The 57,671-nt window shown below is 46.1% G+C and carries 51 protein-coding genes (1 of these 51 running past the window's edge); 27 read left to right on the forward strand and 24 right to left on the reverse strand.

Going from position 1 to position 57,671, the window contains the following annotated elements; genetic code table 11:
* The first annotated feature begins 54 nt into the window (after positions 1–54).
* Positions 55–639, forward strand: coding sequence for a hypothetical protein (locus Q1A23_RS00005; protein WP_299817666.1), 585 nt, complete (start codon positions 55–57; stop codon positions 637–639).
* 251 nt (positions 640–890) lie between these two features.
* On the opposite strand, the gene Q1A23_RS00010 is transcribed toward Q1A23_RS00005, so the two are convergent.
* On the reverse strand, positions 891–2,135 hold the full coding sequence (locus Q1A23_RS00010; protein WP_299817669.1) for an NAD(P)-dependent oxidoreductase: 1,245 nt from the start codon (positions 2,133–2,135) through the stop codon (positions 891–893).
* Positions 2,136–2,396: 261 nt separating this feature from the next.
* On the opposite strand from Q1A23_RS00010, the gene gcvP reads away from it, so the two are divergent.
* The 3 genes from gcvP to Q1A23_RS00025 all read left to right on the forward strand — a co-directional run bounded on the left by gcvP (position 2,397) and on the right by Q1A23_RS00025 (position 6,872).
* Complete coding sequence (gene gcvP / locus Q1A23_RS00015; RefSeq protein WP_299817671.1) at positions 2,397–5,315, forward strand: aminomethyl-transferring glycine dehydrogenase; 2,919 nt, start codon at positions 2,397–2,399, stop codon at positions 5,313–5,315.
* 458 nt (positions 5,316–5,773) lie between these two features.
* Complete coding sequence (locus Q1A23_RS00020) at positions 5,774–6,151, forward strand: hypothetical protein (protein WP_299817674.1); 378 nt, start codon at positions 5,774–5,776, stop codon at positions 6,149–6,151.
* Between the two features lie 100 nt (positions 6,152–6,251).
* Entirely contained in the window at positions 6,252–6,872 is a 621-nt protein-coding gene (locus Q1A23_RS00025) for a DUF4136 domain-containing protein (protein ID WP_299817677.1), read from the forward strand.
* Between the two features lie 11 nt (positions 6,873–6,883).
* On the opposite strand, the gene Q1A23_RS00030 is transcribed toward Q1A23_RS00025, so the two are convergent.
* A complete protein-coding gene (locus Q1A23_RS00030) occupies positions 6,884–9,154 on the reverse strand; it encodes a TonB-dependent receptor (protein WP_299817680.1) in 2,271 nt (756 codons plus the stop codon).
* 167 nt (positions 9,155–9,321) lie between these two features.
* On the opposite strand from Q1A23_RS00030, the gene Q1A23_RS00035 reads away from it, so the two are divergent.
* Positions 9,322–10,512, forward strand: a complete 1,191-nt coding sequence (locus Q1A23_RS00035) for a PQQ-dependent sugar dehydrogenase (RefSeq protein WP_299817683.1) — start codon at positions 9,322–9,324, stop codon at positions 10,510–10,512.
* A 135-nt stretch (positions 10,513–10,647) separates the two neighbouring features.
* Here the strand turns inward: Q1A23_RS00035 and Q1A23_RS00040 are convergent, their stop codons facing one another.
* The 5 genes from Q1A23_RS00040 to Q1A23_RS00060 form a co-directional block, all read right to left on the reverse strand.
* Entirely contained in the window at positions 10,648–12,627 is a 1,980-nt protein-coding gene (locus Q1A23_RS00040) for an OmpA family protein (RefSeq protein ID WP_299817686.1), read from the reverse strand.
* Positions 12,628–12,645: 18 nt separating this feature from the next.
* Entirely contained in the window at positions 12,646–13,581 is a 936-nt protein-coding gene (locus tag Q1A23_RS00045; RefSeq protein ID WP_299817689.1) for a type IX secretion system membrane protein PorP/SprF, read from the reverse strand.
* Between the two features lie 33 nt (positions 13,582–13,614).
* On the reverse strand, positions 13,615–16,833 hold the full coding sequence (locus Q1A23_RS00050; RefSeq protein WP_299817692.1) for an ice-binding family protein: 3,219 nt from the start codon (positions 16,831–16,833) through the stop codon (positions 13,615–13,617).
* Between the two features lie 420 nt (positions 16,834–17,253).
* On the reverse strand, positions 17,254–18,165 hold the full coding sequence (gene lipA / locus Q1A23_RS00055; RefSeq protein ID WP_299817695.1) for a lipoyl synthase: 912 nt from the start codon (positions 18,163–18,165) through the stop codon (positions 17,254–17,256).
* Between the two features lie 122 nt (positions 18,166–18,287).
* Positions 18,288–19,022: a hypothetical protein gene (locus Q1A23_RS00060; protein ID WP_299817698.1), complete on the reverse strand. Its 735-nt coding sequence runs from the start codon at positions 19,020–19,022 to the stop codon at positions 18,288–18,290.
* Positions 19,023–19,090: 68 nt separating this feature from the next.
* Here Q1A23_RS00060 and Q1A23_RS00065 point away from each other — a divergent pair, with 68 nt between their 5' ends.
* Complete coding sequence (locus Q1A23_RS00065; protein WP_299817701.1) at positions 19,091–19,495, forward strand: OsmC family protein; 405 nt, start codon at positions 19,091–19,093, stop codon at positions 19,493–19,495.
* A 35-nt stretch (positions 19,496–19,530) separates the two neighbouring features.
* Here Q1A23_RS00065 and ytxJ read toward each other — a convergent pair whose 3' ends face one another.
* The 3 genes from ytxJ to Q1A23_RS00080 all read right to left on the reverse strand — a co-directional run bounded on the left by ytxJ (position 19,531) and on the right by Q1A23_RS00080 (position 22,524).
* Positions 19,531–19,872 (reverse strand): bacillithiol system redox-active protein YtxJ, encoded by a 342-nt coding sequence (ytxJ, locus tag Q1A23_RS00070; RefSeq protein ID WP_299817704.1) that lies wholly within the window; start codon positions 19,870–19,872, stop codon positions 19,531–19,533.
* Positions 19,873–19,902: 30 nt separating this feature from the next.
* On the reverse strand, positions 19,903–20,247 hold the full coding sequence (locus Q1A23_RS00075) for a hypothetical protein (protein ID WP_299817708.1): 345 nt from the start codon (positions 20,245–20,247) through the stop codon (positions 19,903–19,905).
* 297 nt (positions 20,248–20,544) lie between these two features.
* Positions 20,545–22,524 (reverse strand): dehydrogenase E1 component subunit alpha/beta, encoded by a 1,980-nt coding sequence (locus Q1A23_RS00080; protein WP_299817711.1) that lies wholly within the window; start codon positions 22,522–22,524, stop codon positions 20,545–20,547.
* Between the two features lie 209 nt (positions 22,525–22,733).
* Between Q1A23_RS00080 and Q1A23_RS00085 the strand changes: the two genes are divergently transcribed.
* The 5 genes from Q1A23_RS00085 to Q1A23_RS00105 all read left to right on the forward strand — a co-directional run bounded on the left by Q1A23_RS00085 (position 22,734) and on the right by Q1A23_RS00105 (position 27,306).
* Positions 22,734–23,993, forward strand: coding sequence for a pitrilysin family protein (locus tag Q1A23_RS00085; RefSeq protein WP_299817714.1), 1,260 nt, complete (start codon positions 22,734–22,736; stop codon positions 23,991–23,993).
* A gap of 141 nt (positions 23,994–24,134) precedes the next feature.
* Positions 24,135–24,581: a hypothetical protein gene (locus Q1A23_RS00090; RefSeq protein WP_299817717.1), complete on the forward strand. Its 447-nt coding sequence runs from the start codon at positions 24,135–24,137 to the stop codon at positions 24,579–24,581.
* 209 nt (positions 24,582–24,790) lie between these two features.
* Positions 24,791–25,240: a MarR family transcriptional regulator gene (locus tag Q1A23_RS00095; protein ID WP_299817720.1), complete on the forward strand. Its 450-nt coding sequence runs from the start codon at positions 24,791–24,793 to the stop codon at positions 25,238–25,240.
* Between the two features lie 52 nt (positions 25,241–25,292).
* A complete protein-coding gene (locus Q1A23_RS00100; protein WP_299817723.1) occupies positions 25,293–26,111 on the forward strand; it encodes an aldo/keto reductase in 819 nt (272 codons plus the stop codon).
* Positions 26,112–26,205: 94 nt separating this feature from the next.
* Entirely contained in the window at positions 26,206–27,306 is a 1,101-nt protein-coding gene (locus Q1A23_RS00105) for an alkene reductase (protein ID WP_299817726.1), read from the forward strand.
* A gap of 67 nt (positions 27,307–27,373) precedes the next feature.
* Here the strand turns inward: Q1A23_RS00105 and Q1A23_RS00110 are convergent, their stop codons facing one another.
* Positions 27,374–28,822, reverse strand: a complete 1,449-nt coding sequence (locus Q1A23_RS00110; protein WP_299817729.1) for a T9SS type A sorting domain-containing protein — start codon at positions 28,820–28,822, stop codon at positions 27,374–27,376.
* Between the two features lie 338 nt (positions 28,823–29,160).
* A complete protein-coding gene (locus Q1A23_RS00115) occupies positions 29,161–29,919 on the reverse strand; it encodes an OBAP family protein (protein ID WP_299817732.1) in 759 nt (252 codons plus the stop codon).
* A 216-nt stretch (positions 29,920–30,135) separates the two neighbouring features.
* On the opposite strand from Q1A23_RS00115, the gene ispF reads away from it, so the two are divergent.
* From ispF to Q1A23_RS00130, 3 genes are all read left to right on the forward strand, one after another.
* On the forward strand, positions 30,136–30,621 hold the full coding sequence (gene ispF / locus Q1A23_RS00120) for a 2-C-methyl-D-erythritol 2,4-cyclodiphosphate synthase (RefSeq protein ID WP_299817735.1): 486 nt from the start codon (positions 30,136–30,138) through the stop codon (positions 30,619–30,621).
* 84 nt (positions 30,622–30,705) lie between these two features.
* On the forward strand, positions 30,706–32,250 hold the full coding sequence (locus Q1A23_RS00125) for a M28 family peptidase (protein WP_299817738.1): 1,545 nt from the start codon (positions 30,706–30,708) through the stop codon (positions 32,248–32,250).
* A 155-nt stretch (positions 32,251–32,405) separates the two neighbouring features.
* Positions 32,406–33,779 (forward strand): LutB/LldF family L-lactate oxidation iron-sulfur protein, encoded by a 1,374-nt coding sequence (locus Q1A23_RS00130; protein ID WP_299817741.1) that lies wholly within the window; start codon positions 32,406–32,408, stop codon positions 33,777–33,779.
* A gap of 135 nt (positions 33,780–33,914) precedes the next feature.
* Here the strand turns inward: Q1A23_RS00130 and Q1A23_RS00135 are convergent, their stop codons facing one another.
* Positions 33,915–34,865, reverse strand: coding sequence for an asparagine synthetase A (locus Q1A23_RS00135; protein WP_299817744.1), 951 nt, complete (start codon positions 34,863–34,865; stop codon positions 33,915–33,917).
* 165 nt (positions 34,866–35,030) lie between these two features.
* On the opposite strand from Q1A23_RS00135, the gene Q1A23_RS00140 reads away from it, so the two are divergent.
* Entirely contained in the window at positions 35,031–35,489 is a 459-nt protein-coding gene (locus Q1A23_RS00140; protein ID WP_299817746.1) for an Lrp/AsnC ligand binding domain-containing protein, read from the forward strand.
* Positions 35,490–35,626: 137 nt separating this feature from the next.
* Here Q1A23_RS00140 and Q1A23_RS00145 read toward each other — a convergent pair whose 3' ends face one another.
* On the reverse strand, positions 35,627–36,883 hold the full coding sequence (locus tag Q1A23_RS00145) for an aminotransferase class I/II-fold pyridoxal phosphate-dependent enzyme (protein WP_299817749.1): 1,257 nt from the start codon (positions 36,881–36,883) through the stop codon (positions 35,627–35,629).
* 178 nt (positions 36,884–37,061) lie between these two features.
* Here Q1A23_RS00145 and Q1A23_RS00150 point away from each other — a divergent pair, with 178 nt between their 5' ends.
* The gene (locus Q1A23_RS00150) at positions 37,062–38,477 is read left to right on the forward strand and encodes a thioredoxin-like domain-containing protein (protein ID WP_299817752.1); all 1,416 of its coding nucleotides are present in this window, start codon (positions 37,062–37,064) and stop codon (positions 38,475–38,477) included.
* Between the two features lie 35 nt (positions 38,478–38,512).
* On the opposite strand, the gene Q1A23_RS00155 is transcribed toward Q1A23_RS00150, so the two are convergent.
* A complete protein-coding gene (locus Q1A23_RS00155; protein WP_299817755.1) occupies positions 38,513–39,067 on the reverse strand; it encodes a DinB family protein in 555 nt (184 codons plus the stop codon).
* A 158-nt stretch (positions 39,068–39,225) separates the two neighbouring features.
* Between Q1A23_RS00155 and Q1A23_RS00160 the strand changes: the two genes are divergently transcribed.
* Positions 39,226–39,912: a hypothetical protein gene (locus Q1A23_RS00160; RefSeq protein WP_299817758.1), complete on the forward strand. Its 687-nt coding sequence runs from the start codon at positions 39,226–39,228 to the stop codon at positions 39,910–39,912.
* Between the two features lie 73 nt (positions 39,913–39,985).
* On the forward strand, positions 39,986–40,675 hold the full coding sequence (locus tag Q1A23_RS00165; protein WP_299817761.1) for a hypothetical protein: 690 nt from the start codon (positions 39,986–39,988) through the stop codon (positions 40,673–40,675).
* A gap of 28 nt (positions 40,676–40,703) precedes the next feature.
* Here Q1A23_RS00165 and Q1A23_RS00170 read toward each other — a convergent pair whose 3' ends face one another.
* Both Q1A23_RS00170 and Q1A23_RS00175 read right to left on the reverse strand, forming a co-directional pair.
* A complete protein-coding gene (locus tag Q1A23_RS00170; RefSeq protein ID WP_299817764.1) occupies positions 40,704–41,255 on the reverse strand; it encodes a Crp/Fnr family transcriptional regulator in 552 nt (183 codons plus the stop codon).
* Positions 41,256–41,406: 151 nt separating this feature from the next.
* Positions 41,407–41,691 (reverse strand): acylphosphatase, encoded by a 285-nt coding sequence (locus Q1A23_RS00175; protein ID WP_299817767.1) that lies wholly within the window; start codon positions 41,689–41,691, stop codon positions 41,407–41,409.
* Between the two features lie 200 nt (positions 41,692–41,891).
* Between Q1A23_RS00175 and sdaAA the strand changes: the two genes are divergently transcribed.
* The 5 genes from sdaAA to Q1A23_RS00200 all read left to right on the forward strand — a co-directional run bounded on the left by sdaAA (position 41,892) and on the right by Q1A23_RS00200 (position 46,317).
* Positions 41,892–42,797, forward strand: a complete 906-nt coding sequence (gene sdaAA / locus Q1A23_RS00180; RefSeq protein WP_299817769.1) for an L-serine ammonia-lyase, iron-sulfur-dependent, subunit alpha — start codon at positions 41,892–41,894, stop codon at positions 42,795–42,797.
* Between the two features lie 374 nt (positions 42,798–43,171).
* Complete coding sequence (locus Q1A23_RS00185; protein ID WP_299817772.1) at positions 43,172–44,347, forward strand: DUF4407 domain-containing protein; 1,176 nt, start codon at positions 43,172–43,174, stop codon at positions 44,345–44,347.
* Between the two features lie 267 nt (positions 44,348–44,614).
* Complete coding sequence (locus Q1A23_RS00190) at positions 44,615–45,106, forward strand: NADH-quinone oxidoreductase subunit A (RefSeq protein ID WP_299817774.1); 492 nt, start codon at positions 44,615–44,617, stop codon at positions 45,104–45,106.
* Positions 45,107–45,142: 36 nt separating this feature from the next.
* Positions 45,143–45,688, forward strand: coding sequence for an NADH-quinone oxidoreductase subunit NuoB (gene nuoB, locus Q1A23_RS00195; RefSeq protein WP_299817777.1), 546 nt, complete (start codon positions 45,143–45,145; stop codon positions 45,686–45,688).
* A 32-nt stretch (positions 45,689–45,720) separates the two neighbouring features.
* The gene (locus Q1A23_RS00200) at positions 45,721–46,317 is read left to right on the forward strand and encodes an NADH-quinone oxidoreductase subunit C (RefSeq protein ID WP_299817779.1); all 597 of its coding nucleotides are present in this window, start codon (positions 45,721–45,723) and stop codon (positions 46,315–46,317) included.
* Positions 46,318–46,600: 283 nt separating this feature from the next.
* Here the strand turns inward: Q1A23_RS00200 and Q1A23_RS00205 are convergent, their stop codons facing one another.
* The 6 genes from Q1A23_RS00205 to Q1A23_RS00230 all read right to left on the reverse strand — a co-directional run bounded on the left by Q1A23_RS00205 (position 46,601) and on the right by Q1A23_RS00230 (position 50,462).
* Entirely contained in the window at positions 46,601–47,401 is an 801-nt protein-coding gene (locus Q1A23_RS00205; RefSeq protein ID WP_299817781.1) for an SPFH domain-containing protein, read from the reverse strand.
* A 3-nt stretch (positions 47,402–47,404) separates the two neighbouring features.
* Positions 47,405–47,593 (reverse strand): hypothetical protein, encoded by a 189-nt coding sequence (locus Q1A23_RS00210; RefSeq protein ID WP_299817782.1) that lies wholly within the window; start codon positions 47,591–47,593, stop codon positions 47,405–47,407.
* Between the two features lie 125 nt (positions 47,594–47,718).
* A complete protein-coding gene (locus Q1A23_RS00215) occupies positions 47,719–48,363 on the reverse strand; it encodes a class I SAM-dependent methyltransferase (RefSeq protein ID WP_299817783.1) in 645 nt (214 codons plus the stop codon).
* A gap of 90 nt (positions 48,364–48,453) precedes the next feature.
* Positions 48,454–48,870 carry a hypothetical protein gene (locus tag Q1A23_RS00220; RefSeq protein ID WP_299817784.1) on the reverse strand — a complete coding sequence of 139 codons (417 nt, stop codon included), beginning with the start codon at positions 48,868–48,870 and terminating at the stop codon, positions 48,454–48,456.
* Between the two features lie 153 nt (positions 48,871–49,023).
* Positions 49,024–49,971 (reverse strand): AraC family transcriptional regulator, encoded by a 948-nt coding sequence (locus tag Q1A23_RS00225; RefSeq protein ID WP_299817785.1) that lies wholly within the window; start codon positions 49,969–49,971, stop codon positions 49,024–49,026.
* A gap of 176 nt (positions 49,972–50,147) precedes the next feature.
* Positions 50,148–50,462 carry a hypothetical protein gene (locus tag Q1A23_RS00230; RefSeq protein ID WP_299817786.1) on the reverse strand — a complete coding sequence of 105 codons (315 nt, stop codon included), beginning with the start codon at positions 50,460–50,462 and terminating at the stop codon, positions 50,148–50,150.
* A gap of 224 nt (positions 50,463–50,686) precedes the next feature.
* On the opposite strand from Q1A23_RS00230, the gene Q1A23_RS00235 reads away from it, so the two are divergent.
* The 4 genes from Q1A23_RS00235 (at position 50,687) to Q1A23_RS00250 (ending at position 57,116) form a co-directional block, all read left to right on the forward strand.
* Positions 50,687–51,898 carry an NADH-quinone oxidoreductase subunit D gene (locus Q1A23_RS00235; RefSeq protein ID WP_299817787.1) on the forward strand — a complete coding sequence of 404 codons (1,212 nt, stop codon included), beginning with the start codon at positions 50,687–50,689 and terminating at the stop codon, positions 51,896–51,898.
* A 197-nt stretch (positions 51,899–52,095) separates the two neighbouring features.
* On the forward strand, positions 52,096–53,025 hold the full coding sequence (locus Q1A23_RS00240) for a phosphatase PAP2 family protein (protein WP_299817788.1): 930 nt from the start codon (positions 52,096–52,098) through the stop codon (positions 53,023–53,025).
* Between the two features lie 76 nt (positions 53,026–53,101).
* Positions 53,102–55,513, forward strand: coding sequence for a DUF5686 and carboxypeptidase-like regulatory domain-containing protein (locus Q1A23_RS00245; RefSeq protein WP_299817789.1), 2,412 nt, complete (start codon positions 53,102–53,104; stop codon positions 55,511–55,513).
* Positions 55,514–55,598: 85 nt separating this feature from the next.
* Positions 55,599–57,116, forward strand: coding sequence for an NAD(P)H-hydrate dehydratase (locus Q1A23_RS00250; protein WP_299817790.1), 1,518 nt, complete (start codon positions 55,599–55,601; stop codon positions 57,114–57,116).
* Here Q1A23_RS00250 and Q1A23_RS00255 read toward each other — a convergent pair.
* On the reverse strand, positions 57,109–57,671 hold the 3' portion of the coding sequence (locus Q1A23_RS00255; protein ID WP_299817792.1) for a hypothetical protein. 340 nt of this gene lie beyond the right edge of the window; only the last 563 of its 903 coding nucleotides appear in the window; the start codon falls outside the window, past its right edge — the gene reads right to left on this strand; the stop codon is at positions 57,109–57,111. The two genes, Q1A23_RS00250 and Q1A23_RS00255, sit on opposite strands and share 8 nt — an antisense overlap.

The following is a 57,671-nucleotide window of genomic DNA, read 5'->3' on the forward strand; positions in this document are numbered from 1 at the left end:
CCAGGATCAAACTCTCCATTGTAAAAAACTTTACTGCAGCCCGAAGGCTGCAAAATGTGTCTGTCCGATCCCGGCCTTCTTTTGGCTCCCGAAGGAGCCGGCGCGGGTGGCATCGCTGCCCGCCCCGCGCGGATTACCTATCTTGTCTTATTTTCTTTTTGTCTCAACAATCTCTCAAAGAACTTGCCGGAGAGCTACTCTCTCCGCCTGACACGCTGCCGTGTGATACTCTCTTTTCAATTTCCCGTCAGAGCCGTTCGCTCTTTTGCGGGGTGCAAAGGTCGGAAACACTTTCCGAATTCGCAACAATTTATTTCAGTATTTTTTTCTATTTCCCAAAGCTTTCCCCGGGGCTTCTCTTCGAAGCGGGCTGCAAAGGTAAGAAACATTTCCCAATCCGTTGCAAGCTTTTCTCAGGAAATTTTCCGAAGCTTTTCAGCCTCCTTCCAACTTTCGGCCCTCGTTCAGAACCGGGATGCAAAGGTAATAACTCTTACCGAATCCGCAACACCCAAGGGTGAAAAAATTTCAAAGTTTTTCTCGGAAGAAATCTGCCTCTGCAGCAGCCACGGGGCTTTTTCCAGCGCCTTTTCTCTCTTCCAACTCCCCCGTTCCTGCCGAACCGGGATGCAAAAGTAGAAAAGAGTTTTATAAAGTCAATAGCCGCCACGCAAAATAGTTTGCCAAATAGCTTAACCGATTGATTTTGAAGCCTATTATTTTCTCACTCTTTTAATCAGCTCCCCGCTGGAGCTATACTCCTTTTACAAAGCCGTAAGTTGCTAACTTTTGACATAGCATTATAGTTCATTTCAACTCTTCTTTTTCTTATCTCTCCTTTAGATCACTACTATACTATACTATACTATACTATACTATACTATACTATACTATACAGCCTTTTCTTTCGTCTTAACCTCTGCTATGTTATCCGCATAGTCTTGCAGGTAACTGTACAACTCAGTTAGCTTACCGGCTCTGGCAATAGTACCGCGTTCAAGTACTCCGTCTTTATCACCATTAAACAGGTGAGGGAATACATTGTCTATTAGGTGTCGGCCAAAATCACGGGAAGCACTCCTGGGTAATTCGCAAGGCAGGTTATCTACAGCCATTACAGTAATATTGCTTTTGCTGCTATAAGCTTCTTCTAACTCTCCAGTCTCCGGATTATAATCATAGGCCGGTTCGGTAATAGTGGTTGCCCGCTTTGTCGTCGGTATAGACCCATCCACATCGCAGGTAATGTCTGCAATGGTATCTATTTTAAAATCTAGTTTCCGCGTATCTTCTTCTGTGAATAGCTTAGGTGCACTTGGGTTCCAGTAAGCGCAGGCCATTAGCAGGTCGGTTACTTTTGTAAACTTGCGGAAGGTACTCTGATACAGCTCTGGGTGTGCATAAAAATCCGGCGAATCCCATACTTCCACATCTGGCCGGCTGTTGTAGTCGCCAGAATGGAGTTGTGCATACACCGGCTCAGTAAACTGCTTATATAAGTAGTCAAATACACTTACTTTTCGAATTCCCATTTTATCAAGCACTTCCATCGCCCCTCCGGCTACTCTCCCGCCGCCTGTTACGGCAATCTTTATTGGCGGCAGCTTCACCTTGAAGTATTCCTCCTGCATATCCTCCATTTCGTGGCATAAGTAAGCGGGCTTCAGGTTAAATAACTTATGCTTTTTGCCATAGGTTAGCATACCATTGTAGGCGCCTACTATACCAGCATAGCGGCCAAACGCAACAATACGCTGTCCTTCTGATGTCGTTAATGTTTCATAATCAATCAGGGTGATGTTCTTATCAAGTATGGCCTTTAGCAGCTTCGCATTGTGAGGTTGCTTCTTAATAGTATGCGAAAAGAAAAAGTAGGTTTTGTTTGGGATCAGTTGCTCAACAGGAACCTCTTTTATACCCATCAGGATATCACAATCACTCAGATCTTCCTGCAGCGGAATTTGCAGCTCTTTATACTCTGCATCAGTAAAGCATCGGATATCACTTGGCTGCACTACAATTTCCATCTCCGGGAATTCCTGTAAGGCCTCCACACATTTTTTAGGGGTTAACGGAACGCGTTTATCAACAGGCACCTTTCCTTCTTTTATGATTCCGATTTTAAGCTTGCTCATGAATTATATATTCTTGAATTGTTAAGCAATAAGATTTGTTACGATCAAGTAAAAGATAAGCGGCATTAGTAGTAATAGTAAAGCCTGGTTTAAGGCTTACACTATTATATATAGTGTAAGCTTTTTAAGACCTAACTATTTAGTCTTGATGCTTCAATATAATAAACATTTACTATTACTTTGCAGAAAATAAAAGATCAACATGTGTTGTTAATCTTTTTCAATGCTAAACTCATTATTCCCAGTCAATAGATCATCGTTATGATATTCAAAACTAAACCTGCAGACGTGTTCAAGGAGCGCCATAACGGCCCTGACAAAGAGCAGATGCAGGACATGCTAAAGACCATCGGGGTAGACTCGCTGGACCAACTGATTGAGGAGACCGTACCGGCCGCCATTCGCCTTAAAAATCCGTTAAACTTGCCTGCAGCACTTACCGAAACTGAGTTCCTGAACCAGTTCTCGCAGATCGCGAAGCAGAACAAAGTATACAAGTCGTATATCGGCTTGGGTTATAATGATACTATAATGCCACCGGTTATACTTCGTAATATTATGGAGAACCCGGGTTGGTATACTGCTTATACGCCTTACCAGGCTGAGATCGCACAGGGCCGTTTAGAGGCGCTGATCAATTACCAGACAATGGTAATGGACCTGACCGGTATGGAAATTGCCAACGCTTCGTTGCTGGATGAAGGTACTGCAGCTGCTGAGGCCATGGGTATGTTCTATGCTAACCGTAAAGGTGCCCGCAAAGCTGCTAACCGCTTCTTTGTATCGGAGCTGGTGCTCCCACAAACTATAGATATACTTTCTTCGCGCGCTATTCCGATCGGCATTGAGCTGGTTATAGGTGATCACCGTGAGGTTGATTTTGCGGACGAGACATTGTTTGGTGCTTTGGTACAGTACCCTGCTGCCGACGGTGCCATTTTTGATTATACAGACTTTATAGCAAAAGCGCACGAACAGGAAATGTTCGTAGCTGTTGCTGCCGATATCCTTTCGCTTACTTTATTAACACCTCCGGGTGAGATGGGTGCTGATGCTGTAGTTGGTACTACCCAGCGTTTTGGTGTGCCAATGGGCTTTGGTGGTCCGCATGCAGCTTACTTTGCTACAAAAGATACTTTCAAGCGTGTTATTCCAGGCCGTATCATCGGTATTTCGGTGGATGCAGCCGGCAACAAGGCGTACCGCATGGCCCTGCAGACTCGTGAGCAGCACATCCGCCGTGAAAAAGCTACTTCTAATATCTGTACGGCTCAGGTATTACTGGCTGTTATTGCCGGTATGTATACCGTGTACCATGGCCCACGTCGCCTGAAGTATATCGGTTTGAATACACACGCTTTAGCGCAGCAACTGGAGAAAGGCCTGAAAGCATTAGGCTTTGAGCAGCAGAACGAGCAGTATTTCGATACGCTGAAGATAGCTGTTGAAAGCGCCGACATGCAGCAAGCTATCCGTACAGAGGCTGAAGCAGCAGGTATCAACTTCCGTTACTTCGGAGAGAATAACATTGGTATCTCACTTCACCAGAACACCAACCTGGCAGATGTAAAAGCTATACTTGCTGTGTTTGCGAAAGTGGCTGGTAAGTCTGCTGACGTATTAACTGTAGATACCTTACCGGAAGAAACGGATGTAACCTGGGCTGACGGCCTGATCCGTAAGAGTGAGTACCTGACGCACGAAGTGTTTAACAAGCATCACTCTGAGCACGAGATTCTGCGCTATATGAAATACCTAGAGAACAAAGATATTTCTTTGGTTCACTCGATGATCTCCCTGGGTTCTTGTACCATGAAGCTGAACGCAACTGCCGAGATGATCCCGGTTACATGGCCAGAGATAGGTCAGCTGCATCCATTTGCTCCTGCTGATCAGACGAAAGGTTATGCCCAGATTTTTAAAGACTTGGAAGCATGGTTGTGTGAGATCACGCGTTTCGATGCGGTTTCGTTGCAGCCTAACTCAGGTGCACAGGGCGAGTACGCCGGTCTGATGGTTATCCGTGCTTACCACGAATCGCGCGGCGATCATCACCGTAACGTAGCGCTTATTCCATCTTCTGCACATGGCACTAATCCGGCATCTGCGGTAATGGCCGGTATGAAGGTTGTTATAGTTAAGTGCGATGAGAAAGGTAACATTGATGTAGCTGACCTGCGCGCGAAAGCTGAGCAGTATAAGAATGAGCTGTCTTGCTTAATGGTGACCTACCCATCTACACACGGTGTATATGAGGAGTCTATCATCGAGATCTGCCAGGTAATACATGACAACGGTGGCCGTGTTTACATGGACGGTGCCAACATGAACGCTCAGGTAGGCTTAACTTCGCCGGCACACATTGGCGCTGACGTTTGCCACTTGAACCTGCACAAGACGTTCTGTATCCCTCACGGTGGCGGTGGTCCTGGCATGGGCCCTATCGGTGTGGTAAAAGATCTTGCTCCATTCCTGCCTGGCCACGCTGTAGTTGACCTGGGTCGTAACGAGGCTATCAACGCTATATCTGCTGCGCCTTGGGGTTCAGCGTCTATCCTGCCTATTTCTTATGCTTACATTGCTATGATGGGCGGCGATGGCTTGACTGAAGCTACGAAGGTGGCTATCCTGAACGCGAACTATATCAAAGCTCGCTTAGAGAAGCACTACCCTGTACTTTATGTTGGTGCTAACGGCCGTTGCGCGCACGAGATGATTCTGGATTGCCGTGAGTTCAAGAAGTATGGCATAGAGGTAGAAGATATCGCGAAGCGTTTGATGGACTATGGTTTCCATGCGCCAACTGTATCGTTTCCGGTAGCGGGTACTTTGATGGTAGAGCCTACGGAATCTGAAGCACAGGAAGAACTGGACCGATTCTGCGAAGTGATGATCTCGATACGTGAAGAGATTCGTGAGATCGAAGCTGGCAAAGCAGACCAGAAGAACAATGTGCTGAAGAATGCGCCACACACGCAGAAAGTAGTGCTGGTAGAGAACTGGGAAAAACCTTACTCTCGTGAGAAAGCCGTGTTCCCAATGGCGTTCCTGCGCGACAATAAAGTATGGCCAACAGTTAGCCGAATCGACAGCGCGTACGGCGACCGTAACCTGGTTTGCTCTTGCGCTCCGATTGAAGCTTACAATGAGAATGGAAATGAGATGGTAGCTATAGGCTAACCTATCTCATCACTTATACTTTAAGAAAGCCTGGCCACATGGTCAGGCTTTCTTATTTACTTAGATTCAAGCTCATTATACTTGCACCACTACAGAGCAAAACTCTCCTGATATACAGCTTTAATCTGAGCTGATAAGTCTATAAACTATACTTAACGTTTATAAGATTGTACTGCCACACAGCCATCGCCAGACAAACAATTTAATTAATCCTTCAATTAAAAAATAAAATACAGCAAAAATTACAAGCTGCAAAAGTTATACTCTAGCATCAACAAAACCAGCTTTAACAAGCATTAAAACAAGCCACACCTATTATAGTACAATACACGACCTTTAATTTAGCATTTTACACAGTATGCATTAAACTAAATATATAACGCTTGCTATGTAATTACACTTCTATTTTATACCTTTGTGCCGTCAAAACAACAACCTGAACAAAATCAATATTTGTTATGAAAAAATTGCTAACTGCAGCACTTACATTAGTTATTCTACTTTCCATAGCTACGCAGTCGTCAGCACAGGTTGCAACGTTCAATAGTTTATCGCTTCACTTTTCTAACACCATACTTACAACTGCTCAGTACCACCAGGTATTAAAAGGCTCTCAGGCAAAAAACGCTGATCAGGAGGAGTACGCTGTAGAAACAAAACAGCATTTGGGCGCATTACCTGCCACAGGTTATGTATTTGGCGATAATACTGCTGCTAGACCAATGGATATCCTGGCTACGCCTACATCAGTAGAGGAGCCTATGGCAGTTGCGCTAGAAAAATGGGTAACAAAAGAACTAGCTCTACAAGAGCCTAAACGCCGCAACAAGCGCTAACTGCCTTTCCTTGCTATACTAAACAAACTCCAGTCCGTTGTTTAGCCGTAAACTCTCTTGATAGCGTATAGCTACCCAATGAGAAATCTACAGCAAAACCATGGCTCTACTTTCACACTTACCATCTAGCAGCTTTAAGCAATCGGTTATACTTCTGGCTATACTTCTTTGCACAGGCTGCACCCCAACCGTAAACGTACAATCTCTCTTCGACCCTACTGCAAACTTCAAAGTATACCAAACTTTTACCTGGCATCCTGCCGAAGTACCCGCACCTAAACAAGGAAGCGGAGGTGATTTGTACAGTACCTTGCTAGACCAGCGTATAAAAGAGGCTATTGCCAGCGAAATGGTAAAAAAAGGCATTAAACCAAGTGCAGAGAGTCCAGGTTTATTGGTTGCATATGATATCGCCATTGACACACCAAAAGATGCACCCACCGCCAACACGATAGAGCCAGGCTTTGGTTATGGGTATAGTTACTGGTATGGCTATAGGTTTAGGTACAGCGGCGATGGTTTAGATGATTTCAGGAGCATCGGAACATACACACCTGGCTCGCTTGTGATTGACCTGATAGACCCTAACACAAACCAGGTAGTATGGCGTGGCGCTTTTGATGCGGAAATTGACCCCGTTACAATAGACGTAAGCAAACTTAACAGGGCGGTTGCAAGCATCATGGCACAGTTTCCGCCAGTTCCTAGCACAGTTCGTTAAGTTTTACCTGCCTATAAAGTATAGCTTAAATTAACTCCACCATAGTAGTTGCGTTTCGGGGCCGGCTGGTAAAAGCGACTTCCAAATGCATTCAGGTCGTTACCAAGGCTATACTTTACATCTGTCAGGTTATCCACTCCGCCAAAAACCTCCAACTTTAGCTTACTGCCTAGAGTCCTTCTGATTCCCGCACGGGTGCCAAGTATGAAATATTGGTCGGCAAAAGCAGTATTCTCGTCGTTTAGGGGCAACGCATCCACATAATTAGAAGTCAGGTTAAAGTATACCCCAAGCTTTGTGCCTACGTCTACACCTGCTGCTGCTACGTGAGGGGCCACACCTGTCAGTTTGTTACCAGATAGATCGTCTTCATCTTTCTGGTAATCTTTAAAGCGGAAATGGCTGTAAGTATAGCTACCCCATACTTTAACGGAACTAAGCTGCTGCTCTGGCTGCTCCCATAAAGTATAAGCTGTATTCGCCTCAATACCTTTTTGGCTCGTAGAGCCCACATTCCTGAAAACAGCCACACTCGATACATCCTGCCTGCTTACAATTGTTTCTTTCAGTCTGAAGTAAAAGCCCACTACATCGAAACTAAGTTTGCCTGCAAATCCGCGTAGACCAACCTCGTAGTTTGTGCCTCTTTCAGCCTCCAGGTCTTCGTTTAATGTGCCGTCGGATGTCAGGATCTCTTCTTCTGTGGGAGGAGAGAAACCGGAGCTGATACTGGCATGTGCTGAAATTTTAGGAGTAATACGTTTAAGCAAGGCTACTCTCGGAGAAAGCACGGCTTCAAAGTCGCGGTTATACTTGTAGTTGCCGCTGCTGATTTGCTGCAGCCGGGTAATTTCATACTTTGTGTCGTTCAGGCTAAGCGCAGTTGTGGCAATAATAGCGCCGGGCAACTCAAACTCAGCCTGTGCAAACACAAATCCTGCTTTTGCCACCACTTCATCATCGGTACGCAAATCTCCGGGAGTACCTCCGTTGTTATCGTAGGTGCGAGCCACTTCAAATCCTCTTTGGAATTCTGCTCCCAGCGTAAAAGTGGCATTTATACTTCCAAGAATGGCATCGTAGGCAAAGCTGCTGCGCGCGCCTACTTCCTGGTTTGTGTTGCGTTCGTAATCGGTGTTGAAGGGATTGTCTTTAAACTTGTGCAGTACGTAGATGCTAGTCGTGTTGCGCAGCTTGTCATTAAATCTATACTCCTGCTTTAAACCAACGTTTATGCCCTCCAAGTCGATAGAGGCATTTTGCAGCACACTACCAAACTGCCCGCCACGTGCTTGCCGTGGGTTATCATTATACTGCTCCAGCGTCAGGCCACCGGGTAGCTCGTAGTATAAATCAGAATAAACGAGATTGGCAGTAATGGTACGTTTTTCGGAAGGCGTAAACTTCGAAGAGATAAGCAGCACATCGCGGTCTACGGCTGATTGTTCGCGGTAACCATCGTACTGTTGTTTGGAGTACTGTACTAGTGTACTGCTGTTTTCAGCGCCTATACTTGCGGTGGCCGTATACTTCCTGAACCCAAACGAACCGGTTGTTGCACCAAGCTGCAGCGAAGTTTCTCCGGGTGCAGCTCTGCGTGGCTCAAGTAGAATAGTTCCGCCTGTACCTGCACCATATATACTTGCAGTTGGTCCTTTCAGCACTTCTATACTTCCAATATTAGCAGCATCAATCAGATTAAGTGCCGTAGTACCGTTGGCCTCGGTAAAAGGGATGCCATCAAAGTATACTTTCACATTCCGGATGCCATACGGCGAGCGCAGGGAGCTGCCCCTGATGGAGAGCCTGTAACTGGCAGGGGCACGTTCTTCCATACGTACGCCTGGTACCGTGTTTACAGCCCTTACCAACGAGCTTTCATCAAACCGATCTACACTTGACCTGTCTAGTATACTAATAGCGCCTGCTGTTTGCAGCAACGGCCTGTTGCTTTCGTAGCCGGTTATTACCACTTCCTGTAAACGGGCGGCATCAGGTTGCAGCAAAATTTTTACTTCTTCTCCGGCTGCGGGTGCACTTAAACGCTGCGCCTTGTACCCGATCAGGCTAACCACCATGCTTTTTGTTGCAGGCGTTGTAGTTAAACTAAAGTAGCCATTTAAGTTTGATAGGGCCTGCGCACCTGTGTTGGCGGTTACTGTTGCACCCTCCAGGGGCAGGTTCGAGTTTGCATCCAGTACGTAACCGGATAAAATATTCTGTGCCGTTGCTAGCTGCGGCAGGCATAGCAGGAAAGTATAAACAAGAAATCTAAGCTTCATAAAGTAGGGTGATAATGCTCTGAAAACGCAACAGCAACGTTAAAGTTTACTTGCATAACAGAGATTCTGCTAATGTGCTTTCAGAAACAAAACAGCAGGGCTGTTGGTAAAACAATAAACCGGAAGCATTTTAAGCATCTAAACAAGTATAAACTAGAACACAAACTATGAAAACAGCAACTCTGGCAATTATTTCCTGCCTAGCCTTCACTTCTGCCTCTGTACTGGCTCAAGATACTAAAAAGCCCATTTCTGCTACCATGGAGGGCAATATCTTTAAGCCAACCAAAGTGCCTGCCACCGCTGAGCGCGTAGGCCAGCTAAAAGTGCCTACAGGCTTCACTATAACTAAATTTGCCGAAAACCTGAACAAGCCCCGCATGCTGGCTGTGCACACCGATGGCACCGTGTATGTAACAGACCGTGATAAAGGTACTGTTACAATGCTGCGCGACACAAATAAAGACGGCAAATCTGACCAGCAAAAAGTAGTAGCCACCAAAGACAAAATGCACGGCATCGCCCTGCGCGATAATAAAGCTTATCTGGTAACTGTAAATGAAATTTATACTGCTGATATAAACAAGGACGGTACGCTGGGCCAGCTTAAAATGATAGCAGATAAACTGCCGGATGGCGGGCAGCATGCAAACCGCACCATAGAGTTTGGCCCTGATGGCATGCTGTATGTATCGGTGGGCAGCACTTGTAACGCCTGCGAAGAAACCAGCAAAGAAAGCGCTACCATACTGCAAATGAAGCCCGATGGATCTGGGCGTCGTGTGTATGCTAAAGGCTTACGCAACACCATCGGCTTTGACTGGCACCCACAAACAAAAGAATTCTGGGGATTTGACCACGGCATAGACTGGCTTGGAGACGATGTGCACGAAGAAGAACTAAATAAACTGGAGGACGGCGGAGATTATGGCTGGCCTTATGTATATGAAAACGGAAAAGCTAATTTAGCTGACGAACCACCAATGGGCATGAGTTGGGAAGAGTATGCTAAGAAAACAAAATTCCCCGCTTTAACTTACACAGCTCACAGCGCCCCGCTAGATATGATTTTTTACAAAGGCTCTCAGTTTCCGAAGGAGTTCCAGGGAGATGCAATTGTTACTCTGCACGGCTCCTGGAACCGCAAAGAGCCTTCCGGCTACAAGGTGGTGCGGGTACGGTTCGAAAACGGAAAGCCAGCTAAAGTAGAAGATTTGGTTACAGGATTTTTACTTAACGGAAATAAAGAGCAGTTTGGGCGTGTTGTTGGTTTGGCACACCACCAGGATGGCTCCATACTTATCTCTGACGATGACAATGGTGTAGTATACCGCCTGGCATATACCGGCAAAAAATAAAGTATAAAGTATGGCCGGCAGTAATTTCTGTTGGCCATACTTTATACTTACTGATATTGTGTAAAGTAAAAAAGCTCCGGCAGAAACTGCGGAGCCTTTCCAAACTATGAAAGCTAATGAGAATCTTTATATCAATTATTTGATAATCTTGAATTCAGTTCGGCGGTTAAGCTGATGCTCTTCTTCAGAACAAGATACGCCATCGGCGCAGCCATTAACCAACCTCGACTTGCCGTAACCTTTAGCAGTTAACCTGTTTCTGTCTATACCCTGCGATACCAGGTAATCTACGGCAGCCTGCGCTCTGCGCTCTGATAGCACTAAATTGTAGTTTGCGCTTTCGCGGCTATCCGTATGCGAGCTCATTTCTATTTTAACCTCCGGGTTATTTTTCAATACAGTTACCAGTTTATCCAACTCCCTGGCTGCATCTCTGCGGATGTCCCACTTGTCCAGGTCATAATAGATATTCTCCAGCACTATTGCTTTTTCCAGCTCATTTTTATCAAACAGCATGGCAATTTGTACTGTATCGCCGGCAGTTGCTGGTATTTCTGCTACTTTTTCCTGTGTCAGGTAGCCGGCCTTAGTGCCCTTCATCATGAAGCTATCACCAACGCGGCCATCCATAAAATACTGCCCCTTCTCATCAGTAGTAACCACCACCGATTTATTTAGGTTCTTTTGGTCTACAACAATTTTTGTGTTTGGCAGCGGTACTTCTATATTTCTCTTCTGGGTATTCTGTTTGCGCTCCAGCGTGATAAGCTCTATTACTACAGGGCGCTGCAGCATTTTAAAAGAATAGATGTCTTCGGTTCCGTTTGCAGCATCGCGGTTTGAAGAAAACAATCCTTCCTCGCCGGCTTTTGTGAACATGATGCCGTAGTCGTTCTTAGCCGAGTTGATAGGCGCGCCCACGTTTTTCACTTCTGTCCAGGCTGCGTGTGTGCCTTTTGCCTCAAATACATCAAGACCGCCAAAACCTGCATGCCCATCTGACGCAAAGTATAATTTACCATCTGCACTAACATAAGGGAAGCTTTCGCGACCAGTTGTATTGATAGCAGGGCCTGCATTTACTGGTTTGCCCCAGCTGCCATCGGCTTGCTTAATGCTGTAGAAAATGTCTGTGTTGCCTACTGTGCCCTCCATATCAGAGGCAAAGTATAAAACCTGCCCGTCCGGGGAGATGGCCGGGTGGCCAACAGAGTACTCCTCCACTTTATTGTAAGCAAAAGGCTGAATGTTAGCCCAGGTCTGGCCTTGTCTCTCTGCCGTAAAAATCTCCAGTCTGTTTACAAACTCTTTTATACTTGGTTCTTTTATCCAGCTGGTCGGGTCGGCGTTAGTGCTGGTTTTAGGCACCATCTGTGTTCTGGTAAAGTATAAAGTCTTGCCATCCTCTGCCGCCGATGCCGTAGCGTTGTGGTAGTTAGAGTTGATAACCTCCTCTAGCGCCTTAGGGCTTCCCCAGTTTCCGGCGGCATCCTGCTGGGCTGTAAACAGTTGCAGGTAAGGGCGGCCGGTCCAGCCGTATACTTCAGGTCTTTTGCTGCTTGTCTGCAGGCCTCTGTCCGAGGTGAAAATTAACTGTTTGCCATGCAGGGCCGGGCTGAAATCAGAAAAGCCTGGTATGTTTATACTTGCCAAAGGCGCTACTTCTGCCACAGCGGGCTTACGGGCCCAAAGCAAAGCAATGTCGCATGCAGCAACCAGTTCCTGTGCCGCGGCTTCTCTATCAGGCATCTCTTCTGCCCAAAGCATGTATTGCTCTTTTGCTTCTTCATACTTGCCGTTGCTGCGCAATGCCTCCGCATAAAAGTATAGATTCATCGGCTCACGGCCTTGCATGCGCACTACCTTCTCGTACCATTGCTCTGCTTTTTGGCTTTGGCGTGTAAGGCGGTAAGCATCTGCCATTCGCTGCGTGGTTTGCAGGTCTGGCTGTTTTTTCTGCACAGCTACTTGGTAGTTCTCCAGGGCAAGGGCAAATTCGTAATTCTCGTACTGTTTATTTGCTTTTCGCAGCTCTGTTTGCGCCTGAGCAGTTACTGTGCTCAAACTCATCATGGCCGCTAGTACAAAATATAAGGGTGTATATTTATAGTTCATCGTGTATAGGGCTTATGATTAAAAATATTGCGGCGTAATAATTCTGGTATCCTTTTTCTTGAAGAAGTAATAACCTACTGAAACCTCATGGGTGTTTAAGCCTTTCAGGTCGTTCAGCATTTTATCGTAGGCATAGCCCAACCGCAGCGATTTGCTTATCTGCAGCTCTGCAATCAGGGCTACAGCGGTACGGTTGTTTGTATACTTCATATCTGTTTTGCTGTTGAAGATGTTCATACTTGTGCGGTAAGAGCTGCCGAGCCACAACTTGTCTCCCAGCAATACAAAGGCGTTCAGGTCCACGTTGGCCGGAGCTTTGAAATCTTCTTTGATCAGCACGCTTGGCTTAATTTTCACGAAGCTGCCCAGATCAAACACGTAGCCTGTAGTAAAGTAATAGTGGCGCTCTGGCTCAATGTACTCCATGTCTTTAAACTGCAGCAGGTCCGAGGCCGATAAGCCGGCATAGAAACGCTGCGTATGAAAGTATGCTCCTACTTTTACATCTGGTTTTATACTTGTCTCTTTGCCAACCGGTATGGTCGGGTCATCTTCAATACCTAGTTTTGTACCATCTAAAGTGTGTTGTACCAAACCAGGGGCAAGTCCCAGGCTAAAGATTCCGTTTTCGCTTACCTGCAGTTTTACAGCAAAGTTTGCATAGGCTGATAAGGTAGACTGTGCCCCGATCTTGTCGCGTGTTAGCCCTAAGCCTATACCCAGCCTGTTGTTGGCGGCAATACCATCCACAGCAAGCGATTGTGTGGCAGGCGCTCCCTCTATACCTGTCCATTGCGAACGGTGGAAGGCATTTAAGTTAAGCACGCCTTTGCTACCCGTATAAGCCGGGTTTATGTTCATGCTGTTAAAAATATATTGCGAGTACTGTGGGTTTTGCTGGGCACTAGCTCCAAAGGCAAGCAGTAGGGCCAGCAGGGTATAAATTAATCTCATTGTCTTTTCTTTATCTGTTGATAAGAATATTACTTAGCGGAAGATGGTTACGTAGCCGGTAAACACTTTGTCTGCTCCGTCGCACATGGTCACGCTTACTCTGTAGAAGTAGGTGCCCGGCTCCAGTTTGTTACCGTTCCAGTCGTTCTGGTAGTTGCCTTTCTTGTATACTTCAGAACCCCAGCGGTTAAAGATCACCACCTCATTCTTGGCATACTTCATTAGGTTTGCAATTACCCATGTGTCGTTTTTGCCGTCGCCGTTAGGGCTAAAGGCCTTCGGGAACTCCAGGTCACCGGCTATCAGCGATTCGTCGATCAGCAGGCTTGTAGCAGGCCCGGCACAGGTGCCTGTATTCGCCACCACACTTACCTCACCACGTGCATTTGGTGCATCCCGCTTTACAGAGACAGTTGCTGTTCCCTGGCCACTCACGATAGTGAATCCTGCCGGAACGGTCCAGGTATAACCTGTGGCTCCTGGTACAGCATCTACCGTGTACATCAATCCATTGCAAAGCGAGCTTGCATCTTTGATGGTAGCAGGTGCTGTCGGCGGGGTGGTTACAGTTACATTTAACTTGCTTGGGGCGCTTGTGCCACAGCTGTTTGTTGCTGTTACGCTAACCTCGCCACCGCTTGCCCCTGCGTTTACCGTTATACTTTGCGTGCCCTGGCCACTAACAATAGTCCAGCCTGCCGGAACGGCCCAAGTATAAGTATCGGCGCCTGTTAAAACTGCAATGCTATAGGTAAGGTTTGTTGTGTTGGCACATGTTGCCTCAGGTCCTTCTATAGTACCCGGTGTTGCCGAAACCGGCGCTGGGGCTACATCTATCGCTGCTGTTGCACCGGCCCCGCATTCGTTTGTACCAGCTACTGTGATTTGCCCTGCGCTGTTGCCAACTTCTACTTCTATCGTGCTGCTGCCCTGCCCGCTTCTTATCTTCCAGCCTTGTGGTACCGTCCAGGTATAGCCTGTGGCGCTACTTGTGCCGCTTACGCTGTAGGTAAGTACAGCCCCGAGGCAAGAACCATTGCTGCCGTTTATAGCAATCGGCTCCTGAGGGGTATTTTTTATACTTACCGCAAACACGGCGGCTGCGCTTGTGCCACAGTCATCTTTTGCAGCAACTGTTACATCTCCTGAATTTGTGCCTGCTTTAACAGTTAAGGTGCTTGTGCCCTGGCCACTTTCTATTGTCCAGCCTTGCGGTATACTCCAGGTGTACCCTGTGGCACCGCCAACTTCGGCAATAGTATAAGTAAGTGTTGTGTTTGCGCACGCTGCCGATGGGCCAGAAATATTGCCTGGTGCACCTACTGGAGTTTTGGTTGTAATAGTAACAGTTGTAGCTGCGCTGGTAAAGCACTTGTTGCTACCCTTTACGGTAAGTGTGCCACCGTTGGCTCCACTATTTACAGTTACTGTTTTGCCATCGTTCGCACCAACTATCTCTACATCGCCTGTAGCAACCCATTCGTAAGTTGCATCATCTCCCAGTCCTTCTGCTGTGTAAACTATATTGTTACTGTTTGCACAAACATTGGTATTGCCCGCTATACTTGGTGCAGGTGGCGCTGTTGTGATGTTGACTTCTTTCTCTACAGTATAAACATTGCCGCACAAGTCAGTAACACGTGCTATTACTTTACCGCTGGCATTGCCGATGGCTACTGTAATAGAGTTGGCTGTTCTGGATACTTCTGTCAGACCTCCTGTTAACTCAAAGTCATAGGTAGCGTCCTCTACTGCTGTTACAGTATAAGTTACATCAGCTGCACCGGCGCATTGTGCTTCATCTCCACTAATGGCCAGCGTTGGTGCTGTACACGTTACTTCAATTTCCTCTGTATCTGTGTTGTTGCCTGGCTTAGGGTCGTTTGTGGATGTGGTGGCAGTTACCGTGTTAAGTATTTTGCCAGAGCCTAGTATTTTAGCAGTTAACTCTAATGTAGCTGTTGCGCCGCTGGCAAGGGTGCCTATAGTATAAATACCAGTCTCTGAATCAAACGCGCCCTGGCTAACGGTAAAGCTCTGTAACGCCAGCGTGCTTGGCAGCACTTCGTTTACTACTACATTCTGTGCAGGGTAAGGCCCGTTGTTTGTAGTTACGATAGTATAGGTTACTGTGCCTCCTACTTTGTAAGGCGCACCGCTGGCTGTTTTAACCACACTCAGGTCAGCAGCTACAACCGGCACCTCAATAGGATCCTCGTCTTCGTTGTCGCCTGGGTTTGGATCTGGGTTATTGCTGCCTACTGTTACTTTATTCAGAATCTGACCGGCAGCCAGAATTTTAAAGGTAATTCTCAGCTCGGCTGTTTCATTTAAGCTTAGCTCATCAATTACCCATTCATGCCTGTCGCTGTCGTAGGTTCCTGCGCTTGCACTTTCTACTCGCACAAACTCCAAATTGGCTGGCGTTATTTCGTATACCACTACGCGTGTTGCTTTACCAGAACCTGTGTTGCTTACAGTTATAGTATAAGTAACTTCATCACCAATTTTATACTCTTTCTTGTCTGCCACCTTCTTCACATTAAGGTCGGCAATGATAATGTTTGGCAAAAAGATGTTGTTGGTATTCAGGCTAACGCCGCCGTTAAGGGAGATTGCCCTGCCAATCAGGTTTACACCAGACTCCAGCGTTATGTCGCCCCCAGAAATGATGGTGCCCTGGAAGCTTGTAGAGCTACCAAGTTTCACTTTCCCTTTTACAATCCAGAATATGTTTTTAGGTTGCGCCCCGTTCTGAAGCAGCAGGCCAGTACCTGGTGTAGGTGGGTTAGGTGACGGGGTATTTAAGTCTCCGTCAATAATGAAAATGAATGTGGAGTTCACATCTCCTCTGCCGTCCAATGCAATGATACCATCCAGGTTAACATCACCATTGCTATGGTAAACACCCGGAAAGCCCCCGTTTCTTTTGAGGCCTTCATCTGTAAAAGGCAAAGCAGATGCATTTATCCAATAATCGTAAACAGCTCTGGCGTCTTGCAAAGCTTCTGCGGCTAAAGGCAAACCGATTGTTTTAGTGCCTTTTACCAGCAATGCGCCATTGTCTGTGAAAACTCCATTTGCAGTCAGGCCTAAATCTCCTGTAACGCCTGAAGTTCCCGTGTTGCTCACATAGCTTGAGCCTAACACAGCAAAAGTGCTAGATTTGCCCAAGCCTGGTTCTGACTGCGCTATGCTAAGGGTGGTGCTGGCAATCAGAAATAGGGTTAGTAACAGTAAAATTTTATTCATATGGTGTATGTAATAGAAAATATATCCTTAATCTAATATTTATAGATTTGACTATAGATATTGAACATTTCCATTTACTTAAAACATATGATTAGGTTATCTTAAATTAGAAACTTCATATTTAATTATATAATATAACCAAAATATATAAAATAGTTTATATTTAAACTTTATTCGAGATAAAAAGCTATTTTATAACTACAATTTACAAACAGCACAATTTAATATAAGCAAATGAATATTAAGTCGTAAAAAATGCCTTAATTAAGCACTAAAACAGCAGTTTTTTGGACCAGATTTACCAGATAGGGCGCGGAGACAACAAGACAAACGAAAAAAGAGAGAAAAAGTAGTGCAATTTTAAAAAAAGAGCCCCGACACAATTAAGTGCCGGGGCTTCATTATCTTATAAAATCACAATTAAACGTGCACGTGTCTTTCGGCATGATAAGAGGAACGAACCAATGGCCCGGATTCCACATATTTAATACCACGCGACAGGCCTTCTTCTCTGTAATGATCAAATAAATCTGGGTGGATAAACTCAGCTACCTCCAGGTGCATTTTGGTTGGCTGCAGGTACTGGCCTAAGGTCAGGATATCACAGCCGTTGGCTGCAAGGTCATCCATGGCCTGGTATACTTGCTCGCGTGTTTCGCCAAGGCCCAGCATGATGCCAGTCTTGGTGCGCTTGCCATATTCTTTTGTTCTCTTTATCTGCTCCAGGCTGCGGTCATACTTAGCCTGTGGGCGCACCTGGCGGTAAAGCTCTCGTACAGTTTCCATGTTATGCGACACTACTTCCTGCCCCGGAGATATCATTGTAATCAAAGCATCCCAGTTCGCTTTCACATCCGGAATAAGGGTTTCGATGGTAGTGACAGGAGACATTTCCTTAACCAGTCTTACTGTTTCGTGCCAGATGGCAGCACCACGGTCTTTTAACTCGTCGCGGTTAACAGAGGTGATAACGGCATGCTTTACACCCATTAACTGGATAGCTTCCGCTACGCGGCGCGGCTCATCCTCATCGTACTCGTTTGGGCGGCCTGTTGCCACAGCACAAAACGAACAGCTACGCGTGCACACATTCCCTAATATCATAAAGGTAGCCGTACCTGCGCCCCAGCACTCACCCATGTTCGGGCAATTGCCGCTTTCGCAAATGGTGTGCAGCTTGTATTCGTCTACTATGCTTCTAACTTTAGCGTACTCCTTCCCTACCGGCAGCTTTACACGTAGCCAGTTAGGCTTGCGTGGTTTTCCTAAAGCGTTAAGCCCTTCGGGGGTAGCGTTGGGCTGTATAACCGGAAGTGTAATCAAATCGTCCATGGTGCAAAGATAGGATTATGCATTAAGAGTTTATAGCCATTGGCTAAGATTTGTGCAGCCACGTAAGGCGGCAGGCACGAATCCATAACAGGAGTTACACGCTTATTGTTCGGGGAGAAGTATTATTTGCGGCGCCCGTAGTATAAATTGAGGTATACCGAAGTAAACAGTTGCTCGTTCTCAGCCTGAGGAATGATGACAAGCTCTTTTGGGTAAGCCTCTACCATAAAACCAACTTCGATGCCGGCTATACTTTCGCGGTAGCGGCCATACTCAAAGCTTAAGCCAGCCTTTAGATGAGCGCCAAAGTTAACGCTTGCCTCTCCCAGCCCCTGAAAAACTGTTGCGTTGCCTTGTATGTTCTCTAGGCTGCGGTGCCTTTGCGGGTCATACTGCTCTGTGCGAACATCTTGGGAGGTTGGTGCACCGTAATTGTAGCGCACATAATAAGGTATAAGCAAGCCAAGCGAAGGACCAACAGCACCTACGGCGTTTACCTGTACACCAGACTCAGCGGCTTTACGGAAAAGCACCAGCTCGCGGCCGTAATGGGGGCGCAGCACAAATAAGTAGTTCTGCTTGCCTGCTATAAAAAGATCTCCGGTTTCGGGACTGTATAAGCGATTTTCTTTGGGGTGTTTTACCTCTACAATCTCGAGGCCACCAAATTGGTACATGCGCTCGCTCATGAAGTATACTGATCTGGCAAAAACGCCTCCTACTAATCCACCGTTAGAGTTGAAGTTAACGCCGTAGCTTAACTCGTTCTGAAAGCTTTCGCTATCTGAGGATTGCGCGGTTGCCGATAGGGCTCCCCCCAAAGCAAACACAAGTATAAGTGCAAGGTATCTTACCACCCGATATTAATTTATAGTTAGATAAAAGTAACTAAATTTACGCGGTATTCAAAAATATTAAATAAGCCATGACAACTATAAAAAGCTCTTATAAAGGCGATTTACGCACCTCTGCCACACACGTTGCCTCAGACAATACTATCATCACCGATGCGCCTGTAGATAACAACGGCAAGGGCGAGGCTTTCTCGCCGACTGACCTGGTATGCGCCGCGCTGGGTAGCTGCATGATGACCATTATGGGTATCCTTGCAAACCGCTCCGGCATTAACATAGAGGGCATGGAGATAGAAACCAAAAAGATAATGGCCGCTGAACCGCGACGTATCTCAGAAATCGTATTAAACTTTAAAATGCCTGCCCACGGCTACACCGACAAAGAAAAAGCCATGCTTGAGGCGGCGGCCCGTACTTGCCCGGTTGCGCTAAGCCTGCACCCGGACATTAAGCAAACAATAAGCTTTGTGTATTAATATAAGTATAACGGCATAGCTTAAAGTATAATTTGCTATGCCGTTATCTTTTTCTTTAGCGCATCCACGCTTATGCTTAAGTGCGAGGCATCATAAGTGCACATACCATCCTGCACCAGCAGCAACTGCGGCGATTGGTGGGTTACATGCAGCACTTCTGCCACTTCGTTAGATACCGGCCTGTAGCTTAACAGATCCAGGTAGTATGGCTTTACATGATCAAGGCCGGCCCCATTCCATTGGCGCTCCAGCCGGCTTTTGGCTGTAGAGCTGATAGAGCATGCCGTACTGTGCTTGAAGATAACAACGGGTGTTTCTTTGGACTCTTGTATAACCTCGTCCAATTGCTCTGTGCTTGTAAGCGGATGCCAATTCATATTTATAAATTCTCTTATTCTACTTTTGACTTAATTTCTGCGCTGCTTTTTCTTCTTCTTTGAGAAAAGGCGCTTCTTTACTACAGGCTCACCAGCATCGTTAAACTGGTATTGAGCCCGCTCATCTTTTTTTGCTCTTTTACGACCAACCTCACCTACCTTAAATGTATAAGTATTTACGTTCAGGTGTGTGTCTTTGTACTGCGCCTCTTCCTTGTTTGCCTCTTTCAAGAATTTTTTACGCTCATGCTTGTGGTCGTTTTCTGACTTCTGATCAATTTGCGCAAGGGCAGGTGAAGCCGCTAACACAAGTGTAACCAGTAAGCTTGATAACCACTTACAAGGCAAAACATTAACAGGAGTTACATTACACATTTTTTCAGGCTGTTTATGTATTATACTGTTTTAAAGTCTGCTTGTTATCTATGAGTTAAAACAACCTGCGCTTTTTCTGCACCCGCCCATTTTTATTCATCGGCACTTTAACCCCTTGAATGCTCTGGCTGTTTGGCCCTTTTACACTAATCTTGCTGCTTTTGCCGGGAGGCTTCGGACAACGCAAAATACCTTTATGCTGGCAGCTCCCGAGCAAAATAAACAGACTCAGTAACGGCAACAGGATCAGGGTTCTTTTTAAGCTTGAAGATTTCATAATAGGGCTGTTTTTAGATTTTAGTACGAGAGCATTGCCTCTACCTTGTCGCGCAGGCGTTGTTTTGGCAAAAACTCCTGCTCTAGTGGTGGAGCAAACGGAACGGCTGTATCAAGGCTGGCTACGCGTGCAACAGGTGCGTCCAGTAGTTCAAAGCAGTTTTCCCCAATCCAGGCAGCTATTTCGCCGCCAATGCCGCCAGTCATCGTGTCTTCGTGAAGTATAAGCACCCTTCCTGTTTTGGCTACTGCGGCGCGCACAGCCTCTTTATCCCAAGGCAACAGCGAACGCAGGTCCAGTATTTCCAGGCTTGCATCGGTTAGCTCCTGCTGTAGTTGCTTGGCCCAATGCACTCCCATCCCGTACGTTATGATGGTCAGGTCTGTTCCCTCGGCTACTGTTCTGGCCTTGCCTATCTCTATCGTATAATAATCATCCGGGATCTCCTGCGAAATAGAACGGTACAGCAGCTTATGCTCAAAATACATTACCGGGTTAGGGTCTTCTAAGGCTGCATTCAATAAGCCTTTGGCATCATACGGCGATGATGGGTATACTATTTTTAATCCTGGGGTATGGAAGAACCATGCCTCGTTGCTTTGAGAGTGGAACGGGCCGGCTGCCGTGCCTGCACCTGTTGGCATGCGCACTACCACATCGGCATTTTGGCCCCAACGGTAGTGGCTCTTAGCCAGGTTGTTCACAATCTGGCTAAAGCCTGCGCTCACAAAATCTGCGAATTGCATCTCTACCATACTTTTCTGGCCACGCACCGACATACCCAAGCCAATGCCAAGTATAGCCGACTCACAAAGCGGTGTATTGCGAACACGCTCTTTGCCAAATTTTTCTACAAAGCCTTCTGTAATTTTAAACACGCCGCCATACTCCGCAATATCCTGCCCCATCAGCACCAGCTCCGGATAACGTTCCATACTTTGGCGAAGACCATCCGAAATAGCATCTACAAAGCGGCGCTCCGTTTTAGCATCCGACGCAGGCTGTATTACTTCCTGGTCGAATGGCTTGTACATGTCATCGATTTCTTCCTGGCGGTTAGCCGCAGGCATTGGTGTTGCAAAGGCAGCCTGTAAGCCATCCTCAATTTCAGCTCTTACCTCCTCCTTTATACTTTCCATGGCTTTCTGCGTCAGCACCAGCCCATCCAGCAAGTATCGCTCAAAGTTTTCTACCGGGTCTTTTTTTGCCCACTTCTCAAACAGCTCCTGTGGCACGTATTTGGTTCCGCTGGCTTCTTCATGCCCGCGCATCCTAAAGGTCATGGCCTCTATCAGGATAGGGCGCGGGTTCTTACGGATGCTCGCCGCAGCTTGCCTTACGGTGTCGTATACTTCTATAATGTTATTGCCGTCTACCTGCAGCGCATCAATGCCATAGGCCGGGCCTTTATCTATAAACTGGTTAAACTTAAACTGCTCGTTGCTTGGCGTAGATAAACCGTAACCGTTATTCTCGATCATGAAGATAACCGGAAGCCCCCATACAGCCGCTACATTCAACGCCTCATGAAAATCTCCCTCACTTGCTCCGCCATCGCCGCTAAACACCAGCGTTACCTTTTCTTTTTTCTCTAGTAAGTCGGCTAGTGCAATACCATCAGCAACAGCCAACTGAGGGCCCAGGTGCGAGATCATACCTACAATGTGGTGCTCGTTTGTACCGAAGTGGAAAGAGCGGTCGCGGCCTTTCGTAAAGCCGGTGGTTTTACCCTGGAACTGCGCAAACAACCTGTCCAGCGGAATATTGCGGCTCGTAAAAACTCCCAGGTTGCGGTGAAGCGGCAATATATACTCGTCCTGTTCAAGCGCCAGCGTTGATCCTACGGAGATGGCCTCTTGCCCGATACCCGAAAACCACTTGCTTACTTTGCCCTGGCGCAGCAACACGAGCATGCGCTCTTCTATCATGCGGGGCTTAAGTATAGCTTTATATAAAGTTAACAGTTCGTCGTCGGTGTATTCTTTGCGATTATAGTTCATCTTAAATAAGGAAAACTTCGTTATGGTTGGGCAAGTTACTATATTAGGCATAGCAACAAAAGTTGTTGCTAATTTATACTTTTGTCTTATACTTTGACAAAGGAGCAAGTGATAAAAGATAAAGAACTGCTATAACCCCATTCCCTGACGTTAGTATACTTTAAAGTCTTTAGTCCTTTGTCTGTTTAATCTTATGTCCCAAATAAAATATGATACAGTTTAGAGAATTTACGCTGGATAATGGTTTGCGCGTAATTGTGCATGAGGACCATACATCGCCAATGGCGGTGCTGAACGTGCTGTACGACGTGGGGTCCAGAGACGAGGACGAAGCACATACAGGTTTTGCGCATTTATTTGAGCACCTAATGTTTAGCGGCTCTATTAACATACACAGCTACGACGAACCGCTGCAGCGTGTAGGCGGTGAGAATAACGCATTTACGAGCCCCGACATCACCAACTATTATTTATCAGTACCTGCCCAGAATATTGAAACAGGCTTTTGGCTGGAGTCGGATCGCATGATGGAGCTGCTCTTTAGCGAGAATGGCCTGGAGGTGCAGCGCAAGGTGGTGGTAGAGGAGTTTAAGCAAAACTACCTGAACCAGCCATACGGCGATGTGTGGCTGAAGCTGCGCCCGCTTGCATACAAAGAGCACCCGTACAAATGGGCTACTATCGGCAAGGAAATAGCACACATAGAAGATGCTACCATGGATATTGTGCGTGCCTTCTTTAAAAAGCACTACTCGCCAAGCAATGCCATACTTGTGGTAGCGGGCAACGTAACCTTTGATAAAGCCAAAGAGCTAACCGAGAAATGGTTTGGCCCTATACCAGCCGGCGAAAAGTATGTGCGCAACATTAAGCCGGAGCCAAAGCAAACCGAGCCGCGCGTGCTGGAGGTAAAAGCCGATGTGCCCCTAAGCGCAATTTATAAAGCCTACCATATGCCTAACCGCACACACCAGGATTATTATGCCGTAGATCTGATCAGCGATATACTTGGCCGTGGTAAATCAAGCAGGCTGTATGACAAGTTGGTAAAGGAGCAAAAGCTGTTCAACTCTGTTTCTGCATCAGTCTCAGGCTCTATAGAAGGAGGCCTGCTTATCATACAAGGTAAGCTGAACGAAGGTGTGAGTTTAGAGGAGGCTAATGCTGCCATTGAGGCCATTAATCAGGAAATGATGGATACTTTAGTTGAGGAGCAGGAACTGAACAAGGTAAAGAACCAGGCAGAAACAAGTTTAGTGTTCTCTGAGATTGAACTGCTAAACCGCGCCATGAACCTGGCCTATGGCAAACTGCTGGGCGATGCGAATTTTGTAAATACTGAAGGCGAAAAGATACAGGCAGTAACGCCAGCTGACATCCAGCGCTGTGCAAAACAGGTGCTTGACCCTAATAACTGCTCTACTTTGCTATACAAGGCAGAGAAAAAACAGGAAGCTGTAGAGGCATAATCATACACATACTTAATTTACTGTTAAAGGCCCGGCAATGCCGAGCCTTTAATTTTTAAAGTATAAAGCAGCAAATACCGCTTCAGAATTGCTCCAGAATCAGCCCATAGCTTTAGGTATCTTATTTTATACTTACCTACAATGAAGCTAGCAGCACTTACATTTCTACTGTTGGGCGCCACCATGGCTGCCTGCGATACCGAGGATTTGACGCCGAAGAAAGTACCCGTGGAAGTACGGCAAACGCTACTGAACATTTTCCCGAACGCATCTAACATTGAGTGGGAGAGGCAAGGCCAGAATTATGAAGCTGAGTTTTACTTAACTGCAGTAGACCATGCGGCTTTGCTTCATGCATCAGGGAACTTACTTATGTACAAGCACCAGGTAACAAACCAAAGTTTACCAGAAGCTGTAAAAACAACAATAGCCCGCAAGTACCCCAACTACAGCGTTAGCCAGGCAGAGCGGCTCGTAATAGGCACAGAAACGCTTTACCAGGTAGAGGTAAGCAAAAACGACCAATCCGAATGGTTGGTACTAAGTATAACTGGCGAAGAGAGGCCGCACTTAGCTTACTGGGACTAAACCAAAGCGATGTGCATTGATGTGCCGTGTTGCATAGTAATTCTAAGGCAGAAGGGTGGCCGGCAAGTATAAAAGAATAGGCTTATATAACAGGCTGCTTTATACTTGCCGGCCACCCTTCTGCTTTTAAGTTGCACGAACCTTTTTGGCAATACATTTGTATATACAAATAACAGTTTTAAATTTGCATCGCAATTCTGACAAGCATTATGCGCATAGAAGACGAAATACACCAAAGCAACTTTAAAGACGATTACCGCCGCTTGCTGGTAAACCTGTTGTTTACAAACAATTGGGTAAACCAGCAGGTAATGCCATTCTTTAAAAGCCTTGGCCTTACGTTGCAGCAGCATAATGTACTTGGTATTTTGCGGGGGCAGCATCCTAAACCTGTGTGCTTTGGCGAGATACAAAACCGCATGATAGACCGCAACTCTAACGTGACGCGCCTGATTGACAAGCTGATCGAAAAAGGATATGTAACCCGTGATGTCTGTGCTGCTAACCGCCGCATGATTGAAGTAAGATTAACGGATAAAGGCTTTAAAAAGCTGGAGCAGGTGGATGAAAAATTCCCGGATCTTTTTGCCAGGTTTCATAACCTTTCGCGGGAGGAGGCTGTTTTGGCCAGTAACTTGCTAGACCAGCTTAGAGGCTAGGTTATTTTTTTACTATAAATTTGTATATACAACTAATGTATAAACCTGAATTATGAAAGAAATTAAGATAAAAGGAGCATCCATACCAGCCATTGGGCTTGGCACTTTTCAGCTAGAGGATAGTATAGCGTTTAAAATAACGCAAGCGGCCATAGCAGCAGGCTACCGCCACGTGGATACAGCACAGATGTACAAAAACGAGGAAGGCGTAGGGCGCGGTATAAAAGCAGCAGATGTTCCACGTGAAGAAATTTTCCTGACAACGAAAGTATGGCGCGATAACCTGGCAAAAAAAGACTTTCTGCCATCTGTGGAGCAAAGCCTTAAAAACCTGAACACAGATTACGTGGATCTGCTGCTTATACATTGGCCTAATGCCAATGTGCCTGTGGCAGCGTACATGGAGGAGCTGATGAAAGCACAGGAAAAAGGCTATGCGAAGTACATTGGCGTGAGTAACCACCCTACTGCATTATTGGATGAGGTACTGGCCACCGGTGCTGACATCATTACAAACCAGGTAGAGTACCACCCATTGATAAACCAGCAGAAACTTTATACTTACCTGCAGCAGCACAACATTACTTTAACCGCCTATAGCCCTATAGCGCAAGGTAAAGTTCTTGGCAACCCTGTTCTTAAAAGTATAGCCAATAAGTATGGCAAAAATGAAATACAGGTAACATTGCGCTGGATGATGCAGCAGGATAACGTGCTGGCAATTCCTAGAACGTCTAAGCCGGAGCGCCTTGCATCAAATATAGATGTATTCGATTTTGAGCTGACGCAGGAGGAAGTAAACCAGATCGATCAACTTAACAAAGACAACCTGAGAGTTGTAAACCCTGCTTTTGCCCCAAACTGGGACTAACATCAATTTTGAATGATTGAAGAAGTGAGTTCATAAAAATGAATTTGCGCTTCACTAATCAATTCAATATTCGAACAATTTAACAATCCAAATTATGTCACAAGCACTTTTAGAACCTATAAAACTACACCACCTGGAACTTGGCAACCGGGTAATTATGGCACCCATGACGCGCAGCCGTACTGATAACGAAGGCAATGTACCCAACGATATCATGGTTACTTACTATACGCAGCGTGCTGGTGCCGGACTAATTATTACAGAAGGCTCACAGATATCGAAACAGGCTGTAGGCTATATCAACACACCGGGCATTTATACTAAAGAACAAGTAGCAGGCTGGAAGAAAGTAACAGATGCCGTACACGAAGAAGGCGGTAAGATATTTATCCAGCTTTGGCACGTGGGTCGCATGTCGCACCCCGATTTTCATAACGGTGATTTACCTGTCGCACCATCAGCCATCAACCCTAACTCTAAGGCGTTTACAGCAGAAGGCTTTAAAGACACAGTAACACCACGCCCCCTGACTACCTCAGAAATAAAGCAGATTGTACAGGACTATAAGAATGCCGCAGCCAACGCCATGGAAGCCGGTTTCGACGGCGTAGAGATACATGCCTCCAACGGTTACCTGCTGCACCAGTTCTTTGTTTCTACTGCCAACACGCGCACAGATGCGTATGGGGGTAATATTGAAAACCGCGCCCGCATACTTTTTGAAGTAATTGAGGCTGTAAAGGAAGTTGTACCGATAGAGAAGGTAGGTGTACGCCTGAACCCAAGCCTGCACAATACCTTTGGCATCACCTTAAACGAGGATACCATTCCAACTTTTGACTATATAATCGAGAACTTGAACAAGTATAACCTGGCGTACCTACACTTAACAGAGGCTTCGCCGGCAAATTACAATGTACCGCACATCGAGCCTAATGTTGCCAGGCGTTACCGCCCAGTTTACAAAGGCAACCTCATAATTAATGGCGGATTTACACAGGAGAGCGGCAATAAGGTGATAGAGGCCGGAAATGCTGACATGGTAGCGTATGGTGTACCGTTTATTTCTAACCCGGACTTGCCAGCAAGATTTGAGCAGCATGCAGACCTGCAAGAGGCCGACAGCAACACATTTTATGTGCCTGGCACAAAGGGATACATAGATTATCCTTTACTGGCTGAAGTAGAAGCTTAAACCTAAAAGCTCTCAAGCAAAAGGGGTAGCTAAATTTAGCTACCCCTTTTGCTTGAGAGCTTTTTACTTACCTTACTAATAATTTTGTAGTCACTACTTCTGTTTCGCTATGCCAAGTTACCTGATATAGCCCTGCTGCCAGCTTATGCGTGCTTATACTTGTGGTAATGCTGCCTTTTTCGGGTTTCAGCTCTTTTACCTTTATGCCATTTGTATGCCATAGAGCAATTTGCTCACTACCTGTTGCTACTGTATGCTTCAGATAAACGTTGCCTCCTTCAGAAGGATTTGGATATACCATTAAATCTAGACCACGTTTGTAAATGCTGGCAGCAACTACTTTGCTGTATTCAAACCGACCATCGGTATCAACTTGCTTTAGCCTGACGTAATAGTCGCCACTTGCTTCAGGCACATATCCAAAACTATACTTTTGCTTTACATTAGAATAACCTGCCGCAGCTACCTCTCCTACTTTTATAAACGATTCCCCATCCTGGCTAACCTCCACCTCAAAATGGCTGCTGTTTTCTTCGGATGCTGTCTCCCATAAAACTTTAATTACATCCTGCTCCTGCTGTGCTTTTAAGCTGGTTAAGGTAACCGGCATCGGGAGAATAGGACTCTGATTCAGGAATGCGTTTGCATTATACGCCACAAAGGCAATATCGCTATTTCCACTAAGGTTGATCTTAAAGCTTCTGATTCTTTTTACATCTTCCGCAGTTATACCAAGATCTCCGAAATCGCATGCCCATAGGCGTAAGTCACGTTCGGTATTGGTAAAGCCTGGTGTTAATGTCATTGGGTTTACGCTGGCTTCATAAAAATCTGCCACCCACTTACCAACAGGTGTAATGTTTGTAAATGCAATCGCTAACAGATTTCCTACACGGTTGCCGTTTTCATCTAGAAGTTCATATGTATCTGTTGAGCCAGACGGATCGGCAATTTGAGTCACTATGATATCCGGAACACCATCATTGATCGCGCTAGCCAAAATATTTGTTGTCATAAACTCTGCATAGCCCTTAGGTAAATTAGCCACTCCTGTTCCTAAATCCAACCCGTTTATCCCGTCCTGCAAATACTTATTTATGTTCCGATCCGGCGATGCACTACTTTTACCATTGCTCACGCCATCATACATCTGGCCAATGCCAACCTTTGTGTTACTATTGATGGCACCTGTTATATTAAATTGGGGCAATGACCTGTAAAGCCCTGCTTCAAAAGTTAATCCTTCACTTGTTAGTTTATTATCATCTACCCCTGTTGAGTAACGTTTTCCGGCATAAACAAAGCCTAAAAGATTATGGCTGTTGCTTGGTTTAACTGGATTTACAGGAATAGAGCCGACAGCGCCATTTCCACTTTTCCAGAAGCCATCGTAATCAGATATAACTTCTGTAACTGCGCGTGGTGATTGGGCAAGAGACTCGGAACTGAGAAAGAGGCAACTTACCAATAGCAGACAAACAGCATAGATAAGCTTAAAATAATAAGTAAGTAGCATTATAAAGGTTAGATAGTATAGAGCTAAATGGGACTTTGATTTTAAAATAAAGTCCTGCAAATATAGCAGCTACTATTAAACTACCCTACAATGTTATAAGCGTAATAAAAATGTTTATATATATGGTTTGTCTAATATTTTTTATATTATGCAAAAAATCAAATAAATACAGGTATTAATTCTTCAAAATATGTAGTATTTAAATACAACATCAATTAATCTATTATTCAAGTACAATAAGGTTAGTTTTAGTTGTTATCACATTAACTTCTTTTAGTTATAAACTCAATGCCTGTTTACCTGCTTATTTAACTCCTAAAATTATTTAGTTATAGCTCTTAATGCCCATGTTGCTTTATTTCCGGCGCTTTGTTAGTTAGCTGCACCTGCCGTATTTCTCCTTTCTCCCAGGCATTGGCCCCAGGTAGCACTTCCGGCATTGGTATGTCTTGTCGTTGCTTTTTCTTTTCTGCCGTCGATACATTAAAGTTCTTGTCCCGCTTGTCTATCAATTCCTGCTTTAATTGTCCATCTTTTGTAAAGCCCATCATAAGCATAGGGCCGCCTAACGGCAGCTCAAGGTCTCTGTCGGTGTGCCAGGTGTGTATGGTTTTGCCGTAAGTCGTCACAAGCTTTTCCATTAGCTCATGCTCTGCTGCATCCGGTATACCTGGTGCTATCAGCGTACCTGATTTAACTTCGTAATGGTGGCTGTGCCACAGCTTCTTTTCCTCCCCAGGCAGTTCCTTAAATAACCTTTCCGAAACGATGTACTCTACGCCCATCAATTTTGCATCCTCACCGTTGCCATCAAATATTATTGCCTGGTGCAGGTCTTCGTTTAACTGGGTTACATAGTGGTGCGCTTCCATTTGCCCCTCCATGTGGCCACTATAGAAATGGAACCCATCCAAGTACATATTCACCTTCTTAAGGGGCGTTTTATCCTGCAAAGCGTCGGCGCCGGCCTCAAGCAACTCAGACTTCGCAGTTTCTTCCGCTCCAGGGGCTTGTACATTAGAACCTGTGTTCTCGCCGCCACAGCTGCCCAGTAAACTTCCTGCAATCATACAGGCACTTAACACTTTAATTTTCATAGTCTATCCAGATTAGGTTAAGCTTATAAACATCTAACGCCAGTATGTTTTTCTAGTTACTTATGCTCATACTTATCCTGCCGGTAAGCCTGCAGTTAAACTGCAAACCTTAAAAAAGAGCATCTATACTAGCGCGAAATCGTATTTTTCGGTTAGTTTTACCTTTTATACTTGCCTTGCCTGCTTGGCTTGGTTTATACTTTATGTACACTTTAAATGAAATTAAAGATTAGAACCGGCTTTGGTTATGATGTGCACCAGCTGCAGGAGGGTTTGGATTTCTGGTTGGGTGGCATTAAAATACCGCATACACACGGAGCACTAGGGCACTCAGATGCAGATGTGCTGGTACATGTAATTTGTGATGCGCTGCTGGGTGCCGCCAATATGCGCGACATTGGTTTCCACTTTTCTGATAGAGATCCAAAGTATAAAGGCATCGACAGCAAAATATTGTTAAAAGATGTAATGCATTTACTCTCGCAGGAAGGCTATGAAATTGGAAACATAGATTCCACGGTCTGCCTGCAGGAGCCAAAGGTAAACCCACACATACCCGCCATGAAAAAGTGCCTGGCTGATGTGATGGGCATTCCGGAACACGATATTTCAATTAAGGCTACAACAACGGAGCATTTGGGTTTTGTGGGTAAAAAAGAGGGAGTTGCGGCCTTTGCCACCGTGTTGATATTTAAACAGTAACCCGGCTATTTACATAACAGATTAAACCAGCCGCCACCATACAAGTCTAAACTGAACTAAACTTTAAAACACCTAAACTAAACCATGAAGAGACACAATCTCTACGCCGCCCTGCTGCTAGCCGCCGTTGGCTATGGCTGCGCCCAGGGGCCCAGCGCCAGTAAACCGACAACTGATGTAGCAAAGCTAAGCGAGGCTGCACCAAAGTATGCGCAAACCATTACTGCCGCAGACTTGTCTAAGCACCTGCACATTATCGCTTCTGATGAGTATGAAGGCCGTAATACCGGCGAAAAAGGCCAGAAAATGGCTGCTGAGTACATTGCCCGCGAGTTCCGTGAGGATGGCTTGGCTGGTCCGGTAAAAGCTGGCGCAAACCCATACTACCAGACCTTCGACCTGCAGAAAAGCAGCTGGGGCGATGGGCACATTACAGTAGGAACTCAGAAATTCCTGATGATGCAGGATTTCTTCCCATTTGGTGCTTCACCGTTCAGCACAGAACAGGCAATAGAGGCTGTATATGTAACTGAGGCAGATCAGATCGCATCGAAAGGTGCGAACGGTAAGCTTGTTGTGACTATGCTGGCTAACCCTGCTGAAATGCAAAACAAAATGCGTGCTTTTGGTGCCGCTGCTGAGAAAGCAGGAGCTAAAGGCGTAGCTTATATTTTAGATGCTGAGGCATACCGCACTACAGCAGAGCGTTTCTCTCACCGCCTTTCACAGCCATCCATCTCCCAGATGAGCAACAATGGCGGCACTACACGCCCAGCCACTATTATTACTTCTCCGACTGTAGGTGCAGCCATACTTGGTACTACACCAGAAAAACTCCAGCAAACTGCAGCCACAGCTACACCTGCTTCAAACATCAAAATACTGATGAGCAGAAAGGCTGAGCCATTGGCTACTGAAAACGTGTTGGGCTTTGTAGAGGGTACTGATAAAAAAGATGAGGTTATCATCGTAACTGCACATTATGACCACGTTGGTGTGGAGGAGTCGAAAACAGGCGACAAAATTTACAATGGCGCTAACGACGATGGTTCTGGAACAGTAGCTGTTATTGAGCTGGCTGAAGCTTTTGCGCAAGCAAAGAAAGATGGTTACGGCCCACGCCGCAGCGTACTTTTCATGACGGTTACAGGCGAGGAAAAAGGATTACTAGGTTCCGAATATTACTCACAAAACCCAATCTTCCCGCTTGAGAACACCGTAGCCAATGTGAACATCGACATGATTGGCCGCATGGACTATGACCATGAGAAGACCAACGACAGCAACTACATCTACGTTATCGGTGCTGACAAGCTTTCTTCGGAGCTGCACCAGATAAATGAAGAGATGAACCAGAAGTACGTGAACCTGAAGCTGGATTATACTTATAACGACGAGAACGATCCGAACCGCTTCTACTACCGCTCTGACCACTACAACTTTGCTAAGAATGGTATTCCGATTGTGTTCTACTTTAATGGCGTGCACGATGATTACCACCAACCAGGCGACCACGCTGACAAGATCATTTACGAAAGTGCTGAGAAAGTTTCCCGCCTGGCGTTCCACGTGACATGGGAACTAGCAAACCGCGAGAACCGCATTGTAGTAGACAGCAACAAAAAATAACATACTACAGCAACATAAAACCCGTTAACTGTATAAAAGCACACAGCTTTATTAGCTTTAAGAAAAACACCCTAACTTTAAGGGTGTTTTTCTTTTTAAAGAAAGCCTGATATTGGTGTAGCCTTTGCACCAAAAAACCGTAGGGTACATACAGTATGAGTAAACTGAAACAGTTTCTGCTGGACGCAGAGACAAAAGCATTTGACCAGGGCCACCGCGCAACTATCAAGTTCAACATCGGCAAGTATAACGCCGCTGTGCAGCGTGGCCTCACCCAATACAGCGACCACGAACTAGCCCGCGAGCGCGGCTCTTTTATAAAAACGAACACCATCAATAACCTGGATAAGTACCTGATGGAGTTCGAGTCTAACTTTACAGCCCGTGGCGGCAAGGTAATCTGGGCACGCGATGCCCAGGAAGCCCTGAAAGAGATAGGCGAAATTATGAAGCGCAAACGCGCCCGCTCTGTTGTAAAGTCTAAATCCATGATCACCGAGGAAATCCACCTGAACGATTACCTCGAGAAGAATGGCATTGAGACCGTAGAGACCGATTTAGGGGAGTACATTGTGCAACTGGCAGAGCAGCGCCCTTACCACATCGTAACACCGGCCATGCACATGTCTAAAAAAGACATCGCAGAGCTGTTTGTGCGCAAGCTGGGCATACCACCCACCGATAACGCCGAAGAGTTGGTAGGCGTGGCCCGCAAACTGCTGCGCGAAAAGTATACGTCTGCGGAGGTAGGCATAACAGGAGGCAACTTTTTAATTGCAGATATTGGTGGCGTGGCCGTAACAGAGAACGAGGGCAATGCCCGCCTTTCCACTACTTTCCCGAAAACGCACATTGCCATAGTTGGTATAGAGAAGATGATTCCGTCGGTGATGGACCTGGATCTTTTCTGGCCATTACTAAGCACCAGCGGCACCGGCCAGAACGTAACCATCTACAACACTATTATGACGGGGCCGCGCCAGCCAAAAGAAATGGACGGACCTGAAGAGATGTATGTGGTGCTGCTGGATAATGGCCGTACAGAACTGCTCGCTTTACCTGAGAAACGAGAAGCGCTGAACTGCATCCGCTGCGGTGCCTGCCTAAACGTGTGCCCGGTATATAAAAACATTGGCGGCCATACATACGAGAGCACCTATAGTGGGCCTATTGGCTCAGTCATCACCCCACACCTGAGTGGCATGGCCGAAAACAAGCACCTGAGCTTTGCCAGCTCATTGTGCGGTGCCTGTACCTCTGTTTGCCCTGTAAAGATAAACATACACAACCTGCTGCTTTTAAACCGCAAGCAAAGTGTGGAGCAAGGCATGGCCGAGAGCCAGGAAAAGACTGCTTTTAAGTTTTGGTTAAAAGCCATGAAAAGCCGCAGGTTGATGAATATGGCGCCAGCCGGTATCAAAAACTATGTGCTGCGGTACGTACAAAAAGACACCTGGAGCAAGCGCCGCGAGCCATTGCAAGTTCCGAAGAAGTCATTTAATCAACTCTGGAAAGAGCAAAGAGGCTAGAAATTTACTCTTGAGCCTACCTGAAGTATAAAACAAAACGGCCTGCATCAGAATTGGTGCAGGCCGTTTATGTTACTTTATCATTTGCAGGATTGTCCGCATTATCGCCATTGTCATCCATACTTCTCTTTTCATTTAAAACACAGCTTTTGTATAGGGCTTACGAGAGAAAACAGTAACCTCATCCACATCCTTCAGGCGGCAAATAAAGCGGGTCATGCGCTCTACACCAAAGCCACCACCTGCAGTCTTAGGCAGTCCATCTTTGGCAGCCTCCAGGTAAAATTTAAATGCCTCTTTGTCGGTGCCTGTTTCGTCCATGCGCTTTAATAGCTGCTTGTACTCATGCTCGCGCTCCGCACCCGACAAGCCTTCGCCGTAGCCTTCTGGCCAGATAATGTCGTAGTTGTGGTAGGTTCCCAGTCTAGACTGATCTTCTTTGTCGTAGAACTCGCGCTTGTGGTTCAGCAGCCAAAAAGGTGCAGTTGCTTCTTCTGATTGAATGCGTTCGTAATCAGGGCCAAGCGCGGCTTCCAGTTTTTCGGTACGGTACACAGGCCATTTTTCATAAACAGGCAGCAGCTCTCCACGCAGGTCCAGCAGGATTTCTGGTATTTCTGCATTCAGTTTTGTAAAAACGAAGTTTACCAACTCCTCTACAAACTCCATCACAAAGAACCTGTCCTTGCCTTTAAACTCAAAATCTACTTGGGTAAACTCAAACAAGTGGCGGCCGGTATCGGCACGGTCAGCGAACTCCAGGCGCACGTTCGGCGACACAATGTAGAGGCTTTCCAAGGCTGGGTTCATCAGGGCCAGTTGCTTATGGAAGATCATTGACTTGGTAAGGCTCCAACGCTTATCTGCATAGCCAATGGTAGCATCTACCACACCGTGGTTCAATGGGTCGGTGATAGGAGATAACATGAGCGGCATAAGCTGTGTCAGCCCTTTTTTGAACATAAACTCATGCGTAGCACGAATAATGCCTTGCTGCACTTGCAGCACTTTAGGCAACTCTGCCCGGCTAAGGTGTTTTAACGTGGCATCCAGCAACGTTGGCTTGGTAAGGGTTTCTAGTTCCATAGGTTTTTAGATTTTATTAAAATAATGATGGTTTATACTTAACAAATCTAAAAATTGATACACCTAATTGCTAATTTTTTAATTATTATTTTTTATACTTGCAAATTATTTAATTATAATGACAAAATGTTGAAACTTTGTGAAACACGTTAAGTATAGAGGTTTATGAATTATGAAATTGATAATCTGGATAAACAGATTTTAAACCTGCTGATGCACAACGTAACACGTGCATACACCGACATAGCCAAAGAACTTAACGTTTCGGGAGGTACTATTCATGTGCGGATGAAGAAGCTGACAGAAATGGGCGTAGTAAAAGGGTCTCAGTTACTTATCAACCCAGCAGCCATTGGCTTTGATATCTGCGCTTTTATAGGTGTGTTTTTAGAGAAAGGCTCGGTTTATAAAGATGCTGTAGAGCAAATGCGCCAGGTGCCTGAAATTGTGGAGCTGCATTACACTACCGGCTCGTATAGCATGTTTGTGAAAATAATCTGCCGCGACACCACCCACCTGCGCGAAGTACTAAACGAAAAAATACAGCAAGTAAATGGCGTGCAGCGCACAGAAACATTAATCTCGTTGGAGGAAAGTATAAACAGGCAGATATCGATTGTTTGAGACTATACTTACCTGGCCCTGCAATTGGCGGCTTAGGGTTGCTTAGAAAATAACAGAAAGCATACTTCGTAAAAAAACAGCAGTATACCACCAATCCTGTTGTAGTATACTGCTGCAATCAAAGTATAAAGTATAAGTTACTTCAACTTCTCTAAAGCACTTTTCAATCTGCCCAAAGCAGCTTTGATATCTTCCAAAGAAGCACCGCCTACTGATAACCTGAACCAGTTTAGGTCGCGGCCAGAGCCGAAGGCAGAGAACGGCACCACCGCCAGCTTTGCTTCGTGCAGCACATAAAATGTAATGTCCTGGCTTGTTTCTAATACCTTGCCCTCAGGAGTAGTTTTACCAGCCAGGTCCATTTTAGCTGAAAGGTATATTGCTCCCATTGGCTCAATAGCATCTACTGCAAAACCATCAGCCTTTAGTTTTTTAAACCCATTGTAAAGCACATCCAGGCTTTCCTGAATCTTTGGCTTAAACTCGCTCATGAAGCTATCTACAGCCTGCCCTTGCTCCAAAAACCCGGCTGTTGCCATCTGCTCTGCCTTGGGTGCCCAGGCACCCACATGCCCAAGTATAGATTTCATTTTATCCATCACCACGGTTGGCCCGAAAGCGTATCCTACACGCACCCCGGTTGCAGCAAAGCATTTAGATGTGCCGTCAATATATACTACATAATCACGGATTTCAGGGCGCAGGCTTACCGGATCGTAGTGTTCGGCAGCACCAAAGGTCAGCATCCAGTATATTTGGTCGTAGAGCATGTATAGTGGCTTTTCACCCTCGGCCCTGCCACGGTTCTCCTCCAGTACCAGGTCGCAAATCTCCTCCAAATCTTTTTTAGAGAACATGGTGCCCGTTGGGTTTAACGGTGAGCATAGTGCCAGCATGGTGGCGCCTTTCACGTGCGGCTTTACATCTTCGGCAGTTGGCATAAAGTTGTTTTCCGGCCGGGTTTTTACCTCTACAGGTGTTGCCCCGGATAAATGGCAGTAGTGGTTGTTGTTCCACGATGGCGTTGGGTATACCACTTTATCTCCCGGGTCAACAAGGGCCAGGTAGGTAGCATAAATTAAAGGCCTTGATCCGCCAGCTACTAAAACATCGCTCTCAGGGTATGTTAGCCCCAGCCTCTCTTTCGTGAATTCTACAACGGCATTACGCAATACGGCCACTCCGTTGGCAGGCGGATAGTTGGTATGCCCTTGCTCGTAAGCTGTGGTTATGCCTTGGCGTAGCGCTGTAGGTATAGGATATATGCTTGGGTTAAAGTCGCCGATTGTAAGGTTACAGATAGGCTCGCCTTTTGCGATCATTGCATTTACCTCGCCGGCTACTCTTATAATTTCGGAGCCGATCAGGTTTTGCGCCATTTTAGAAACTGTCATGGGAAAGCATTTATGTGCTCCACAAGTTAAAGATTTAAGAGAAACTATATAAACAGGTCGTCAGAAAAAAATAGCTCCTGTCTTAATTTATACTATGGCTTTAGCCCCAGAAAAGAAAAACATTTACCATACTAAGGCTGTACCACTTACAGTAGCTTAACCTTAACAAACTTATACTATGCTGACAGGCCGTGTGAATGCCCCGGAAATTACTACCGAACATGGTTGGCTTAATTCTGACAAAGCCTGGTCTATCAAAGATTTTAAGGGCAAAATAGTGCTGTTGGATTTCTGGACTTTTGGCTGCATCAACTGCCAGCACATTATACCTGACTTAAAGCGCCTCGAAAAAGAATATGCAGACGTTTTAGTGGTGATAGGAGTACACTCGGCCAAGTTTGATGCCGAGAGGCAAGGCGAAACTATAGAACAGGCCATCAGGAAGTTTGGCATTGAGCACCCGGTTGTAAATGATGCAGATTATAAAGTATGGAACTACTATGGCGTCCGCGCCTGGCCTACTATCGTGCTAATAGATCCAAACGGAAAAGTAATAGGGCAGCATGCAGGCGAGGCAGTTTATGATACCGTTCGCCCCTACATCCAGAAGCTAAAAGACGAGTTTAAAGACCAACTAAACTACGATCCATTTGAGTTTAAAGCTCCGCGGAAGGAGGCATCTGCTTTATACTTCCCGTCCAAGCTTATTTGTGACAACGACGGTGATTTATATTTGTCGGACAGCGGCAACAACCGCATACTTAAGCTGAACCAGGAGGGGCAGGTGCTGGAGGTAATCGGCAGCGGTGAACAGGGCTTTAGCAACGGCGGCTATGCCGATGCCACTTTTTACGAGCCGCATGGCATGGCCTTACAGGGAGATACCTTGTATATTGCTGACACCAAGAACAATGCCATACGCCAAGTAGACCTGAGGCATAAAATGGTAACTACGGCAGCAGGCACAGGAGAATTACACTATTACTTTTTAGATGACAAGCTAAACGAACCGGTAAACCCAAACAGCCCCTGGGACCTGCTTGTTTATGGCAACAGCATGTTTATTGCCAACGCCGGCAACCACCAGATCCTGCGCATGGACCTTGAAACAAAAAAAGTATACCGCTTTGCCGGAACAGGCCGCGAGGCCCTGACGGATGGGCCATTACACGAAGCTGCCTTTAACCAACCCAGCGGACTTGCCAACAATGAGCATGTGCTTTATATAGCCGATGCCGAAGCCAGCGCCATCCGCACCGTTAACCTGAAAACAGGTATAGTACTAACACCGCTTGGCCGCGGCCTCTTTGATTTTGGAGATGTAGATGGTGATGTGGATGATGCCCTGTTGCAACATTGCGTTGGCCTGGAGATAATAGATAGCGATGTGTACATTGCCGACACCTATAACGGCAAGATAAAAAGGCTGGACCTATCCCGAAACCGGGTGCACACACTTGCCAGCGGGCTCAGCGAACCAAACGACCTCGTCTTTTTAAACGGGCAGCTGTGGGTAACAAGCACCAACAGCCACCAGCTTTTTAAAATAGACCTTAATACCGGGCAGAAGCAGGAAGTGATAGTGACGCTGTAAATTTTCTTAAAACGGCACCAGCACCAGTTTTATACTTAGGCCGCTACCTGCTGCGCCAGTTGTTGCTTTACCCGTAGCGCCTGCAGCACATGCCGCTCCTGGTGGGCTACCATAAACTCAAGCGTTTCGCCGATTCGCAACTTCAACAACTTAAAGAACTCAACCGGAACGGCTTTTTTACTAAGATTAGCGCCTTTTGCGTTTTGCAGTAGTTGCTGCAGTTTCTCCTGGTTCTTTAAAAACTCATCAATAGTGCCGCGGCCAAGCTTGCTATTGTTGGGGTTCATGTGCTTTACCGTCTTGTGCTTTTTCATACTTTGCGGCCCTACCATTTCCAATGTCTTTTTTCCGAGCCAGCTGTAGTTTATATCTTCCAGGTAGGTGCCATTGGAGTTATGGGCAATAGCTGTAGCCAAGGCAGAGTTGTAGTAGCGGCTGTAGCGGTTCAGGTGCTCCAGGCACTCTAATATACTCCAGCTGTCGGGGTGTGGCTTAAAGTTAAGTGTTTCCAGGTCCAGCTTAGCTAACTGGGTAGTTACAGTTTGGGTTAAGGCGCTGTTAGTTTGGGCAAGCTGTTCTAATTTATTCATAGTTTTCAAGGTTTTATTTTGTACACTACAAAAGTATGGCAGCTACTGCTCCTAATCCTTGATTGAAATCAAGATTTATACTTTAAATGTAACATTACACTTTATATATAAAAATTAAGAAAATTTAGTTAAATTGATCAACATAAAAAGCTTAAACCATGAACAGCGTGTTGTACCGTATTATACTTGCTGCAACTTTAGGATTTGCTGCTGTAACAGGTGCCTCAGCGCAGTTTGCCGCTGTAGACATCATGGGCCACCCCATCCAGACCAAAAGTTATACTGATGTAAAAGGCTCTGCTTACTTATACGACACTTGGATGAAGGGCAGCGCAACAACAGCAAACGGTATAACCTATGATGGTGTGGAGTTAATGTATGACCAGGTTAGTGATGAACTGTTGTTCAGAAGCGAAAACGGCGAAGCAAAAACGTTCTTCCAGCCTATAAGTGAGTTCTCGATTAGAGTTGGCAAAGATGAGGTAACACTTAAAAACCACGTGTTCCGCAAAGGCTTTACCCCTGTTGATGCGGCCAGCCCGCATGCGTTTTACCAGGTGCTTGTTGACGGTGACACGCAGCTGCTAAAAAGAACATCAAAGAAAATATTTGAGGAACTGCCTTATGGTTCTGCCACAAAAGTAAAAACCTTTCAGGAAGACACACATTACTACATCGCCCAAAAAGATAAGCTCACCAAGATCAAAACTGACAAGAGAGCTGTGCTTAAGGCCCTAAACGACAAAGAAGCTGCCCTGGAAACATATATCAAAGCCAACCGCCTGAACCTGAAAAATGATGAAGACTTAATAAAGGTAATTGATTTCTACAACGCTGCTGAATAATATTAAATTACATATCTTTAGCATGTATTTTCAAATATTCCCATACTAACTCCTTCTAACTAAGTAAGCAAAGATGAAGAAAATCCTTTACAGCATCGCTTTAATGATAGCTACAACATTAGTGCTTTCACCTGATTTGATAGCTCAAAATATTGGTATATCAATTGACAGAGATGATATGCGTGTGTCATCCTATAAATCCCCAGGGCTTAAAGGCTCGCCATACTTATATGAAAATTGGGCAAAAGGGACTGTTCAACTAACAAATGGTATTGTCTATGAGGGCATGGATTTACTGTATGACCAAATTAGAGATGAACTCATTTTTACAGTAGACGGTAATCAACGTCAAATTTTCATGCAGCCTGTTCAATCGTTTACTATCTCAAACCCAGAGAACAGAAGAGTAGTTGACCAGAAAACATTTACCAAAGGGTTTACTGCTGTAGATGGTGCCACTCCTAATGCTTTTTATGAGGTACTTGCTGCAGGCAATACACAACTACTTAAAAGAACCACCAAGGCAATTGTGGAAGAAAGAAGTGAAACTTCTATATTAAAAGTGAAACAGATTAAGGAAAGTATAAAATATTATGTTGCACGTGATGGCCAGTTAACACGAATAACGCCTTCTAAAAAATCAGTTTTAACCGCATTGTCTAACAAGAAAACTGAGTTAGAAGGCTTCATAAAGCAACATAATTTAAATTTAAAAGAGGAGGCAGATTTAGCCGAATTAGTAGATTTTTATAATTCTCTATAGTATAAGCTATTTACTCCAACATTGCCTCCTACTTTAAGCGGCTCAGCGTTTCGGGTGACATGCGAAGGTAGGAGGCAATATACTTTTTAGGGATGTGCTGGAACAGGTGCGGACTGCGCTGCAGCACCCGCTGCAGGCGCTGCTCTGGCTCTGGCAACAGCAAATCTACTTCCCGCTCAATCTTTCCTACCAGCGCCTTCTCCACTTCCTCGTGCCAAAAGCGTTTTATGTTAGGCAGCTGCTCCATTAGCTGTACAAATTCATACTTGCTGATGCCCAACAGTTCACTTCTTTTTAAAGCCTGTATGTAATAGGCAGACGGTTTCGCATCAACAAAAGACGGAAACGAAACTAATAACGTGCCGGGGTAACCAAAGCCTACACAAATGTCCTCGTCTGGTAGAGGGTAGTAAATGCGTAACGCCCCGGTTGTAACAAAGTATAACCCTTGCTCTACCTGCCCCTGCTGAATTAAAAAATCATAACGGTTTAGCTTCACCTGCTTTTTCCAAAGGGGCACAAAGGCCTCAATATCTTCCGGCGTGAAGTATGGCACTTGCTGTAAGAGTGTGCGGAGCATGGGAGAAGTTATCTAAGTATAAGGCGAAATTTACTAATTTAAAGTATAACCATAGCTTTACACGCTCTAGATTAAGCCATCACGTCTATAAGTGCTACTTAATAGTTACATACGAAAGTATACTTTACCCAAATATGCGTTATACAGGTCATCACCTCCTCTGCTCAAAATACTCAAATCCCTCCAACTCCTTTACTGTTTTTACATCTACCCGCGTTACCCGTGCATGCTTAGGCCCCTCGTGCACCCAATCCTCTAGTTTGCGCAGCGCCTCCTCATCGCCTTCTGCCTCCAGATAAACGGTGCCATCATCTTCGTTCTGCACAAAACCAGTCAGCCCAAACTCACGTGCTTTATCTAGTGTGCTTGCCCTAAAGAAAACGCCCTGTACTTTTCCGTACACACGTATGGCTACGTGTTTCTTTTGCTCCGCCATAATAGTGCTAAGTATAAATAAACTATGTATTTGAACGTACTGCAGCTAAAGGAGTTAAACCAAAGTATAATATAAGATAACCGAACAATTTATACCATCGGTTTTGTTAATTAGAGTAGCGTTAGCTGCATTGCAAATTTGTGACTATATTGGCCGCCCCCTTTGCATGGGGAGTTGGTTTATACTTAAGAGATATACAGATGTCGTTATTATTCAATGATTTTAAGAGCTGGGATAAGCATTGCGCTGAAACCGGTGAGCCACTTTTCCAACCTGTGCTGGAGTACGAAATAGAGCAGAAGGGGCGCACAGAGGAGTTTATCTGGGAAAACATCGCCAAAGCGTATGAGGTTATGAAAGATGCCGTACAAACAGGCCTCACAGAAAACATGACGTCACGCTCTGGCATGGTAAATAACGGTGCAAAAAAAGTAGCCAATGCCAAGGTAACGGTGCTGTCGCCGGAGTTCCAGATGCTGGTGTCGCGTGCTTTGGGTGCCAAGGAGGTTAACTCGTGCATGGGCCGCGTGGTAGCTGCCCCTACCGCTGGTGCCTCGGGCATACTGCCAGGCACGCTTACTACGCTGCAGGAACTGCACGGGCTCGAAGACAGGAAAATTCACGAAGGTTTACTTGTTGCCGCCGGCATCGCCCTGATTATAGAGCAAAATGCATCGCTGGCTGGTGCTGTAGGTGGCTGCCAGGCCGAAACAGGTAGCGCCGCCGCTATGGCTGCCGGTGCAATTGTATACTGCTTAGGCGGAGATGTGCAGCAGGTGTTTAATGCTGTTGCCATTACCATCCAATGCATGCTTGGCCTTGTCTGCGACCCTGTGGCGGGCTTGGTAGAGGTGCCTTGTATTGTGCGTAACGCCAGCGCGGCAGCTATTGCTTATTCTTCATCGCAGTTGGCCATTGCCGGCGTTGATCCTGTTATACCTGTAGACCAATGCGTGGCAGCGCTTGGCGAGGTAGGTGAAAGCATGGAGCGTAAGTATAAAGAAACTGCTGAAGGCGGTTTAGCCAACACACCAAGAGCCCGTGAGATAGAAAACTTTGTGCTGGTGCAGGATGTAGAAATATTGCCTGACGAAGATAGCGAGTAGTACTGAGGCACAGATTAAGATAAATGGCTTAATAATTGGAGAGGTGGAAGGCAGAGAATAGCTTTCCACCTTTTTTGATATTTACAAGTTGGTGCCACTCCAGGGGTAGTTTCGTCACAAGAAAGAGGCTGTTCGTCACATTTACAAAATTAAAAGTATATTAATCAGCAACTTGCACGTTATAGTATAACTTAAAATCTGCTTGATATTTGCTCAAAAGCAAAATAGGCTACGGTGAACTCTGGCCATACTTGTTTGATTAGAAGAAGCAAACTGCTCAAAACAGGTTCTCTAGAATTTCTGATACTTTGCCCGAGCAGTTTAAAGCATATTAAATACTTGCGTCAGTTTTCATCTGTACAGCTATTTATTACATGAGAAAGTTTTTTTGGTGGTGCGCCGGCGCCGATGATACCATACTTGAAAAATGCTCTAAGTCTGAACACGTAAAGTATGCCGGCATTGGCGCTACAGTATTCTTTACAGGATTATTAGCTGGTATTTCTGGCGCCTACGCACTTTATACAGTCTTCGACGCTGCTGCCATGGCCATTGCGTTTGGTCTGCTTTGGGGTGCTGTAATTTTTAATCTGGATCGCTTTATCGTTTCCACGCTTCGCAAGGAAGGTAAATTCTGGAAGGAGCTGTTACAGGTAACGCCACGTATTTTGCTGGCTCTTGTACTGGCGGTAGTTATATCCAAGCCATTGGAGCTAAAGATTTTTGATAAGGAGATTCAGGCTATACTTAAAGAGAAACAGGCAGAGCTTGCCATACAACACAAAGCTTTGGTTGGAAAACAATTCGGTGAGGTAGATTCAGTAAAGTCTGAGATTGGTGCTATCAGGCAGGAGGTGGAAGCTAAAGTACAGGAACGAAACAAATTGTACGAGGCCGTTGCTGCTGAGGCCGACGGCACCGGAGGAACCGGCAAAGTTGGCAGGGGGCCTATCTATGAAGAGAAAAAGCGCCAATACGATAAAGTAGACGAAGAGCTAAAGTTATTGCAGGCCAGCGCCGCCGACAGAATCCTGCTTAAGGAAAAACGGATATCGGAGCTTATGGCCAAGTATGACGAAACGGTTGCAGAAGGCCAGGAGAGTTTCTCGAACTATGATGGCTTAATGGCTCGAATAAATGCCTTAGACGAATTGCCCTGGTTGCCTGTTTTTTTTATCACCTTGCTGTTTATCTGCCTCGAAACCGCACCAATATTTACGAAGCTAATCTCTAGCAAAGGACCTTATGACGATATACTTAAAGGTGTAGAACATGAGCGTACCACACAAGAGATGCAGCGCGTAAGGGAGCGCCAGAAGCAATACGACACACGGCAAGCTGTATCTGAGGCAAAGTTTTTTGCCCGCACCGAGTATGAAGTAGAAGCCAAGCGCGAAGAAGAACGCCTTAAATCTGATGCCCACCTGGAAGTAGTACGAGAATCTGCCGCCGTCTGGAAAGAGCGTAAACTAAACGATATTAGCCGCAGCCCCAACACCGCCGCCGATATTCTGAATGACGGTGAGGAGAATGGGTATTATAAATGGTAAACTGCTGTTAACAGATTATACTTGAAAGCGCCTGAATTACACGTTCAGGCGCTTTTGCATTTTGGGTTGATGTCCTGAGAGCTGCTTATGGGCTACTGTTGGGGCTTTTATCACCAGGCACTATGTTGCAGGCACAAGCTGCGACTATACCCTTTGTTGGCTTTAGTACGAAATTTATACCTGTGCTACAAGGCATTCGCTTCAGCTAAAGGCAGCACGACTCAAATCCCACTTTTTATCGTAAATTTGTGTAAACAGCTGCAAGCAATGGCAGAAAATTATACTTCAGACTTTGGTACCATCCTGCTCTTCCTGATAGGAGGCGCTATATTTGTAGCAATTGGTTTGCTTACCAGCAGGCTTATTCGCCCGAACAGGCCCAACCACGAAAAGCTGACAACTTACGAGTCGGGGGAGGAGCCGATTGGTAACGCCTGGGTGCAGTTCAACCCACGCTTTTACGTAATTGCGCTTATTTTCATCATTTTTGATGTGGAGCTGGCATTTCTGTTTCCGTGGGCCACAGTGTTTGGCCGCAAAGATTTGATAGAGGCTACAGACGGTGCCTGGGGTTGGTTTGCGCTGATAGAGATGTTTATTTTTATTGGGGTGCTGGTGTTGGGTTTAGCTTATGCCTGGGCTAAAGGGCACCTGGACTGGATAAAGCCAAAACCTATACTTCCGGAAAGCCGATCTAAAATACCCATGGATGTGTACCAGCAGTTTAACGCGCAACAGGACAGCAAGCATAAAGTATAAACACCTTTACCAATCATACATTAACTTAGAATTACATTGGATAAGACAGGAGAAGGCGGTGTAGTAATCACCAAACTGGACGATTTGCTTAATTGGGCGCGGCTTACGTCGCTGTTTCCGATGGGCTTTGGCCTGGCCTGCTGCGCCATTGAGATGATGGGAGCTTACGCATCTGGTTACGACCTGGACCGCTTCGGCATTATCCCCAGGGCTTCTCCAAGGCAGTCGGATGTGATGATTGTGGCGGGTACGGTTACCTTTAAAATGGCTGACCGTGTGCGCCGCCTTTACGAGCAAATGCCAGAGCCACGCTATGTAATATCGATGGGCAGCTGCTCTAACTGCGGTGGGCCGTACTGGGAGCATGGCTACCATGTAGTTAAAGGCGTTGACAGGGTAATACCGGTGGATGTGTATGTGCCTGGTTGCCCGCCAAGGCCTGAGGCCTTGATAGGCGGCTTTCTGAAACTGCAGGAGATCATCCGCAAAGAAACCATACGCGCCCCAAGGGCCGTGCAGCAGATTATGGCAAAGCGTGCGCAGCAGGGGCAACCAGTCGCAGACGCAGATTCGCTTTCTTAGTTTGCCTGTTTACTTACCCAAAGCCAGAAGCCGTGAATTTTGAAGAAATAAGAGATTTTATAGTTGATACATTTGGTGCCGGGGTTATACTTGAAACCAAGACAGATAACCTGCAACCATACCTGGTTTTACAGGCGGAGCGCCTGCCGGAAGTTTGCCTGCAGTTGCACGATAACGCACTTACCTACTTCGATTTCCTGTCCTGCATCACAGGCATCGACAACGGCCCGGAGGCTGGCACCATGGAGGTAGCTTATAACCTTTACTCTATCCCCTACAACCACCACCTGATGCTGAAAGTACGGGTACCGCGCAACACCGCAGGCGAACCGATGCCTGCAGTACCAACGCTTAGCCACATCTGGCGCACCGCCGACTGGCACGAGCGTGAGATCTTCGATTTGCTGGGCATTTACTTTACTGACCACCCCGATATGCGCCGCATTCTCTGCGCCGCCGACTGGGAAGGCCATCCGCTCCGGAAAGATTATAAACTACAGGATTATTACCACGGCATTAAAGTGCCTTACGACCAGCACAACGAAAACAGCGGCTTCCGTGGCGAACCAGTTAACCTGACTGCTAAACCAGACAACGAGTTTGGTGATAAGCGGGAGAAGCCGGAGTAGCACCAGGTCCAAGCACCCTGCTCCTCCTTGTCTAAGGCGGGAAATTTTTACTTACTGCTTCATCTGCCATCAATAAAGTAAATAAAATGTATTTTGTAGGGACAGGTCGCGACCTGTCCGGGGATGGCCGTAGCAATGAAACTCATACTACAACCAATGTAATACCAGATTCCCCGCCTTAGACATGGAGGGGCCAAGGGTGGTTGGACTGCAGGCGTTGTAAACAAAAAGACCACCGGATATACTTCCGGTGGTCTTTTTGTTTATACTTTGACGGCTATACTTACTGCACATTTTTGAAGAATGTAGGCGAGCTGCCATAAAGCGGCGTACGGCCATCCCACTTCTCAATAAACTGTTGTTGGATAAGCAATGGTGTAAGTGTACGCTGGCGCAGTTCGTTTGCTCTGGCTTCGGCCTCGGCTTCTACAATTTTCTTGCGGGCCTGTGCTTCTGCTACCTTTAACTCGTTTTCTACCTGCATGGCCTGCTGCACAGCTTTGTTTTTCAGGTTTACAGCCTGCACAATTACCTCAGGGTATTGTAAACCGCTGGTCATTTGCTCTAGCTCAAAACCTTCTTTGCGCAGGGCTTTGTCTAACGCTATCTGTACTTTATCCTCAAAACTCTGTCGGTTAGAGATAATGCTGTCTGTGGAGTACTGGTTGAACTGAATACGGAAGGCGTCGCGGGTGTAATTATAGAGAGTAGTCTGCGTAATCTGCTCTATATCTTTGCGGTACTTGGCAAAAATGCGCGGGCTCTCCCCTCCTATTACTCTAAACGATATGGTAGGGTCTACTGTAAATACCGAACCATCTTTTGCGTTCACGGTAAAGGCTGCATAATCTACTGTCTGCACAAATGTCGGAAACTCAAACACCTCCTCCGTGAAAGGGTTGTACCACACGCGCCCTGTTACAAGGCTAACATCCTGGACACCTTTTTCGGAGCCGTAAAGCTTAACCAATACACCTTCGTGGCCTGCATCTATGCGGGTGCAGGATTTCATGGCGCTAACAGAGAAGACAAGTATAAGTATAAAGCTGATGATCCAGGTGAGGACCTGACGGGTGCTGTTCATAGGTTATGATTTAAGCTTATTGATGGAAAAACGAATGACAAAAAAATTGGCTACAACCAGCACAAGCAGGAGTCCTAAGCCAATGGCTACTTTCAGGTCAGAGGGCTCACGTACCAGCGAGGCCACTTCCGTAAAAGTTAATATATCGACCAGAAGCAGCAGGCCGAGTAAAATGATGTATCCAAATTTCATAAAGACAAAGGAGAATTAAGTAGCCACCCAGGTAAAGCAGCCAGAAGTATAATTATTACCAAATATAGCCTATTTCCTATAACTCTACAAGACTAACCTGTGTTAGAGAACAGAGAATGTAGCAGTTACAGCGTTTTATAGGTAAGCACCCAGTAGTATGTCAGGTTAACGAATCGGATATCGGTGGCGATGCCTTGCAGCAGTTGCCGAAGCTGGTTTTCTGTTGGGAAGTTTTTAAGTACCTGGTGCATGCTGCCATCGGAGAGGGTGCGGGTTTGGTAGGTATTCTGGTACTCATCGTGGTAAGTCAGGGGCAGACTGCTGCCTTCCACATAGTTGTTATCCATCAACACTACAGTACCGCCAGGGTTTAAGCAATTGTGTATGATATCTAAAAAGGCACCTACTTCCTGCAGCTTAACATGCGACCAAATAAAGGATCCTAGCAGGCTTTCGTACCTGGCCATTTGCTTCAGCTTAAAAAGGTCTGCCTGCTTGTAATTAACGTTCTCATTGGGGTAATGCTTTGCCTGGGCTATTTCCAGAACAGCATCGTTTACATCGGTGGCAAAAACGTAATGCGCAGTTTCGGCAATGCGCTCTGTCCAGTAGCCGGTGCCGCAGGCCACCTCAAATACTGTTTTATCTTTAAAGATGCCCTGCAAAAGTGTGGTTAGCTGCTGCAACTCCTGCTGCCGCTCAGGCTTCTGGTATACCTGCTCATACTCCCGGGCCCTTTTTTTATAGTACTGTATCAGGTCGGTGTTCATGGTTTTAAGGTTACTGCTCACGATACGCGTGCATCCCGTGGGCTAGTAGTAGCCGGCATAGGGTAGGCACACCTTTTTGTAAAACAGAATTTAACGGGTTTCTATATTCATCCCTTCAAAAAAAGCCTTTAACTCATCTGCAATAGGCTCTATTTTGTTTATATGTCTTTTGCCTCCACTTTTCAACTCTAACCTGAGAAACAAAGCTCCAAATCTTTTCTTAAAAACAGCTGCTTTAATCTCCTTTACTTCTATTTGGTTTATCGTTGATTCAAGCAGCCTAAACACAATCGCCCCTAAGTGCAGCACCCCAATTACTAATCCAGACCACAATAAAAACTGGTCACCTGTTTTTGTATACCTGCCTACAGCTACGATGCCATAAAAAACCCAAATGCCTGAATAAAAAACCCTCTCCCATTTATACCTCCTGGCATTATCCCGGATCGTGATCTTGTCTTCGCTTAATATTATTTCTCCTTTCTCTAAGGGCAAACTTCTTTCCATATTTTAGTGGCATTGATGATCTGTGACGGCTTGTATAAAAAGGGCAGTTTTACCTGCATGACCGTTTAAACCTATTATTGAGTTGAAAAATAGGAGTAAAGCCAGCTTAACATGTTACAGCTGCTCCTTTTTATACCTTGTTAGCTGTCGTGGTTATAATGGTTTTACAGGTATGCACATATCAAATATATGCAGCTTTTGTGGATGCTTCTCAGCCTCATTCAAGTGGTTTATGTAAAAATTTCTATTATCTGGTTGATATCCATTAGCAGGAAACCATTCCTCAAAAATGTAGTCCCATGTTGAAAAACATTCGGCCATCGTGGCTTCTTTATGCACGACCGCATACATACCACCAGATAGGGTAGTCTTCCCAACGATACCTTCACCTTCAATCTCTTCCGGAACTGTCAGGCAAACATCCGCCTGAATCATACCATCCAGGTTAGGATTACTTCTATAAACCGTCAACGCTTTGGTTTCAGGGAAATTGACCAGCCCCCTTGGAGCTGCCCACCTTATCAGTGCTTCGAACATTTTCCCAAATGTTTCGCTATCATGCAGGTGGATATTGAGATTTCTTACATACACCACATGCAATTCGGGTAATTCTTTAACTTCTACTTCAATAGCTTTGCCTTTGTCCATACTTATAGTTTTTAAGTTATAAATTTTGGAGGCAAGGTACTGTTGTGCTTCATTTTCGAGATTACTTATGTTGCTGTCTTGCTTACAATTCTTGCTATTTCCTTTTTGGTGGCTGTCTCTAAACTCAGTTGCAGTGATGCCATGCACTTCTTTAAAGCTCCTATAGAAGGAGGTTTCAGTAGCAAAGCCGCTTTGATAAGCAATATCAGAAATAGGGGTAGAAGGGTTATTGTTCAGGTAAAACATGGCCCTTTCTACCCGGGCGGTTTTGATAAAGTTATTTAATGTCGTGCCCGTTAAGGCCTTGAAAATGCGATGGAAGTGAAATTTTGAGAAATTTGAAATCTCCGCCAGCTTATCAAGTGATAAATCTGCGTCGAGATTGGATTTGATATAATCAATGGCTCTGTTTATTCTGAAAAAATATTCGTTCAAAGACTGTTCTTTTTTCAATTTGTTCGTGCTCTTCATTTACTTTTCCATAACAGCTAACGGTTTGGCCTAATAAGGTGTGTGAGGCTTAGCCGAAGCATAACTTATAGGCTGGGTTATGTGTATTTGTTCAACTTCTACTTATTTAGCGCATACTCACCAAGACAAGTAAGCTGGAACAGCCCATTTATTCATACTTAGTATGGGCTTAAGTTCTGTTTATACTTTCGTACAAATTCTTCTGCTTCTGACATATTTTCTGGATAGGGAACAACTACATAACTCCCATCTTCAACCTTTTCATAAACATGGTGAAAGAAGCAGCCATTATTCTTGAGATACCCCGCTATTTTCCATTTCTTTATGTCACTACTTTTTGGCGGTCGAAATTTGTGATTAATTAATGTTGTAATACTTCCACATTCTGGACATGTAAGGTTTATTTCATCCGAGGGATTCTTATAAATGCTGAATGCCTTTCTACAGTTAAAACAAACTTTTTTATGTCCCATATTATCAATCTATAATTTCCTATTGCACATAACTACTGTGTATAAGGAACTCTATTCCTGCTATCCGACCAAATCCGACGTATAGACGGAACTGGATTACCGAATATACTATATATTATGAAATTTATATAATACGCATGTACAAAAAGCACTCTTAATTACCTGCTGCATAATTCCCTCATTTTTCCGAACTTTGTTACGCATTCATCATTAAGCATTCATACTTGAGCCAGTCTACCATCTACAAAAATTACCTGCTGCAGTCGGAGCCAAACAAGTTTAGCCTTGATAACCTGAAGGCTGGCGAAATGATTGTGAACATGGGCCCGCAGCACCCAAGCACGCACGGTGTGTTGCGCCTGGAGGTAGTTACCGATGGCGAGATTGTGCAAGACGTGGTGCCGCACGTTGGTTACCTGCACCGCTGTTTCGAGAAGCACGCCGAAAGTATGGCCTATAACCAGACCATCCCCTACGTAGACCGCATGGACTACCTGGCTGCCATGAACTCGGAGCATGTATGGTGCATGGGTGTAGAGAAGTTACTGGGTATTACAGATCAAATTCCGAAGCGGGTAGAGTATATCCGGGTGCTGGTGGCGGAGCTAAACCGCATTGCCTCGCATTTTGTAGCCATTGGCACGTATGCTATCGATATCGGAGCCTTTACGCCCTTTCTATGGATGCTGCGCGACCGGGAGCACATACAGCGTTTGCTGGAGTGGACCAGCGGAGCGCGAATGCTATACAACTACATCTGGGTTGGCGGCTTATACTACGACCTGCCAATCGGGTTTGAAAAGCGCTGCCGTGAGTTTATCGATTACCTGCTGCCTAAGCTCGACGAAATAGACACCATACTTTTAGAGAACAAGATCTTTATAGACCGTACGGCCAACGTGGGTGTATTGCCTTTGGATGTAGCCATAAACTACGGTTGCTCCGGCCCCATGCTGCGCGGCTCCGGCCTAAAGTATGATCTGCGCCGCATAGACGGCTACAGCGTTTACCCGGAGCTGGAGTTTGACGTACCCATAGGCCAGGGCTTAGCTGGCACCACCGGCGACTGCTGGGACCGCAACTACGTACGCGCCCTGGAGTGCCGCGAGTCGGTTAAAATAATCCGCCAATGCCTTGATAAACTTACCGGCGAATATAAACGCACCCCTGATTTTGACCCGCAGGCAGCTTGCCCCAAAAAGATGCGCATGACGGGCAGCCAGGAGTTATACTTCAGGGCCGAAACACCACGTGGCGAACTTGGCTATTTCTTCCGAACAACCGATAAAAGCGATGTGCCTTTCCGTTGCCATGGCCGCTCTCCCTGCTTTTCTAACCTGTCGGTGCTGCACGATATCTCTAAAGGCTGCATGGTTGCCGATTTAATAGCCATAGTAGGTTCTGTTGATATTGTACTAGGAGAGTTGGACAGATAAGTTTGCGCTTTACATTTCTGCAAGCAGCGTGCTGGATCGATTGTCTATACTTTAAGCAGCAACCTGTGCATGAGGCAGTAGCTTCTGATAAAATCACCTGCTGCCCGGCAATAATTGCAGATAACTTCTGCTGTGGTGGCACGATTTTTACACGCTGTGGGTTTGTATAACATCACTAATTAAAATCAGAACATACATTGAGATTAGTTAAAAGCCTGACAGCACATCTGCTCGCGGTATCATTGGTGGCAAGCCCTTTTGTAAGCCAAGCCCAGCAGCAGCACTTCCTAAGCCAAACTACCAGCCCGGTAAGTATACCTGCAGATGCAGCAACTGCAGCGCTTCCTGGCACTTTAGCAGACACACTTTATACTTTACCCGATACAGTTGGCAACGAAGAGCTGACTATCATCACACTACCTGCCGATACTGTTTATCCAGGTCAGAAAAGTCCGTTTACAGAGTCGCAGCTACGCGAAGGCAGCAACAAGCGCTTTTTACTGCGGGCTGTTTTACCGGCTGCTGCGCTAATTGGCGCCGGTATTTATACTATACAAGGCAATGGCTTTTACAGCAGCCACGACCTGCGCGATGCGCGACACAAACACACACCCAACTTTAGCACCAAAGTAGACGATTACCTGTTCTTCCTGCCGGTGGCCTACATGTATGGCTTTAATGCGTTTTCATCACAAAATCGCCACGACATACGCCGCCAGACAGGCCTTTTACTGGCATCTGGTGTGCTAACTTCTGCTTTAGTTTGGCCTACTAAAAAGCTAACAAACATAGATCGCCCTAACGGCGAGAACCACGCTTTCCCATCGGGCCACACAGCTTATGCCTTTACCATTGCCACCATCGTAGACAAAGAGTTCCGCCACAAAAGCCCCTGGATAAGCGTGGGAAGCTATACTATTGCAGGAGCAACAGGCGCGCTGCGTGTGCTAAACAACAAACATTGGATGGCCGATGTACTGGCAGGTGCAGGGGTGGGTGTGCTATCTGTAAATACCGTATACTGGCTCCACGACAAGATCTTCCGGAACAAAGGCCTGAATACAGCAGTTATGCCAACTGTACTGCCAAATGGTTCTCCGGGCATGGGGCTAACAGTCAGGTTTTAAAACATAAAGTATAGCCATAAGAAAAGGCGCTTATTCCGTAGCAGGAGTAAGCGCCTTTTCTTTTTATATTTACCACATGCCGAAGATACTGATACCTGTTTTATACTTTATACTTGTAGCCACCGCTGCCATTGCGCAGGTGCCTGGCGTGCATGGCGTAGTGCGTGATGCCAAAACAAACGAGAAACTTGCTTTTGTAAGTATAGCAGCCAACAACGGCGAAACAGGTACCACCACCAACCTCGAAGGCCAATACCAGCTGCGCCACAACAGGCCCATCCATACGTTGCGCTTTAGCTATGTAGGCTACGAGCCGCAGGTAATCTTACCTGACTCTCAGGAAGCGATTAATGTATACTTGCAGCCATCTGCGGCACAACTGCAGGAGGTAGTGGTAATGGGCTCCGGCACAAACCCGGCGCACCGCATTATCCGGCTTGCCACCCAAAACCGTGACCGCAACAGCACCGATAACCTGCCGGCTTACACCTACCGCACCTACAATAAATTTATACTTACTGCCGTAGATGCCCAGGAAATTGACTTAAGCGACACCTTACGCCTATCGGAGCAGGACACATCGTACCTGAAAATGCGCAGCCTGTTGGCAAAGCACCACCTGTTTCTGATGGAGAGCATCACCGACTATGCTTACCTGAAGCCTGATAAAGTGAAAGAGACCATACTAGCCACGCGCGTGTCGGGGTTGCAGCAGCCAAGCTTTGGTATTGTAGCCGCAGAAAGCCGCGATTTCTCGGTGTATGAAGATATGCCTGTGTTTTTTGGGAAGCGTTACCTTAGTCCATTAAGCCCGGGCAGCACCCGCAAGTATAACTTTACACTTCAGGAAACAAATGTTATTGGCCAGGATACTGTCTTTATCATTTCGTTTAGTCCTGAGCAGGGCAGGAATTTTGAGGGCTTACAAGGTCTTTTATACATCAACAGCAACGGGTGGGCAGTACAAAACGTGCTGGCGCAGTCCGCTGCCGGCGATAACAAGCAGGGTATAAAATTACAGCAGCGCTTTGAGCAAACCGGTCCGCAAAAACGCTGGTTCCTTACTGAGCTGGATGTGGAGATAACCATTCCGCAACTCTCTATGAAGGGGCACCAGCCCTATGGCCGCCTCCGCACCTACATCACCAATATTAACCTGAACCCCAGCCTGCGCAAATCCGACTTTGGAGTGATATCCTTGCTGCAAAAACCCGATGCACACCTGCAACCCGAAAGCCTGTACCAGCGGCACCGCCCCGACTCGCTAAACGCCAAAGAGCAACTCACCTACACCCGCATGGACAGCGTAGGCAAAGCTGAAAACATGGACCAGACTATCCGTGTGATGGAGTACCTCGTGGCAAAGCAAATTCCGGTTGGGCCAATAAGTTTAGACCTGGATCGCCTGTTTAGGGTTAATGCTTTTGAAGGGCTGCGTTTAGGATTAGGCGCGCATACCAACGGTTTGTTTTCGGAGCGGTTTATACTTGGCGGCTACTGGGGTTTCGGCTTTAAAGACGATGAGGCAAAGTATGGTGCCGATGCCACAGTAATACTTCATAAACCGTCGGAGTTTCAGGTAAAGGCGGCGTTTTTTGAGGATGTGCTGGAACCGGGTGGCAGGCGCCTTCCTTTTCAGCCGCGTAAATTGTTAACTGACCTGCGCCCTGCCATACTTACGCACCTAAACTACACCACCCATAAAAGTATAGCTTTAGCCGGCCGGCCGGCACGCTACCTGCAGGCGCAAACGCAGCTTAGGCAGGAGCAGCACAGGCCAACCTTATTCGCACCAGACGATGCTCCGTTGCCTGAGTATAACTTAACCGAAGCTGTTGTAAGCCTGCGCTATGCCTACGGCGAAAAATACATGCAACAGTTTAACCAGCTACTGCCAGTTAGTTCCGATCACCCGGTGGTTTGGCTGCAATATACACGTGGTTTAGATGGCTTGCTGGACGGCGGTTATACTTACAATAAGTATGAGGCAAGGCTGGAGGCTACAGTCAGGCACCGCACATTTGGGCAGAGCAGCTTTAAACTTACCGGTGGCTTCGTAGATGGAAATGCCCCTTTCTTTACGTTGTTTAACGGCTACGGCAGTTATAACCCCAACTACAAAGTATACTCCGGCGACGGCTTCGAAACAATGCGCCCTTACGAGTTTCTATCTGATAGATTTGCAGCCCTCTTCTTTTCTCAAAACTTTGGCAAGCGATTTCTGCGCACCAGTTTTTTTAAACCCGATGTAGTGGCTGTTACCAACATTGGCTTCGGCGACCTAAAACATACCGCACCAGAGGTTTCAATAGAGGAGATAAGCAATATGCGCAAAGGCTTTTATGAATCTGGGTTGATGCTGAACAACGTGATCAGCTCTGCTTTCTCGGGTGTGGGTATCGCAGCATTTTACCGCTACGGCCCGTATGCCCTTGAAAAAGACAAAGACAACCTGCGCGTGAAGATGACGCTGACAATCGCCTTTTAGCCACAGTTGCTACCAGAGTATACTTGATCAGCAGTAAAACTCATTTTAGCATTCCAAGTATATTTTCTAAAATACCTGCTATACTATGAAACTCCTTTCCGCAGCGCAAACAAAGGAAGCTGACGCTTATACGATAAAAGAAGAAGGCATCACCTCTGCTGACTTGATGGAACGTGCCGCTAAAGCCTTTACAAGCTGGTTCGAAAACAAATTCCAACCATCAGAGCGCGTGTATATCTTCTGTGGGCCGGGCAATAATGGCGGCGACGGTTTGGTTGTGGCAAGGCTACTGCATCAACGGAACTATACGGTACAGGTATTTTTAATCGGAGATACAGCAAAAGCCTCTGATGATTTTAAAATCAACCTTGAAAAGCTTTCAGACGAGCTGGCACCAAAGCATACCACAACAGCCAAACAGATACCAGATCTACCTGAAAGTATACTTGTGATTGATGCACTTTTCGGAACCGGCCTAAACCGCCCCGTTACAGGTGTGTTTGCAGAGGTAATTACTGCGCTTAACAGCAGCACAGCCAGTTGCGTTACTTCTATTGATATGCCTTCGGGCCTGTATGCCGACAAGCAGACACCAGCTGAAGGTGCCATCATCAAAGCAAATTACACGATTAGCTTTCAGTTACCTAAACTGGCTTTCCTGCTACCACAGCATGAGGAATTTGTAGGCGAGTGGCATGTGGTACCTATCGGGCTCAGCGAAGAGTTTATATCTGAGGCCAAAACAGCGTTACACGTTACCACACACCAGGATGTGCAGCACATACTTAAACCACGAAAAAGGTTCTCGCATAAAGGCATTTACGGGCATGCGTTGCTTCTGTGCGGGGGCTTTGGCAAAATGGGGGCTGCTGTGCTGGCTGCACGTGCCTGCCTGCGCAGCGGTATAGGTTTGCTAACGCTGCAAGTGCCATCAGCTGGTTATACGGTGCTGCAAACGGCGGTGCCTGAAGCCATGACGCTGGCAGATAAAAATCGAAAACATCTCTCGGAGCTTCCTCACGATATCGAAAAGTATAATGTAATAGGTATTGGCCCGGGCTTAGGAACAGAACGCGTTACCAAAACGGCTATTGGGCAACTATTGGCTACATCTGCGCATAGTTTAGTTATAGATGCCGATGCCATCAATATCATTGCCAGCAGCGATAAGCTGAAAGCACAGCTTCCCCCAAACAAAGTCATCTTTACGCCTCACCCTAAAGAGTTTGAGCGACTAGTGGGCAAGAGCAACAACGATTATGATCGCCTAAGGGATATGCTGGAGTTTTGCCAGGTGTACAAATGCTATATTATTTTGAAGGGCAACAATTCTGCTATAGGCACCCCAGACGGCAAGTTATACTTTAACACCACAGGCAACCCCGGTATGGCAACTGGTGGCACCGGCGATGTGCTGACAGGTATAATTACAGCCTTAGTGGCGCAAAGTTATACTTTAGAAGAAGCTTGCTTGCTTGGTGTATATGTACATGGCCTGGCCGGCGACCTGGCTTTGAAGGAGGTAGGAGAGATATCGATGACAGCTTCTGACTTGATTGACCACCTGCCACAGGCTTTTCTGCACCTGCAGCAGTTTAGCTAAAGGCAAGATATACCAAACCCGCATGCAGCAACATGGCACCATCAGCCAGAAGGGCATAATAAACTCTTGGCTTATGTTCGTTTGCCAGCAGCACAACTATTGCAGCAGCCAAAGCGCTTACAATCAGAGCTACCAGCACCTCTCCTGTTTCTGTTTGCATTGCCAGCAACGTATAAACCAGCAACAGCACCAGCGACACCAGCTTTGTACTTTTCACGCCAATAAGTCCCGGTACTGTTAAGGTATTCATAGCTCTGTCGTAAGTATAATCCCTGATGTCAAACAGCAGCGCGAGGGCAAGTATAAACAGGAAGCGGCGCAGCAACAATAGCAAGGCCTGTGTATCCAAGGCTTGAACCCCAGCATCCAGCAGCGGGAACCATGCCGTTACCACCGCCCATACATAAGCTATCAGAAATACTTTAAGCAATGGTATACTTCTCAAGGGCCGCACCTCATTTGATTTATACACAATAGGTACTGTATAGCCTACCGAGATTACCGCCAGATGCAGCACAACCCACAAGTTTACGTCCAGCTTAAAGTATAAGTATA

Source organism: uncultured Pontibacter sp. (assembly GCF_947492645.1).
Taxonomy (GTDB): domain Bacteria; phylum Bacteroidota; class Bacteroidia; order Cytophagales; family Hymenobacteraceae; genus Pontibacter.

Excerpts from the sequence above, each read along its gene's own strand:
- Q1A23_RS00005 (WP_299817666.1), top strand. The coding sequence starts at position 55 with ATGTGTCTGTCCGATCCCGGCCTTCTTTTGGCTCCCGAAGGAGCCGGC.
- Q1A23_RS00010 (WP_299817669.1), bottom strand. The coding sequence starts at position 2,135 with ATGAGCAAGCTTAAAATCGGAATCATAAAAGAAGGAAAGGTGCCTGTT.
- gcvP (WP_299817671.1), top strand. The coding sequence starts at position 2,397 with ATGATATTCAAAACTAAACCTGCAGACGTGTTCAAGGAGCGCCATAAC.
- Q1A23_RS00020 (WP_299817674.1), top strand. The coding sequence starts at position 5,774 with ATGAAAAAATTGCTAACTGCAGCACTTACATTAGTTATTCTACTTTCC.
- Q1A23_RS00025 (WP_299817677.1), top strand. The coding sequence starts at position 6,252 with ATGGCTCTACTTTCACACTTACCATCTAGCAGCTTTAAGCAATCGGTT.
- Q1A23_RS00030 (WP_299817680.1), bottom strand. The coding sequence starts at position 9,154 with ATGAAGCTTAGATTTCTTGTTTATACTTTCCTGCTATGCCTGCCGCAG.
- Q1A23_RS00035 (WP_299817683.1), top strand. The coding sequence starts at position 9,322 with ATGAAAACAGCAACTCTGGCAATTATTTCCTGCCTAGCCTTCACTTCT.
- Q1A23_RS00040 (WP_299817686.1), bottom strand. The coding sequence starts at position 12,627 with ATGAACTATAAATATACACCCTTATATTTTGTACTAGCGGCCATGATG.
- Q1A23_RS00045 (WP_299817689.1), bottom strand. The coding sequence starts at position 13,581 with ATGAGATTAATTTATACCCTGCTGGCCCTACTGCTTGCCTTTGGAGCT.
- Q1A23_RS00050 (WP_299817692.1), bottom strand. The coding sequence starts at position 16,833 with ATGAATAAAATTTTACTGTTACTAACCCTATTTCTGATTGCCAGCACC.
- lipA (WP_299817695.1), bottom strand. The coding sequence starts at position 18,165 with ATGGACGATTTGATTACACTTCCGGTTATACAGCCCAACGCTACCCCC.
- Q1A23_RS00065 (WP_299817701.1), top strand. The coding sequence starts at position 19,091 with ATGACAACTATAAAAAGCTCTTATAAAGGCGATTTACGCACCTCTGCC.
- ytxJ (WP_299817704.1), bottom strand. The coding sequence starts at position 19,872 with ATGAATTGGCATCCGCTTACAAGCACAGAGCAATTGGACGAGGTTATA.
- Q1A23_RS00075 (WP_299817708.1), bottom strand. The coding sequence starts at position 20,247 with ATGTGTAATGTAACTCCTGTTAATGTTTTGCCTTGTAAGTGGTTATCA.
- Q1A23_RS00080 (WP_299817711.1), bottom strand. The coding sequence starts at position 22,524 with ATGAACTATAATCGCAAAGAATACACCGACGACGAACTGTTAACTTTA.
- Q1A23_RS00085 (WP_299817714.1), top strand. The coding sequence starts at position 22,734 with ATGATACAGTTTAGAGAATTTACGCTGGATAATGGTTTGCGCGTAATT.
- Q1A23_RS00090 (WP_299817717.1), top strand. The coding sequence starts at position 24,135 with ATGAAGCTAGCAGCACTTACATTTCTACTGTTGGGCGCCACCATGGCT.
- Q1A23_RS00095 (WP_299817720.1), top strand. The coding sequence starts at position 24,791 with ATGCGCATAGAAGACGAAATACACCAAAGCAACTTTAAAGACGATTAC.
- Q1A23_RS00100 (WP_299817723.1), top strand. The coding sequence starts at position 25,293 with ATGAAAGAAATTAAGATAAAAGGAGCATCCATACCAGCCATTGGGCTT.
- Q1A23_RS00105 (WP_299817726.1), top strand. The coding sequence starts at position 26,206 with ATGTCACAAGCACTTTTAGAACCTATAAAACTACACCACCTGGAACTT.
- Q1A23_RS00110 (WP_299817729.1), bottom strand. The coding sequence starts at position 28,822 with ATGCTACTTACTTATTATTTTAAGCTTATCTATGCTGTTTGTCTGCTA.
- Q1A23_RS00115 (WP_299817732.1), bottom strand. The coding sequence starts at position 29,919 with ATGAAAATTAAAGTGTTAAGTGCCTGTATGATTGCAGGAAGTTTACTG.
- ispF (WP_299817735.1), top strand. The coding sequence starts at position 30,136 with ATGAAATTAAAGATTAGAACCGGCTTTGGTTATGATGTGCACCAGCTG.
- Q1A23_RS00125 (WP_299817738.1), top strand. The coding sequence starts at position 30,706 with ATGAAGAGACACAATCTCTACGCCGCCCTGCTGCTAGCCGCCGTTGGC.
- Q1A23_RS00130 (WP_299817741.1), top strand. The coding sequence starts at position 32,406 with ATGAGTAAACTGAAACAGTTTCTGCTGGACGCAGAGACAAAAGCATTT.
- Q1A23_RS00135 (WP_299817744.1), bottom strand. The coding sequence starts at position 34,865 with ATGGAACTAGAAACCCTTACCAAGCCAACGTTGCTGGATGCCACGTTA.
- Q1A23_RS00140 (WP_299817746.1), top strand. The coding sequence starts at position 35,031 with ATGAATTATGAAATTGATAATCTGGATAAACAGATTTTAAACCTGCTG.
- Q1A23_RS00145 (WP_299817749.1), bottom strand. The coding sequence starts at position 36,883 with ATGACAGTTTCTAAAATGGCGCAAAACCTGATCGGCTCCGAAATTATA.
- Q1A23_RS00150 (WP_299817752.1), top strand. The coding sequence starts at position 37,062 with ATGCTGACAGGCCGTGTGAATGCCCCGGAAATTACTACCGAACATGGT.
- Q1A23_RS00155 (WP_299817755.1), bottom strand. The coding sequence starts at position 39,067 with ATGAATAAATTAGAACAGCTTGCCCAAACTAACAGCGCCTTAACCCAA.
- Q1A23_RS00160 (WP_299817758.1), top strand. The coding sequence starts at position 39,226 with ATGAACAGCGTGTTGTACCGTATTATACTTGCTGCAACTTTAGGATTT.
- Q1A23_RS00165 (WP_299817761.1), top strand. The coding sequence starts at position 39,986 with ATGAAGAAAATCCTTTACAGCATCGCTTTAATGATAGCTACAACATTA.
- Q1A23_RS00170 (WP_299817764.1), bottom strand. The coding sequence starts at position 41,255 with ATGCTCCGCACACTCTTACAGCAAGTGCCATACTTCACGCCGGAAGAT.
- Q1A23_RS00175 (WP_299817767.1), bottom strand. The coding sequence starts at position 41,691 with ATGGCGGAGCAAAAGAAACACGTAGCCATACGTGTGTACGGAAAAGTA.
- sdaAA (WP_299817769.1), top strand. The coding sequence starts at position 41,892 with ATGTCGTTATTATTCAATGATTTTAAGAGCTGGGATAAGCATTGCGCT.
- Q1A23_RS00185 (WP_299817772.1), top strand. The coding sequence starts at position 43,172 with ATGAGAAAGTTTTTTTGGTGGTGCGCCGGCGCCGATGATACCATACTT.
- Q1A23_RS00190 (WP_299817774.1), top strand. The coding sequence starts at position 44,615 with ATGGCAGAAAATTATACTTCAGACTTTGGTACCATCCTGCTCTTCCTG.
- Q1A23_RS00205 (WP_299817781.1), bottom strand. The coding sequence starts at position 47,401 with ATGAACAGCACCCGTCAGGTCCTCACCTGGATCATCAGCTTTATACTT.
- Q1A23_RS00210 (WP_299817782.1), bottom strand. The coding sequence starts at position 47,593 with ATGAAATTTGGATACATCATTTTACTCGGCCTGCTGCTTCTGGTCGAT.
- Q1A23_RS00215 (WP_299817783.1), bottom strand. The coding sequence starts at position 48,363 with ATGAACACCGACCTGATACAGTACTATAAAAAAAGGGCCCGGGAGTAT.
- Q1A23_RS00220 (WP_299817784.1), bottom strand. The coding sequence starts at position 48,870 with ATGGAAAGAAGTTTGCCCTTAGAGAAAGGAGAAATAATATTAAGCGAA.
- Q1A23_RS00230 (WP_299817786.1), bottom strand. The coding sequence starts at position 50,462 with ATGGGACATAAAAAAGTTTGTTTTAACTGTAGAAAGGCATTCAGCATT.
- Q1A23_RS00245 (WP_299817789.1), top strand. The coding sequence starts at position 53,102 with ATGCCGAAGATACTGATACCTGTTTTATACTTTATACTTGTAGCCACC.
- Q1A23_RS00250 (WP_299817790.1), top strand. The coding sequence starts at position 55,599 with ATGAAACTCCTTTCCGCAGCGCAAACAAAGGAAGCTGACGCTTATACG.